The sequence below is a fragment of the Yersinia entomophaga genome (assembly GCF_001656035.1).
Classification (GTDB): Bacteria; Pseudomonadota; Gammaproteobacteria; order Enterobacterales; family Enterobacteriaceae; genus Yersinia; species Yersinia entomophaga.
Window position 1 is genome coordinate 1,325,321 of the sequence record NZ_CP010029.1, and the last position, 57,671, is coordinate 1,382,991.

A 57,671-nucleotide genomic window follows, 5' to 3' on the forward strand; every position below is an offset into this window, starting at 1 on the left:
GCCTGGCGCCAAACGCCGGTGGCGAACCGAAGGGCGCAGTAGCCGAAGCGATCGCCGCATCTTTTGGGTCTTTCGCGGAGTTCAAACAACAGTTTACCGATGCTGCCGTGAAAAACTTTGGCGCGGGTTGGACCTGGCTGGTGAAAAAACCGGACGGCTCGCTGGCGATCGTGAGCACTTCTAATGCAGCAACGCCGCTAACCACTTCGGATAAACCATTGCTGACTGTCGATGTGTGGGAGCACGCTTACTATATCGATTACCGCAATGCGCGGCCGACTTATCTGGAAAACTTCTGGGCGCTGGTTAACTGGGCGTTCGTAGAGAAAAATCTGGCCTGATTAGCTGGCTAATATCAAGGGCGGATAACGGCTCCGCCCTTCTCGCTCAAAATCTGTACAGCTCTAAAACAGTCAGGGTTTAGTTCATTACCGCTGTAAAGCTAAAGATCATAATCACTGCCAACGAACCAATAGTAGTAATCAATGACATTTTCAGATCAGTATCCATATAAACTCCTCAGTCGGTTAATTTGGGTGGATAAAGGCACATAGTTAGTGTGTAAAACGATTTTCCCACAGTTCGAGAATAAAATCTTGTTATCATTACTCACTTTATAACGTTGATTAGATCTTTCACTTTTTCTTTAAATCGGCCAAAATCCGCAGTTCATTACTGCGTACCGACCAATAACGCCTAAAAACCCCTTTCAGACTAGCGCGCTGACGAAAATAACCAGCGGAACTGATGATATCTGTCTGAAAGGGTTCGAACAACGCAGGCAAACGATTAACATAATACTTACCTGCTGTAACAGGTCAGTTTAGGAGTCATTCTTTTTATGGCAACGATTAAAGATGTGGCCAAACGCGCGGGCGTTTCCACCACCACCGTTTCGCACGTCATCAATAAAACACGTTTCGTCGCCGAAGACACCAAGGCCGCCGTGTGGGCCGCCATTAAAGAGCTGCACTATTCGCCCAGTGCCGTCGCACGAAGCCTGAAAGTCAATCACACTAAATCGATTGGTTTGCTAGCCACTTCCAGCGAAGCACCCTATTTTGCGGAAGTGATCGAAGCGGTAGAAAATAGCTGCTATAGCAAAGGCTATACGCTGATTTTGTGTAACTCTCATAATAATCTGGATAAGCAGAAAGCGTATCTGGCTATGCTGGCGCAAAAACGCGTCGACGGTTTGCTGGTAATGTGTTCCGAGTATCCAGAGCAACTGTTGGGCATGCTGGAAGATTATCGCAATATTCCGATGGTAGTCATGGATTGGGGCACCGCGCGCGGCGATTTTACCGACTCCATTATTGATAATGCCTTTGAAGGCGGTTATTTGGCTGGCCGTTATCTGATTGAACGCGGTCATCGCGATATTGGAGCCATTCCGGGGCAACTGGCTCGCAATACTGGCGGTGGGCGTCATCAGGGCTTTATCAAAGCGTTGGAAGAAGCCAATATTAAACTGCGTGATGAATGGGTGGTTCAAGGGGATTTTGAACCGGAATCCGGTTATAAAGCCATGCATCAAATCCTAACGCAGAAACATCGCCCAACCGCGGTATTCTGCGGCGGCGATATTATGGCTATGGGCGCTATTTGTGCTGCCGATGAATTAGGTTTACGCGTTCCGCAGGATATTTCGGTGATCGGATATGACAATGTGCGAAATGCGCGCTATTTCTCACCGGCACTGACCACTATTCATCAGCCAAAAGAACGTTTGGGCGAAAGCGCCTTTGCAATGTTGCTGGATCGCATTGTCAGCAAACGTGAAGATCCCCAAACCATTGAAGTACATCCAAAACTGGTTGAACGCCGTTCTGTTGCTGATGGTCCTTTCCGCGATTATCGTCGTTAAAACCGCTGTGGGAAGCCGTTTAGCCCGTTGAAACGGCTTCCCGCGTGTTTTCTACACCGTCCCCCGCTCGCAGCCATTCGGCATTCAGCGTTTCCGTATCCCCAAGGTACTCCAGCAGCCACGCCATAGCGGGCGAATGGTTGTTTTGCTCCCAGCTCAGGCAGCAAGGGCTATCTGGCAAGGGCTGAGCCAGCGTAATAATCACCAGTTTCCCCTGTTTGGCCAGCGGCTCGACGCGATGCGCCGGAACCATACCAATACATAAACCGTCACACAGACAGTCAATGCCCGTTTGCCAATCCGGTGCCACCAGCCGTCGCTGGTTGTCCAGCGTCCAGGTATCGCGCTTCGGCAGATTACGGGCAGTGTCCTCAATGCAGAGCGAAGGGTAAGGCCGCAGCTGATCGTCGGTCAAAGGGCCGCTCTGAGATGCCAGCGGATGAGTGGCACTGACCACGCAGTGCCAGTTCATAAACCCCATATCACGGAAGGTAAAGCGCCCACCGACTGGCACCGCACGCGTCGCACCAATAGCCACATCGGCACGACCATCCGCCAGCGCATCCCACACGCCGTTGAATACCTCAAAATGCACCCGCAGTTCGATATCGGGGAAATGACGATAAAAATCCAGCACCAACTGACGGCTGCGTAACGGCTTCACAATAATGTCGATAGCAATATCCAGATGGCCGCGCCAACCGTTAGCGACCTGCTGACATTGACGACGCGTATCAATCATTTTTTTGATAACAGTTCGCGCTTCTTTAATAAACAGCGCTCCCGCTGCCGTCAGTTCCACATCGCGGTGTCGTCGTTCAAACAGTGGCACTGCCAGCCATGTCTCGAGTTGTCTGACCGTATAGCTGACGGCAGAAGGCACGCGATGCAGTTCTTGTGCAGCAGCGCTAAAACTACCGGTTCTGGCAACCGCATCAACCACTTCCAATGAATATTCCGACCACATTGCCTTGCCTTCAATTATTTTCACACCAGTATGCAAATATTACCGTTTCACAGGGGAATAGCCAGCCGGATAGAATGCCCCCCGCATTAATTCTCCTGCAAAGATAACCTGCTTTCGGATTGTAGCCAGGCGGCAACGCCGCGAATCCCAAGGAACCGAGCCACTAAGTGACTGGGGTGAGCGAAGGTAGCCAACACCGCTGCGGTTCGAAAGATAACGGGTATACAGATAAACGAGATAAATAACGAAAATGAAAACATCCACTAGCTTTATGTTCTACCTCGCCGGTCTGAGCATGTTGGGATACCTTGCCACGGATATGTACTTACCCGCTTTTGGCGCCATGCAACAAGATTTGCAGGCTTCGGCTGGCTCGATCAGCGCCAGTTTGAGCATTTTTCTCGCCGGATTTGCCATTGCACAATTAGTCTGGGGACCTTTATCCGATAAATTGGGGCGGAAACCTGTGTTGTTGCTCGGTTTAAGTCTGTTTGCCTTCGGCTGTTTGGGAATGGTTTGGGTGCAAACGCCGGTACAACTGTTAGCATTACGTCTGGTTCAGGCCGTGGGAGTTTGTTCCGCTGCGGTGACCTGGCAAGCGCTGGTGATTGACCGTTATCGCGATGGCAAGGCCAATCGGGTCTTTGCCACTATTATGCCTTTGGTCGCCCTTTCTCCTGCGTTAGCACCCCTGCTGGGCGCCTGGTTACTGAACCACTTTAGCTGGCGCGCCATTTTCGTGGTGCTATTGGCGATTACTCTGCTGCTGTTGATTCCGACTGCTTTATTAAAAGAAAAGCAAAAGAATGCGCAAAGTAGTGAGAGCGAGAAAGATAATCTTAACTTCTGGCAGATTATTAAATCGCCGCTATTCAGCGGAAACGTGATGATTTTCGCCGCTTGCAGCGCTGGTTTCTTTGCCTGGCTAACCGGCTCACCCTTTATTTTGGGCGATATGGGCTATAGCCCGAATGTGATTGGCCTGAGCTACGTCCCGCAAACCCTGGCTTTCTTGCTGGGTGGTTACGGCTGTCGCAGCGCACTGAATTACATGAAAGGCAATACTCTGTTACCGTGGCTTCTGGTTGGTTACGCTTTAAGCATGATCGCCCTGTATCTGGTGGCGACCCTAACAGAACCTAACCTGCTGACTTTATTAATTCCATTCTGCGTGATGGCGCTGGTCAACGGTGCCTGTTACCCGATTGTGGTGTCAAATGCATTAATTCCTTTTCCCAATAACACCGGGAAGGCCGCTGCATTGCAGAATACCCTACAGCTGGGAACCTGTTTTATTGCCAGCATGTTGGTGTCAGCCTTTATTACTCAACCGTTATTAGCCACCGTGACCGTCATGGTGTTGACGGTATTATTTGCAGCGCTGGGTTATTTCATACATTTATATGCCACAAATAAGGATGACTCTGATAATCAAAGAGAATTAATCTCAGAGAGTCATCATTCCTAAGGGAAATTATTTCAGCCTTTCTAACGCGCCGAGACAGATTTATTATTGAGAAACCTTTCCGGCGCGCCTATACTCGATCCCAGTTATAAATAAAGCCGTTAGAAAAAAGTCATATTAGTTTCATATTTTGTACACGTTGATCGCGTTACATTTATCCTTAAGGATGAGTGAACCTAGTGCCAAACGCAGTAGATTTACTTCTTAATCTTCCTCTGTCCGTAGTTGGATATCAGACACCAAGGTAGCCAATACCTATTCGGTATGCGCCTGCAATTTTTTCGTTTATTGCGGGACATCAGTCAGAAGAAAGTGATGGAGAAACTATGAGTTCATCCTGTATAGAAGACCAAAGTATTCAAGAAAATCCGTGGTATCGCATTGTGAATGAAATGTTGAGCCAGGCCGATATTGAAATCAATGGTTCAAGACCTTTCGATATTCAGGTTCATAATCCTGATTTCTTTAAGCGCGCATTGCAGCAAGGCTCGCTGGGACTCGGGGAAAGTTATATGGACGGATGGTGGGACTGTGAACGACTGGACATTTTTTTCCAGCGCGTGCTACGAGCCGGTCTGGAAAAGAAACTCCCCCGCCATTTCAAAGATACCTTACGCGTCGCAACCGCCCGCCTGACTAACCTGCAATCGAAAAAACGCGCCTGGATCGTCGGCAAAGAACATTACGATCTCGGTAACGATCTGTTTAGCAGAATGCTAGACAGCCACATGCAATATTCCTGCGGATACTGGAAAGACGCCGCCAATCTGGAACAAGCGCAGGAACATAAACTGCGCATGATCTGTGAAAAACTGCGGCTGAAACCCGGCATGAAACTGCTGGATATCGGCTGTGGCTGGGGGGGATTATCCGCTTTTGCCGCCCGTCATTATGGCGTTTCCGTTCAGGGCGTCACCATTTCTGCCGAACAGCAAAAACTGGCGCAAGAGCGCTGCGCCGGACTGGATGTCACTATCCTGCTGCAAGACTATCGAGATTTGCATCAACAGTTTGACCGCATTGTTTCCGTCGGTATGTTCGAACACGTTGGGCCAAAGAACTATCCAACCTATTTTGAAGTCGTCGAACGCAATCTAAAACCCGATGGTCTGTTCTTGCTGCATACTATTGGCGCGAACCGTAGCAATCTGAGCGTTGATCCGTGGATTGACCGCTATATCTTCCCTAACGGCTGCCTGCCTTCGATTCGACAAATTGCCGACGCCAGCGAGTCGCGGCTCATTATGGAAGACTGGCACAATTTTGGCGCTGACTATGATCGCACGCTGATGGCGTGGTACGAAAAATTCCGCGCCGCGTGGCCAGTTTTGTCTGAAAAATACTCGGAACGATTTGAGAGAATGTTCAGCTATTACCTGAATGCCTGCGCCGGTGCGTTCCGCGTCAGAGATATTCAGCTATGGCAGGTATTGTTTAGCCCGCGCGGCGTTGATGGCGGTCTCCGCGTTCCTCGCTAACGTCTGATTCACGGGATCAAAAAAAGGGATACGGCCAAGGCTGTTATCCCTTTTCTTTTTTTCAGGCCGATTAAAGCAGCATTTGCTCCACAGCGCGGCGCTTGCTTCGATTCAGCGCTGTAATGTTAAGATTGCGCTTTAGCCGCCATGTCACTGGCCAAATGCGCCGCCGCGCCGGCGATATCCCGCTGAGCCAATATACGTTCTACCGTTTCGACCACCGCCTGGGTTTGCGGATCGATTTCAATATTGACGGTCTGCCCCAAACGTTTTTTGCCCAAAGTGGTGCGTTCCAGCGTTTCCGGAATCAAATGCACGCAGAAACGTTTCCCTTCTACTTCGCCAATGGTCAGGCTGATGCCGTCGATACCGATAAAGCCTTTGTGCAACACGTATTTCATCAAATCTTCACTTGGCATACGGAACCAGATCTGGCGATTATTTTCAGACGTGTAGATTTTGGCAATCTCGGCGGTGCAGGTAATGTGGCCAGACATCAGGTGCCCACCAATTTCATCGCTGAATTTAGCCGCGCGCTCCAGATTCACCATATCGCCAACCTGTAGCTGACCCAAATTGGTAATGCGCAGCGTTTCTTTAATCAAATCAAAGCTGACCAAATCGCCTTCCACCTTGGTCACCGTGAGGCAGCAACCGTTGTGAGACACAGATGCGCCTAAAGCCAGCTCTGGCAACATATCCGTAGGGAATTTGATGACGTGGGTGCGAAAATTGGCCTTTTCATCGATGGCCACAACTGGCGCGGTGGCCTTAACAATACCAGTAAACATAGGCAATGCCTCTTATTCGTTATCTATAGCGAGGAAAATTATCTTGATTGACCTCAGTTTGCCCTAGAAAAACCGGAAAACCAATTCGCGAAAGGTAAAAATCTGCAAGGTTATCTACTTCGTTGATAATAAGTTACAAATGATTGCTTAAGCTTTTAGAGACGGTACAATATTTGCCCTCAAGGACGATATTTTATCATCGTAACTATTAGCCTGCTTAATCCCAACATTATTAGAAAGGTGTGTACTTGCAAAAGTATCTAACAGAAGTCCGCTGCTTATTAGCGCTGGCTATTCCGGTGGTGATCGCCTCGGTATCCCAAACTGCCATGGGGGTGGTCGATACTATTATGGCCGGCTCGGTCAGTGCCACCGACATGGCGGCCGTCGCCGTCGGTACCTCAATCTGGCTCCCCGTTATCCTGTTCGGTCACGGCCTGCTCTTGGCATTAACGCCAACCGTAGCTCAATTAAATGGCTCAGGTCGCCGTGACCAAATCGCTCATCAGATTCGCCAGGGCTTTTGGCTGGCGTCGATATTATCGGTGCTGATTATGACTCTGCTGTATCACAGCGACCATGTCATCACCCGAATGCATAACATCGATCCGGTCATGGCAGAAAAAGCCGTGGGCTTCTTGCACGCGATTCTGTGGGGCGCGCCGGGTTATCTGTTCTTCCAGGTTTTGCGTAATCAGTGTGAGGGATTATCCAAAACCAAACCGGGGATGGTGATTGGTTTTCTTGGCCTGCTGGTCAATATCCCCATCAACTACATCTTCATCTACGGTAAGTTTGGCGCACCGGCGCTGGGTGGCGTGGGCTGTGGCGTGGCGACCGCCAGCGTGTACTGGGTGATGTTCCTGATGATGCGTTGGTATGTGACCAAAGCCCGTTCACAGCAGGATATCAAGCTGGAAAAAGGCTTCGCACCACCGGATTGGCATGTAATGAAACGCCTGAGCGGCCTCGGTTTGCCGATTGCTCTGGCGCTGTTTTTTGAAGTGACGCTTTTTGCCGTCGTGGCGCTGTTGGTCTCCCCCTTGGGGATTGTGCCGGTAGCTGGACATCAGATCGCACTTAACTTCAGCTCACTGATGTTTATGTTACCCATGTCTCTCAGCGTAGCGGCAACGATTCGCGTAGGACATCGTTTGGGCGAAGGCTCTGTTGCAGCCGCGCAGGTTTCGGCTTATACCGCCATCGCCGTCGGCCTGTGTCTGGCGATGATGACGGCGATATCGACCGTGATATTCCGCGAACAAATCGCCCTGCTCTACAACAAATCGCCGGAAGTGGTGATTATGGCGTCTCATCTGATGCTACTGGCGGCAATTTATCAGCTGTCTGACGCGGTACAAGTGATCGGCAGCGGCGTACTTCGCGGCTATAAAGATACCCGTTCTATCTTCTTTATCACCTTTACATCTTATTGGGTGTTAGGTTTGCCGAGCGGCTATATTCTAGCCCTGACCGATTATGTGGTCCCGGCGATGGGGCCAAGCGGTTTCTGGACCGGTTTCATTATCGGTCTGACCGCTGCGGCGATTCTGATGACATTGCGAATTCGTTGGCTGCAAAGGCAACCCGCCGAGTTTATTTTGCAGCGTGCCGCACATTAAACTCGTCGCAGTTATGATTCGGGAAATAAAGTTCTAAAAAAACCTGCGCCGGGTTATTCCGCCCGGTGCAGGAAAATCCGAATCAAAGCTGGAGAAAAAAACGTCGCAATGAGCGAAAGCTCAGCAATCGCGTGAAATTACGAATAAAATTGCGTTTTTCTCCTTGCCAGAGGACGGGCTGCCCGTTAATATTCGTCCCCGCCGTCACCTTTGATGGCCGGTAATAATCGATGCGTCCGTAGCTCAGTTGGTTAGAGCACCACCTTGACATGGTGGGGGTCGGTGGTTCGAGTCCACTCGGACGCACCAACATTATTATCAAGCATTGGCAGTAGATTGAATGATATGCGTCCGTAGCTCAGTTGGTTAGAGCACCACCTTGACATGGTGGGGGTCGGTGGTTCGAGTCCACTCGGACGCACCATTCAAACATCAGATTGACAAGATTATTCAGTGCGTCCGTAGCTCAGTTGGTTAGAGCACCACCTTGACATGGTGGGGGTCGGTGGTTCGAGTCCACTCGGACGCACCAAATCTTGATTCTTACCGCGCTTTCTCATTCATTCTTCTCATTCTCAACCGCTATTCTCATGACCCGCAAAATGCTTCAATTCGTTTTTCCAAGTTCCTGACGATCCAGCGCATTCACCTCGATTTTATTCGCTGTATAGCCCCTAATGTCACATAAAATTTACACTCTGTATGCTTAATCACTGACTGTTGCGCAACAAATCGCGCCGAGCGCCTCAGTTTGCGCTACATTTGCGTGATTTTTATCAAAACTGGTGATGAGAATTTGATTTTCATTTCATTTCCGGTCACTTACGCCGTATAATACGAACCGTCGTTTCAGTTGAATGGTTTCAGCATCTTGATCTATAGATACGCTAAAAAAATACAACTCCTCAATTGGCTGTCGCAGACAGGCCCAGCGCGAAGTCCTGCGCAAAAGTTTTCCGCTCGATCTCTTCAACTGTCACCTATTCTTAGTATTGTTTCATTACACCAGACACGCCCCACATTCCGTTCCGTCAGCCTAGCTGGCGGATTCTTTCGCTTTTTATCCATCACAACTTGTAGAAAAATCCGTCATGAAAAAGACTAAAATTGTTTGTACTATCGGGCCAAAAACCGAATCTGAAGAAATGTTGACCAACCTGCTGAAAGCAGGAATGAACGTCATGCGTTTGAACTTCTCCCACGGTGACTATGCTGAGCACGGTCAACGTATCAAAAATATCCGTGCGGTTATGGAGAAAACCGGTCTGAAAGCGGGCATCCTGCTGGACACCAAAGGCCCGGAAATCCGCACCATGAAACTGGAAGGCGGTAAAGACGTGGCGCTGGTTGCTGGCCAGACCTTCACCTTCACCACTGACCAGAGCGTGATTGGTAACAACCAAACTGTCGCCGTTACCTACGCTGGCTTCGCCGCTGACCTGAAAATCGGTAACACCGTGCTGGTTGATGACGGTTTGATCGGTATGGAAGTGATTGAAGTCACTGAAAGCACTGTCGTTTGTAAAGTACTGAACAACGGCGATCTGGGCGAAAACAAAGGCGTTAACCTGCCGGGCGTTTCCATCCAACTGCCTGCACTGGCTGAAAAAGACAAAGGCGACCTGATCTTTGGTTGTGAGCAAGGCGTTGACTTCGTTGCGGCTTCCTTTATTCGTAAACGTTCTGACGTGCTGGAAATCCGTGAGCACCTGAAAGCCCACGGCGGCGAACACATTCAGATCATCTCCAAAATTGAAAACCAGGAAGGCCTGAATAACTTCGACGAAATTCTGGAAGCGTCTGACGGTATCATGGTTGCTCGTGGCGACCTGGGCGTTGAAATCCCGGTTGAAGAAGTTATCTTCGCGCAGAAGATGATGATCGAGAAATGTAACCGCGCGCGTAAAGTGGTCATCACCGCCACCCAAATGCTCGATTCCATGATCAAAAACCCGCGCCCTACCCGCGCAGAAGCCGGCGACGTAGCTAACGCCATTCTGGACGGTACCGACGCAGTGATGCTGTCCGGTGAAAGCGCCAAGGGTAAATACCCGCTGGAGTCCGTGAGCATCATGGCGACCATCTGTGAGCGTACAGATCGCGTTATGCCTAGCCGCATCGAATCACTGAACGACAACCGCAAAATGCGTATCACCGAAGCCGTTTGCCGTGGTGCAGTTGAAACCGCAGAGAAACTGGGTGCTCCGTTGATCGTCGTTGCAACCGGCGGCGGCAAGTCAGCCAAGTCGGTACGTAAATACTTCCCAACCGCGACTATTCTGGCGCTGACCACCAATGAAGTGACTGCGCGTCAGTTAATTCTGACCAAAGGCGTTATCCCTTCCGTCGTGAAAGAAATTGCTTCTACCGATGATTTCTACCGTATTGGTAAAGAAGCGGCATTGGCAAGCGGTCTGGCGCAGAAAGGTGACGTAGTCGTGATGGTTTCTGGTGCACTGGTACCAAGCGGCACGACCAATACTTCTTCAGTACACGTTCTTTAATCCAACTCGGGTTGTTCTGCTGAATATATTTAAACGCCGCTTATTACAGCGGCGTTTTTCTTTTATCTTTTTGTTCCCGTCCTTTCTCAAAAAACATTTAATCCCACCCCGGTTACAGGCTGTTTTATAAATAAGACTTGTCCCATGGAGTACATTGGTTTTGTTTTTATTTTTTAACGATTTTTTAAAACCAGACGCTTCTTTGAGCGAACGATCAAAATAAAGCTCATTAACATAAAAAATTTATTCTCTTTCGAAAAAAGTTTGTGTAATACTTGTATCGCTACATGGAGATTAACTTAATCTAGAGGGTGTTAATAATGAATCGTACTAAACTTGTACTGGGCGCGGTAATTCTGGCTTCTACTATGCTGGCTGGTTGTTCAAGCAATGCTAAAATTGATCAACTGTCTTCAGACGTTCAGACTCTGAACGCTAAAGTTGACCAACTGAGCAACGACGTGAACGCAATCCGTTCTGACGTTCAAGCAGCTAAAGACGATGCAGCACGTGCTAACCAACGTCTGGACAACCAAGCTCACGCTTACAAGAAGTAATATTACTTCAATGAAAAATGGCGCACATTGTGCGCCATTTTTTTTACCCCGAACAATCCCCTCACCTTCGTCATTTGCACTTTATCCTTATCCGGTAAGTCGATTTATTTATCTGCTGGAACAATGAAAGCATCCTTGCTTTCATCTTGTCCCGCAACGTCGAGGCGTTTATTTGCGGTGATTAGTGGGACTCAGAATAGATTGGGCCTGGCTGAGTAAGCTTAGGGATAGTCTGTTCTTCAGCCTGTGACGCTTCCAGAGGGGCTACAGCAGCCGGAGCGGCATCAGAGGCTACCATTCCTTTGCTGGCTAATACTGGCATCCCAGAACGGCGTACAATCGCACTTTCAACCACTGCGGTATCTGTCTCGCCATCGGCCATAAAGGCTTTCACACCGGCACTCAGCGCGATTGGCATGGTTTGCGGATCGTCATTGTCTGTACGGGACAGCGGCTGGTGAACTTCTACGTAGCGTTTACCGTCCGGTTCAACAGAATATTTGATCGGCTCATTGATAATCTGTACGCGGGTGCCTTTAGGTACCGAGTTGAACAGCGCCTGAATATCGTCAGGACGCAGACGGATACAGCCAGAGCTAACGCGCATGCCGATACCGAAGTTAGCGTTGGTACCGTGAATCAGGTACTCACCGGCACCGGCAGACAGACGCATCGCAAACAGACCCATAGGATTTTCCGGACCGGCAGGAACAACGGCCGGTAAAGTCACGCCTTGCGCCAGATAGTGCTTACGAATATTCGCCGTTGGCGTCCAGGTTGGATTCGGGATTTTCTGACTGACGGAGGTCGTCATAATTGGGGTGTTACGCCCTAACTGGCCGATACCGATTGGATAAACGATGACTTTATCCTGACCTTTTGGATAGTAGTACAGACGCAGTTCTGCCAGGTTAATCACAATGCCTTCACGCGGGGTGTCTGGCAGTATCATTTGCGTTGGAATGGTTAACACTGAACCCGGCTTAGGTAAGTACGGATCGGTGCCTGGGTTGGCTTCCAGCATACCCAATAGACCGATTTTATAATCGGCAGCAATAGCCTCCAGCGGACGGCCATCGTTTGGAACGGTAAAGGTAGTATTTTCACCAATAAGACGACTATTGGCCGGTGGCAGAGGATATTCAGTTGCATTGGCCGCAGTGATACTGCCTGCCATACAGGTGGCGAATAACATACCTATCAAAGTTAATGCACGTTTCATGCTTAGTTCCTACATCACTTCTTCAAATTCGGTTTATACGGCGAGCTAGTTCGTGTGATTTTCATAGCCAATAATTGGCAAAACTATACTAACAGTAATGATTCTAAAGGCAATTTATTTCTCTAAAAATCAAGGTGTTAGAAATTAATTTTTCTTTGCCTTTTTCGCCCCCCAGACAAGATTTAACCTGCTGAAATATCACCGTTTTAACACTGTGACTGACTTCGCAAAAATATTTTTATAACAATTATGGGTGAATAGATTAATAAATGATTAAGAAGGTTCTGAGAGGCAGACACGCTGCCTCGGAAGAAAGGTCACTCAGACTAATAATGATGCTTTATTACGAATTGCGCGAATCATTGCTTCCAATCCCTGGGATCGAGATGGCGTTAAATGCTGGCTTAGAGCCAAATCGGCAAAATAAGGGCGAACGTCCAGATCGATAATTTGCTGCGGAGTTAACCCCTGATACAGAATAAAGACGACCGCAACTAACCCTTTTACGATAGTCGCATCGCTGTCACCGGCAAAATGAATAGTGCCCTGCTCGGTCAAGGTCAAGGTCATGCTGATCCACACCTGGCTCTGGCAGCCGCTAATCAGGTTTTCTGGCTGGCGCTCGGTGTCGCTCAACGGCGGCAACATAGCGCCCAATTCGATCACGTACAGGTATTTTTCTTCCCAATTATGGCAGCGGGAAAAATTGCGAATCAATTTTTGCTTATCTGGCAACGTGGCCATGGAGAGGCTTCCTAATACGGTAAAAAATAAAGCTGACCAAGACGCTAGCCAGCTTTGATAACGGCAACGCTCTGACCAACAGGCGCTGCGGAGTTTGGCTTTACTTAGCCTAGCAAACGCTTGACCCGTTGTAACCCCGCCACCAGCCGGTTGATATCCTCTCGGCTGGTATAAACCGCCAGAGAAGCGCGGCACATGCTCGGAACGCCGTAGTGCTGCATCAATGGCATCGCACAGTGATGGCCGGTACGAATGGCAATCCCGTACTGATCGAGAAAACTTCCTACGTCAAAGGCATGATGTTGCCCCAGATTAAAGGCAATGACTCCCGCCCGTGACGCTGGACCGTACATGATTACCCCTTCAACCTGCTGCAGTGCTTCGACGGCGTAGGCCATCAGCTCATGCTCGTAGCGCTGTATGTTATCCAGCCCCAGTTCGCTCAGGTAGCTCATTGCCGCGCCTAACCCCATCATACCCGCGGTGTTCGGCGATCCGGCCTCAAAGCGCCCCGGCGCATCAGCGTAGGTGGTTCCTTCGGTCAGGCTGACGGTTTTAATCATCGCCCCACCGCCTTCCCACGGCGGCATTTGCTGCAACAGTTCGCTTTTTCCGTACAGAATACCAATACCGGTCGGTCCATACAGTTTGTGGCCGGAGAAAGCATAAAAATCACAGCCCAGTTTCTGTACGTCCACCGCCTGATGCATCACCGCCTGAGCGCCGTCCACCAGCACCAGCAAACCGGCGGCCTTGGCCGTTGCCACGATTTGCTCAATCGGGTTAACCGTACCCAATACGTTGGAAACGTGAGTCATGGCCAGCAAACGAGTCGTATCATCGATCAGGTGCGGTAGAACGCTCAGATCCAATTCGCCGCTCGCGGTAATCGGCCAGACGCGAATTTCAATGCCGCGCTCCTGAGCCAGCATCTGCCAGGGAACGATATTCGCGTGATGCTCCATTTCGGTGATGATAATACTGTCACCAGCTTTGAGGAAATGTCGCCCGTAGCTGTTTGCCACCAGATTAATAGCTTCGGTGGTACCTTTCACAAAAACGATTTCATCCGGCGAGTTGGCATGGATAAATTCTGCCGCCTGGCAGCGGACTTGTTCCATCGCCTGAGTCGCCTCAGCGCTGAGGGTGTGAATTCCCCGATGCACCGCCGCATAGCCGCTGCGGTAAAACTCTAGCTCGCGCTCAATCACCGCATTGGGTTTCTGCGCGCTAGCCGCGCTGTCCAGATAGGCCAGCGGCTGGCCGTTGACTTCCCGGGCAAGCAATGGAAAATCGGCGCGAATGCGTTCCAGCGGGTAACTCATAGTTGTTCTCTCATCATTATTCTCCCGCCAGACGCTCGGCAATCCGCTCCATCACCAGTTTACGGATGGTTTCGTTGCTCATCGCTTCGGTCAATTCCGCAGCGAAAGCAAAGATAATCATTTGCTGAGCATCGGCCTGACTGATACCGCGGGACTGTAGATAGAACAGCTGTTCGGCGTCAATCCGCCCGACGGTCGCACCGTGGCTGCACTTCACGTCATCGGCGTAAATTTCCAGCTGCGGTTTGGTGTCCACCTCTGCCAGTTTGCTCAACAACAGGTTGTTATTGGTCATCTGACCGTCGGTTTTCAGCGCGTGCTGTGCCACCTTGATCATGCCGTTAAACACGGCCTTGCCCCGCTCCCGCACCACGGTTTTATGTAGCTGACGGCTTTCGCAATAGCCTTTATTGTGTTCCAGATAGGTTCGGGTATCACAAACTTCGCGGCCAATAGGTAACAGCAGGCTGTTCATCGATAAACTTGCGCCCTCGCCGTTAAGCTGGGCGCTGGTGTTATGGCGAGTCAGACCGGCACCCAGCAAGAAACTGTAGCTTCTGGCGCGAGCGTCACGTCCCATCACCACGTCATTATGAGCAAAGTGATAGCTTTGCGGCGTTTCAAAGGCCAGCTTGCAGTGGCTCAGTTGGGCATTGTCGCCGACAGAAATGGTCAGCCGCGCGCCGGTAAAGTGAGGCAAATCATTCAGGCTGACATAATGCTCGACAATATCAGCCTGAGTATTCGCTTCCAGCATCACATGGTGGCGATAGTGGCTGGTATTCACCAGCTCAGTATCTGCACCAGAGCTGATATGCAGCAGATATAGCGGTTTTTCCGCCTGTTTTCCCGCTGGCAGACGAATCACTGTGCCCTCCTGCGCCAGACTTTCCGTCAGATGCAGGAATACCTCAGATTGCACCGGGGCAGGCAATTCGGAGGCAGCAGTCAGTGGGCTAACCAGATAAACACCGAATTCGGTATCGCTCAGGCTGGCGTCGAAACGGCCGTCCACAAAGACCAGACGATAGGCGTCTAGCGGCAGCGCCAGCGCGGTTAACTGCTGTGAGCTAACCTGTGTCTGAGCAAAGCCAAAACGTTGTTCAAGCAAGTGGTTAATCGGCGTATATTTCCAGTCTTCATGCTTTGCGGTTGGGAAACCCAACCTCTGAGCCTGCTGCCAATGGCTATCGGCACGCCCACCGCGAGCGCCTTGCTGTACCAATTGACTCAGTTGCTGCAGTACCGTAGCACTGTTCTGATGCGGGTTATTACTGTTGGTCGGTAAGCCAGCCATAGCCTTGCTCCTCCAACTGTTTGACTAGCGAGAAGTCACCGGACTTGATAATTTTGCCCTGATACAGCACGTGTACGAAGTCGGGCTTCACGTAATCCAGAATACGTTGATAGTGGGTTACGATGATGAAAGCACGTTTTTCATTGCGTAGAGAGTTCACCCCGTTCGCCACGATTTTTAACGCATCGATGTCCAGACCGGAGTCGGTTTCATCCAGAATGCACAGATCTGGCTCCAACGCCGCCATTTGCAGGATGTCATTACGTTTTTTCTCACCGCCGGAGAAACCAACGTTCACCGAACGAGTCAGCAAATCTTCCGGCATCTTCAACAGTTCAATTTTTTCTTCAATGAAATCGGAAAAATCGAAGCGATCTAAAGGTTCTTCTTCACGGTATTTACGTACCGCATTCACGGCCGTTTGCAGGAAGAAATGGTTACTGACACCGGGAATTTCTACCGGATACTGGAACGCCAGGAAAACCCCTTCACCGGCGCGTTCTTCCGGATCCAGCGCCAACAGATCCTTACCTTTAAAGATCACTTCGCCTGCGGTGACTTCATATTCTTCACGGCCGGCCAGCGTGGCGGACAAGGTACTTTTACCCGAGCCGTTCGGCCCCATGATGGCATGAACTTCACCGGGTTTGATTTCCAGATTCAGGCCTTTGAGGATCTCGTTGCCTTCTACGCTGACTTTTAAATTCTTGATGCTTAACATGCTGTTTCCTTTGTGCGCCGTGGCGCAACGCTGTGCGGTGCAAATGCCACGGGATTAACCCACGCTGTGTTCCAGGCTAATGGCGAGCAATTTCTGCGCTTCGACGGCAAATTCCAGCGGTAATTCCGAGAAGACATCTTTACAGAATCCGTTGACGATCATCGAGATAGCGTCATCTTCGCTGATGCCCCGCTGCAGACAATAGAACAGTTGGTCATCGCCAATCTTGGAGGTGGTGGCTTCGTGTTCCAACTGAGCGCTGTTGTTGCGCACTTCCACATACGGGAAGGTGTGCGCGCCGGAATCCGGCCCAATCAACATCGAGTCGCACTGGGTAAAGTTACGGGCATTTTCCGCACTCGGTAGGATTTTCACCAGACCACGATAGGTATTCTGGCTATGGCCGGCGGAAATCCCCTTGGCGATAATGGTGGATTTAGTATTTTTGCCAATGTGGATCATCTTGGTGCCGGTATCGGCCTGCTGATAACCGTTGGTCAACGCCACGGAGAAGAATTCGCCGATGGAGTTATCGCCCTGCAAAATCACGCTCGGGTATTTCCAAGTAATGGCCGAGCCGGTTTCCGACTGAGTCCACGACATTTTTGAACCTTCCCCTTCACACAGAGCGCGCTTGGTAACAAAGTTGAGAATGCCGCCGGTGCTGGCCGTACCGGCAAACCAGTTTTGCACCGTGGAATATTTCACTTCGGCATTTTTGTGCAGAATCACTTCCACCACCGCCGCATGCAACTGATAGGTATCACGCACCGGCGCAGAACAGCCTTCGATATAGCTTACGTAGCTGTCTTCATCGGCAATCAGAATGGTGCGTTCGAACTGGCCGGTTTTCGCCGCGTTAATCCGGAAGTAGGTAGAAAGCTCCATCGGGCAACGCACGCCTTTCGGCACGTATACGAAGGTGCCGTCCGAAGCCACGGCGGCGTTCAATGCGGCAAAGAAGTTATCTTTGGCGGGCACTACACTGCCGAGGTATTTGCGAACCAGATCCGGGAATTCCTGAATTGCTTCACCAAAAGAGCAGAAAATAATCCCGTGGCCAGCCAGTTTTTCACGATAAGTGGTGGCGACCGAAACCGAATCAAAAATCGCATCTACCGCCACTTCCGCCCCTTCACGAACCGGAACCCCTAACTGGGCAAAGGCGTTTTCCACTTCTGCGGTGAGATAATCATTGGCGGCGGTGCCGAGATCTTCGCCGTCGGTCGGCTGCTGCACTGCGCCGGGTTGGGAACCGCAGTTGTCATCGCAGCTACCGCAAGATGGTGCCGAGTAATAGCTGTAATCCTGATAATCCAGGCTTTGATAGTGGGCTTTCAGCCAATGCGGTTCTTCCATCTCCAGCCAGCTTCGATAAGCACCGAGACGGAATTCCAGCATCCACTCAGGTTCGTTACGTTTGGCCGAAATCGCTCGCACCACATCTTCGTTGATGCCTTTGGCCAACTCATCGGTGGCTAAATGGGTAAAGAAGCCTTCTTTGTAACGACCATCACTGACCCAAGCCTGCACATCATCTGGAACTTCTACATTGCTTCGTGTCATTTCGTTTACATCACTCAAACGCCAAAACTCTCGCCACAACCGCAGGCATGCTGAGCTTTAGGATTATTAAATTTAAAGATCTGATTCAGCCCTTCGCGGACATAATCTACTTCCGTGCCATCAATAAAAGGCATCGCTTTTAACGGTACAAAAATTTTGGCTTCGCCATGCTCGAAAACCAGATCGTCATTGGCAGGGTTTTTTGCCATGTCCATCACGTAGGCAAACCCGGCGCAGCCGGATTGTTTAACGCCCAGATGCAGCCCTTTCACTTCGGGATCTTGCTGCATTAAGCGGGCAATCTGCGCGGCGGCACTGTCAGTAATGGTGACGCCCTGCCAATCATTGTCGTCGAGTGAAAATGTACCAACTGTATCCTGTTGCATATGACCTACCTTATCTATCTCAACAACCTTATTAGTTGTTATTATGCTGGTTGAACCTCACTCGGCGTCAACACAGATTGTTCACAATGGTAGTGATAATAATTATCACTTCAACCGTTTGTTTTGCAGGGATATTAAGAAAAGTGCCTTTTTAACCCCGGGTGAGGCGGCAACCTATAAGGAACGCTGCGATGGCCAGAAAAAACGGAAGAGAGTCGCACAATATTATCATTATGAAATCACACAATATATTTCATAATAATAACTGAAAACCCTGCATTATTAGAGGCCAATTTCCCTTTACTTCTAATAATTTTAAACATTCATAGGAAATACCTATTTCTACGCTAACTTTAGCCGAAAATCCCCCTCGGAGGAAACCTCTACGGCAAAAAGTGACCGATTTGATCGTGAAAAAATAAGCCGTTCGCGGGTAAGGGATTGAATGAAAGGAAACTGTGTCTGACAAGGATTAAGAAATATTCAGAACCGGCGCTGTCCGGTTCTGAAAATACCGCTTCAGATTAGGCAAAATGAAGACAGACGCTAGCTGCCTAAAATTGCCGTAGTGAGACGTGATGTACAGCAAAGCCGATCCTGCTGATCGAAAATCTCGATCTGCCAAACCTGATGAGTACGGCCAGCGTGAACCGCCCGACACACGCCGCGAACCACCCCTTCCCGCACCGCTCTCAGGTGGTTGGCATTAATTTCCAACCCTACCACCTGTTGATCACATTCGGTGGATAGATAACCCGCCATTGAGCCCAGCGATTCCGCCAACACCACAGACGCCCCGCCGTGCAGTAGGCCAAAAGGCTGGCGCGTGCGGTGATCCACCGGCATTGTCCCTTCGATTTCATTGTCCCCGATGCGGGTAATTTCGATGCCCAAATGGGACACCATGCAACCTTCACCCACTTGATTCAAGTCTGCCAGCGTAGCTGCTCGTTTCCAAAGCATTAAACTATCTCCAATAGAGCCTGTAACGGATGCCTGAGGCTATTTCCTTCCATTCGTTTTACCTGGCTACGGCATGAATAACCCGTTGCCAGACAGCGTTTTTCCGGCAATTTCTGCAATGCCTGCTGCCATGATAGTTCATAAATTCCGATCGAGTTATGGAGATTCTTCGATTCGTGACCGTAGGTGCCCGCCATACCGCAACAGCCAACGCTGACGTTTTCCAGCCGCGCGCCGTAGCGTGAAAATATCCCCGCCCACTGCTGCCCGCTGGCCGGTAGCGCGGTGCTTTCAGTACAGTGGCCAAACAAATACCAAGGTTCATCGTTCAATGGCTGCGCTGGGCTATCCGGCAATGTCGTCTGTAACCATTCATGTACCAGTTGCACCTTAAAGTGACCGCGACGCTCTCCAAGCATTTCCTGATATTCATCGCGATAGCACAGTACCAAGGCCGGATCGACGCCCACCAGCGGCATGCCTAATAAGGAAATTCGATTAAGGAACTCGGCGGTTTTAGTCGCAGTTTTAGCGAATCGCTGTAAAAAACCTTTGATATGTTGGGCTTTACCATTAGGCGAAAACGGCAGCAAGACCGGATTAAAACCGAGTTTTTCTACCAATCGAACAAAATCAGCCACCACCTGTGCATCGTAATAACTGGTAAAAGGATCCTGTACAATTAGCACATGATGGCTACGTTCTTCATCACTCAGTTTTTCCAACTGTTCCATCGTCATCGTGCTGGCATAGTGGCCGGAAAGCGCCTGTTTCAGGGTCGGCGTCGAGAGCAGCGGTAAATCCACCATCCCAATACTCCGGCGACTCAGTTCGCTCACCCACGGCTGTTTCAGGAAGAAATTGAACAGGTTGGGCGCCTTGGCCATCAGCGGCGTATAGCTTTCCACGCCAGCGACCACGTAATCACGCAACGGACGGTGATAACGGGTGTGATACAGCTGCAGGAAGCGCGAACGGAACCCCGGCACGTCAATTTTAATCGGGCATTGAGTCGAACAGGCTTTGCAGGCCAGACAGCCTGACATCGCCTCCTTCACTTCATGGGAGAAATCGTAGTCCCCTCGATTGGCGCGCCAGCTATGTCTGGTTTTTTCGATCAGTCCACGCAGGCTAGGCCGGCGATTAGCCAGGCCGTTTTCCAGTACCAGAGGATCGACGCCCTGTTCGCTCAGCAAACGCAGCCATTCCCGCACCAATGTGGCGCGACCTTTCGGGGAATGAATGCGGTTGCCGCTGATTTTCATTGAAGGACACATCGGGCTGCGAGCATCGAAATTAAAGCATAATCCGTTGCCGTTACATTCCATTGCGCCGCGGAATGACGTGCGCACCGTCAGCGGAATTTGTCGATCCTTTATGCCGCGTTTTGCCGAGGTATCGACTTTCATCATCGGCGCATCACTGTCTAACGGAGAACAGATTTTCCCCGGATTCAGGCGATTGAGCGGATCGAAAGCAGACTTAATGCGCCGCAGCTCGTGATACAGTTTTTCACCGAAGAAACCCGGGCTATATTCAGCGCGGAAACCTTTTCCGTGTTCTCCCCACAGTAAGCCCCCGTAACGCGCAGTCAGCTCGACTATCCGATCGGAAAGCTGTTTCATCAGCATTTCCTGCTGCGGATCGCACATGTCCAAAGCCGGACGCACATGCAGCACGCCGGCGTCTACGTGACCAAACATGCCATAACTCAGGTTATGGCTATCCAGCAACTGACGGAATTCGACGATATAGTCCGCCAGATTTTGCGGCGGAACGCAGGTATCTTCGGCAAAAGGAATGGGTTTAGCCTGACCCTTACTGTTTCCGAGCAATCCTACGGCTTTTTTACGCATACCGTAGATGCGCTCAATACCGGCCAGATCGTCACAAATCTGATAGCCAATCACACCGCCCTGCTGCGTAGACATCAATTCATCTAACCGCTGACACAACGAGGCCATTTGCTCGTCGATAAGTTCCCGATCATCTCCGGCGAATTCGACAATATTCAGTCCCAATAGCGTCTTATCTGGCACATCGGTGATCAATTCTTTAACTGAATGCCACACAATGTCTTCTCTGGCCAGATTCAGCACCTTAGAATCCACCGTTTCCACCGACAGCGCCTTGGCTTCCACCATGAAAGGCGCATTGCGCAAGGCCGAATCGAAGGAATCATATTTAACGTTCACCAAACGCCGCACTTTCGGCAGACGGGTAATGTCCAGCTTGGCTTCGGTAATAAAGGCCAGCGTGCCTTCCGACCCGCATAGAATACGTGTTAAATCAAAAGATTGCAGATCATCACTCAAAACATGGCGCAGATCGTAACCGGTCAGGAAACGGTTCAGTTTGGGGAATTTTTCCAGAATCAGCGCGCGGTTATCCCGACAACTCTCCAGCACGCTACGATAAATACGCCCAATTACCGACTCCTCGGCGGCGATCGCTTCGGCCTGAGCAGTTGGCAGCGCGCGAGTATCCAGCAGTTCGCCCCCCAAAAGCACCGCTCGCAGACCTAAAACATGATCGGACGTTTTGCCATACACCAACGAGCCTTGCCCGGAAGCATCGGTATTAATCATGCCGCCTAACGTGGCGCGGTTGCTGGTAGAGAGTTCGGGAGAGAAGAAATAGCCGTGCGGACGCAAATATTGATTAAGTTGATCTTTAATCACACCGGCTTCAACTCGCACCCAGCCTTGCTCAGTGTTGATTTCCAGAATGCGATTCATATGGCGGGACATATCCACCACAATACCGGTATTCAGTGCTTGACCGTTGGTGCCTGTGCCGCCGCCACGTGGGGCAAAGGTCAAAGATTGAAACGTCGATTCTCCGGCCAAACGACCAATCAGGGTGACATCGGCGGTGGATCGCGGGAATACCACCGCATCGGGCAGCAATTGGTAGATACTGTTGTCCGTTGCCATCGTCAGGCGGTCGGCGTAATCGGTGGCGGTGTCGCCGGTAAAACCGTGTTGCTTCAATGCCTTCAAAAAGTCCAGCACCAGCGGTAAGACGCCAGGGGCCTGAGAAATCCGTGGGATCATTATGGTTGACCCTATCTATGTTGTTTTCACACACGCCATCCGCCGCGCATCACCCTGTCACATCAGCGAATATACGTACTCCAGTGGCAGAAAGGTTAGCCGCTTGTTAATGCTCTTGTCGAATCATTTATGACAATTCAGAATGATGAGAAAGGCTTGGCTCATTGCAGGGAGGAATAGAATAATAATTGATTAACGATCAACATTTTATATTGCCCTGCCAACGAACAGATCAACTCGCATAGAGTGTAAAAAAGCCCACGTCAGAAACTTTCAGGCAGCAAACGTCGCGGTAAAACCGGCGTTGTAAAACACGAATACGGGGTTGGCATAAGAAGATGTAAACCATTCCGCGCCGCTGGTGCCATTAGCGTCGAGTCTAGCTCTGCGGCATTCTCTCTCTATAACGCGATACCTCTGTGATATTTCTCTCAATAGAACGACATCGCTGTAACACCGGCTATTCCCCGAACCAAATGATTCGCGAATGAATCTACCTCACAAAATAAGCGTGCTTTTATTACTCAGCTCCGTCAGTAAAAATGCTATGAATCTGTTAAATTACGCAAAAATACACCATGATTAGACAGTCAGTCCGAATACGGCGACCTTGCCCTACTTATCGAAACGAGAACTCACCGATGAATTACCCGCAACAACATCGTTACGACTTACCCAAACTCATATTTGGCGTGATATTCATTTTGATAATGATCATTGCCAGCTTCTGGGTGGTTCAACCCTTTATTTTGGGGTTCGCCTGGGCGGGAATGGTGGTTATTGCTACCTGGCCTTTATTGATTCGTTTGCAGGGGTTACTTTGGGGACGGCGCTCATTAGCCGTTGTCATTATGACACTGCTGTTAATTCTGCTGTTCGTTATCCCAATTGCGCTGTTGGTCAGTAGCGTTTTGGAAAATAGCGCTCCGTTAATTAAATGGGCCAGCAGTCCGGCGAATTTACAGATACCGGAAATGGCATGGCTAAAATCTGTTCCGATGCTCGGTAACAAACTCTACAGCAGCTGGCATACCCTGATAGCCGGCGGCGGCAATGCGCTAATGGCGAAAGTTCAGCCTTACGTGGGGGAAACCGCCACCTGGTTTGTGGCTCAGGCCGCTCACGTTGGCCGCTTCCTGCTGCATCTGACTCTAATGGTGTTATTCAGTATCCTGCTGTATTTCCACGGTGAAAACGTCGCACTGGGGATTCGCCATTTTGCCGTTCGTCTGGCAGATAAACGCGGCGATGCTGCCGTCATACTGGCGGCGCAAGCCATTCGGGCCGTAGCGTTGGGCGTGGTTGTTACCGCGCTGGTGCAAGGGATTCTGGGCGGAATTGGACTGGCTATCGCCGGCATCCCCTACGCGATGTTATTGACGGTAGTGATGTTTGTTTGCTGCGTCGCGCAACTTGGCCCCTTACTCGTACTGGTTCCGGCGGTTATCTGGCTGTACTGGAGCGGGGACAATACTTTTGGCACTCTGCTATTGGTCTGGAGCTGCGTAGTCGGAACGCTAGACGGCGTGCTGCGGCCAGTGCTGATCCGTATGGGCGCAGACCTGCCTATGATCCTGATTCTGTCTGGCGTTATCGGCGGTTTGCTCTCCTTCGGCATGATTGGCCTGTTTATTGGCCCGGTGGTTCTGGCCGTCTCATATCGCCTGGTGAGCGCCTGGATTCATGAAGCGCCTGAGCCGGTAGAAGATGTCGCCGAAGTCGCTAAACACTTAGATGAACTCTAATAGCACAATGGCTCGTTGGTAATACTGGCGAGCCATTATTTTCTCATTCCCTCCTTGCCCAAATAATAGATAAAGCTTTAGGTTCAACACTCTCCATTCTTTTTTCACGTTAAGAAACTCAAGTTTATTAAAACAGCATTGTTATTCACTATAAAACCGCCCACACTCTTTCATTTAGTCACTGATAAACAACCGTTTTTATTAGGATGATTCTTAATGACTATCTAACTTATTTTATTTAAGATTATTATTAATCGACAACTCATTTGAGATGTTTAAATAAATCAGTAGATTATTGCTTTATCGCAATATCAGCACCGAATACCCTAATTGCTGTGTGTAGTCTTTGCCTATCTCCTATGATGGGCTTTTTTTTGTCTTCCGCGCCAAATAATGAATTATTGCCTCTCACCCTTATATTCCCAATCAAAAACAGTTTCTAAAGGTTATAAAATTCCAGAAAAAAATCCGCAGCCTAAGCTACGGATCTTCAAAGAATGACGTACCTTAGATATTAATGGGTTACAGGTTTAACCTGCCCCAAATCCATCCAGGTTTGCACTACGGTATCCGGGTTCAGAGACAGACTATCAATGCCCTGCTCCATCAGCCACAGAGCAAAATCGGCGTGATCTGACGGGCCCTGCCCACAAATCCCGACGTATTTACCCTGCCGTTTTGCCGCCTGAATCGCCATCGACAGCAAGGCTTTCACCGCCTCGTTGCGCTCATCAAACAGCTCAGATACCACGCCGGAATCACGATCCAGCCCCAACGTCAGCTGCGTCATATCGTTCGAACCAATGGAGAATCCGTCGAAATGTTGGAGGAATTGATCGGCCAATAATGCGTTCGAGGGGATTTCACACATCATAATGACTTTCAGGCCATTCTCACCACGTTTCAGCCCTTGCTTAGCCAGTTCGGCTACCACCGCCTCCGCCTGCGCCACGGTACGCACGAATGGCACCATGATTTCAACGTTGGTTAACCCCATTTCGTTACGCACACGTTTGACAGCTTCACATTCCAAGGCGAAACAATCACGGAAGCTATCGGCCACGTAACGACCGGCACCGCGGAAGCCCAGCATCGGGTTCTCTTCATGAGGTTCGTAGGCCGCGCCGCCCACCAGATTGGCGTATTCGTTGGATTTGAAGTCAGACAGACGCACGATCACGCGTTTTGGCCAGAAAGCCGCACCCAACGTCGAAATGCCTTCGGTCAGGCGGCCGACGTAAAACTCAACCGGATCGTCGTAGCCGTGCATCAGCGCTTTAATTTCAGCCTGCAACGCCGGTTCCTGCTTATCAAATTCCAGCAGCGCCCTTGGGTGCACGCCTATCATGCGGTTGATAATAAACTCCAGACGCGCCAGACCAACCCCTTCGTTTGGCAAACGGGCGAAGTCAAAAGCACGATCAGGATTACCGACGTTCATCATGATTTTTAACGGTAACTCAGGCAGTTCGGTCACTTCGGAGCTTTGCACTGAAAAGTCCAGTAGATCCTGATAGACAAAGCCGGTATCCCCTTCGGCGCAGGATACGGTCACCTTCTGGCCTTCACGCAGACGATCGGTGGCATCCCCACAACCCACAACCGCAGGAATCCCCAGTTCACGGGCAATAATCGCTGCATGACAAGTTCGCCCCCCGCGGTTGGTGACAATGGCCGACGCCTTTTTCATGATAGGTTCCCAATCAGGATCGGTCATATCTGTCACCAGAACATCACCGGGCTGAATGCGATCCATCTCGCTAATATCATGAATGACTTTGACCGGACCTGAACCGATTCGGTGACCGATAGCTCGCCCTTCAACCAGCACTTCGCTCTGGTTGTTCAACAGGTAGCGTTCCATCACTTGTTCATTGGAACGAACGGTTTCCGGACGCGCCTGTACGATAAACAGCTTGCCGGTGTGACCGTCTTTGGCCCACTCGATATCCATCGGGCGACCATAATGCTGCTCAATCAGTAAAGCCTGATGAGCCAAGGATTCGACTTCTTTATCGGTCAAAGCGAAACGATTGCGCAGATCTTCTGGTACATCTTCAATACACACCTGTTTGCCGTGTTCTTGGCTATCGGCATACACCATACGAATTTTTTTCGAACCCATATTGCGACGAACAATGGCCGGTTTGCCATTACGCAGCGTAGGTTTGTGAACGTAGAATTCATCAGGATTAACCGCGCCCTGCACCACCATCTCACCCAAACCGTGGGCGGCGGTGATAAATACCACCTGATCAAAACCGGATTCGGTATCGATGGTGAACATCACGCCGGACGAGGCCAGATCGGAGCGCACCATCCGCTGAACGCCGGCAGACAGCGCCACGCCGCGATGATCGTAACCCTGATGCACCCGGTAGGAGATGGCGCGGTCATTAAACAGGGAGGCAAACACATGTTTAATCGCCACCATCACCGCATCGATACCCTGAACGTTGAGGAAGGTTTCTTGTTGACCCGCAAAGGACGCATCGGGCATGTCTTCCGCCGTCGCCGAGGAGCGCACGGCAAAGGAGGCTTCCGGCTCGCCGTCGGCAAGCTGTTGATAAGCTTCATGAATAGCTTGTTCAAACTCAGGATGGAACGGCGTATCAATCACCCATTGACGAATCTGGGCACCGGCGTTAGCCAACTGCGCGATATCATCAACGTCGGTGTTATCCAGCAGCTCATAAATACGTTGGTTAACGCCACTTTGCTCGAGAAAGTCGTTAAACGCCTCGGCCGTGGTGGCAAATCCGTTGGGAACAGAAACGCCCAGTTCAGAAAGATTGGTTATCATTTCACCCAGGGAGGCATTCTTACCGCCCACACGGTCAACATCGTGCATACCAAGCTGGTTGTACCAAAGCACATTACGCAGGGTTCGGCCATTGTTCGACATCTAAACAATCCTTTTACATTCAGTAGGGTACGAATAAAAGTTATCTTTGCTGTTAAACAGCAGGGATCAGACTAGCACAATGCTCCGTTAGCTATGGACAGGTGAATCGATCAACCCAACACAAAAAAATTTTTTAAGGGCAATTCTGCGGCAAAAGCTTTACCCAAAACGGGAATAAGGCACACTATCAGACAGATCACAGATGATTATTCGGGCAGTGGCTTAAAGGAGTCAGGGTGGAAAGAAGCGTTTTTTATATTTCAGACGGTACCGCCATTACGGCGGAAGTCTTGGGGCACGCCGTGCTATCGCAGTTTCCGGTTGATGCCACGACCTTTACCTTACCTTTTGTCGAAAGCGCCGCCCGTGCTGAAGCGGTTTGCCAGCAGATAAATGAGATTTATCAGTCTACCGGCGTCCGCCCGCTGGTGTTCTATTCGATTATTTCGTCGGAAGTCCGCGAGATAATCCAACGCAGTGAGGGATTCTGTCAGGACATCGTCCAGTCGCTGGTTGCGCCACTCCAGGACGAACTGGGCGTTGCGCCTCAGCCGGTGCTCAACCGCACCCACGGCCTGACCGAAAGCAATTTGGGAAAATACGACGCCCGTATCGCCGCTATCGATTATGCGCTGGCTCATGATGACGGCATTTCGTTGCGCAATCTGGATCAGGCGCAGGTGATTTTGCTGGGCGTATCTCGTTGCGGTAAAACGCCCACCAGTCTGTATCTGGCGATGCAATTTGGCATTCGTGCCGCCAACTACCCTTTTATTGCCGATGATATGGATAATCTGCAGTTACCTGCGGCGCTTAAACCCTTTCAGCACAAACTGTTCGGTTTAACCATAAACCCCGAGCGGCTGGCAGCAATTCGTGAAGAGCGGCGGGAAAACAGTCGTTATGCCTCTTTACGACAGTGTCGTATGGAAGTCGGCGAAGTCGAGGCGCTGTTTCGCAAGAATCAAATCCGCTATCTAAATTCCACCAATTATTCCGTTGAAGAGATATCGACCAAAATCCTGGATATTTTAGGAATGAGTCGCCGGATGTTTTAAGGCTGCATTCATATAAATGATTGAATATACCGAATTCGATATAAATTCTATTAATCTCCTCTGCGGCGGTTGAATTCGTCTGGTTTTGGTTTATTGTGATCGCCATCACTTCCCGGTATTCCTGCCGCAGAGAAGAACATTTTTAGAGAATATCCATGCATAAAACAGATGAACTGCGGACCGCGCGCATCGATAGCCTGATCACGCCACAACAGTTGGCGGATAAGTTGCCTATCTCTTCCGGCGTAGCCAATAACGTGACCGCGTCACGTAAGCGCATTGAAAAAATCCTGACCGGTGAAGATCCTCGTCTATTAGTGGTGGTCGGCCCCTGCTCTATTCACGATCTGGATGCTGCCATTGATTATGCTACTCGCCTGAATGTGCTGCGGGAACGCTATGCAGATCGACTGGAAATCGTGATGCGTACCTATTTCGAAAAACCTCGCACCGTGGTGGGCTGGAAAGGTTTGATCTCCGATCCGACGCTAGATGGCTCCTGTCAGGTCAATCTTGGCATAGAATTGGCACGTAAGCTGTTGCTGAGCGTGAATGAACTGGGATTACCAACGGCCACCGAGTTTCTGGATATGGTGACCGGGCAATATATTGCCGATTTAATTAGCTGGGGTGCCATCGGCGCTCGCACCACGGAAAGTCAGATCCACCGTGAAATGGCGTCGGCGTTGTCCTGTCCGGTTGGCTTTAAAAACGGCACCGATGGCAACACCCGTATCGCTATTGACGCCATTCGTGCGGCTCGGGCCGGTCATATGTTCCTGTCGCCGGATAAAACCGGCCAGATGACCATCTACCAAACCAGCGGTAACCCTTACGGCCACATTATAATGCGCGGCGGTAAACAACCTAATTATGGCGCTACGGACATTGCCGCTGCCTGTGATAGCCTGCGTGAATTCGATTTACCCGAGCATTTGGTGGTCGATTTCAGCCACGGTAATTGCCAGAAAATGCATCGTCGCCAGTTGGAAGTCGCCGAAGACATCGGTCAGCAAATTCGCGCCGGTTCTACGGCAATCGTGGGTGTGATGGCGGAGAGTTTCCTGGTCGAGGGCACGCAAAAAATCGTGGCCGGACAGCCGTTAACCTACGGCCAATCCATCACCGATCCTTGCCTGAACTGGGTCGATACCGAACATTTATTAGCAATTCTGAATGACGCCGTGAATACCCGTTTCTAACCTGCCCCAACCGACAATCCGCGTTAATCATTAATGCTTCAAATTTAGCCAGTTCAGATGTCATCAGGCATCTGAACTGGTTGATTTTTTCTGAATTCCCTCAGGCTTCAACGCTGACTTTTACATGAAATAATAACCCCAATTGTTAAATAAATTGGGCTATTCGGCTGTCGCCTCGTCTTTTGCATCAGAAGCGTTATTTTGTATATAATTTTTTCTTTTTGTAATTAATGAGATAGACCAGAGACAGCAGGAAATCAAAAAAGTTGTCCAAGGCAATATTTTGCTTGATGTAACCTCCCATTCACATGATAATGATTATCAAATTGATAACCATTTCCGTTTGCATCTAATGAATAACCCTACTTACAGCGATTTGTACCCTGCAACGGCTAGCGGAGCAGAAGATTCTCTCCCGCTGGTGGAGCAACCTGCTTGCATCAATAGCGAGCAACTGCTTGGTAGACATGGACTCGTCATCATCAACCATCAAGGACAATTTTATCAGCTGCGGCAGACCAAATCCGGCAAGCTGATATTGACCAAATAATAACTGCTCCTTGAGATACTTTTTCGCGAGCCACCCAGATCGTTCGATCGAGGCAGCCAGCAATCTAATGATTATGTTTAACTACATATGGAGAATTGCCAGATGTCTCGTGCTTCATCTACGTTGTTCCGTGCGTCATCGCTGAGTTTGGCTATCGCCTGCGCCATTCCTTCGCTGGCCTACGCCGCGCCTACCGCACCGAGCGAATCCGCTGCCACAACAGAAACAGCCAAGAAAAAAGCGGTCCATTCCAGTGAAACCATGACCGTTGTCGCCACGGGTAACCCGCGCAGTAGCTTTGACGCACCGATGATGGTGACGGTTATCGAAGGGGATTCGCCGCTCAGCCAGACGGCCAGCACCTCAGCCGATATGCTGCGTCGCGTGCCAGGCATCCTGATTTCAGGCACGGGACGTACTAACGGTCAGGACGTCAGCCTGCGCGGCTATAACCGTAACGGCGTATTGACACTGGTCGACGGCATCCGTCAAGGCACCGACACCGGCCATATCAATAGCACCTTCCTCGATCCTATGCTGGTCAAACAGATTGAAATCGTGCGTGGCCCAGCGGCCATGCTATACGGCAGCGGCGCATTGGGTGGCGTAATCTCCTATCAAACCGTTGATGCCGCCGATCTGCTGGAGCCGGGTCACAGTAGCGGTTACCGCGTATTTGGCTTAGGTGCCACCGGTGATCACAGCTTGGGCATGGGGGCTTCTGCCTTCGGTAAAACCGATGATTTGGACGGTTTGATTTCCTTTGGCACTCGCGACGTAGGTAATCTTCGCCAAAGTAATGGTTTCAGCGCGCCCAATGACGAAGCGATTAGTAACGTTCTGGCAAAAGGCACCTGGATCATCGATGATAACCAGTCTCTGAGCACCAACCTGCGCTATTACAATAACCGCGCCCGGGAGCCAAAGAATCCCCAAACGCCCGCCGCTTCCGCCGGTAACCTGATGACCGACCGCTCGACCATTCAGCGCGATGCACAGTTGAGCTATAAGCTGCATCCGCAGGGTCAGAATTGGCTGGACGCCACGGCAACGGCCTACTACTCCGATGTCAATATTGATACCACCACCAGGGGCACCGGCTTTGAAGGCCGCGAGCAGAAAACCCACGGCGCGAAACTGGAAAATCGCACTCGCCTGTTCGCTGACAGCGCTGCATCGCACCTGTTGACCTACGGCACCGAAGCCTATCGTCAGGAACAAACGCCTAGCGGCGTCACCACCAGCTTCCCGCAGGCTAAAATCAACTTTGCTTCCGGCTGGGCGCAGGACGAAATTACTCTACGCGATCTGCCGGTGACCGTGCTGGCGGGTACGCGTTTCGACAGCTACAGTGCCAGCAGCCAAAGCAATGCCGATGTTGACGCAGATAAATGGTCGTCGCGCGGTGCTGTCACCGTAAACCCAACCGACTGGCTGATGGTTTTCGGCTCTTATGCCCAAGCCTTTCGCGCTCCTACAATGGGCGAAATATATAATGATTCCAAACACTTCTCGATGGGGCCATTTAATAACTATTGGAAACCCAATCCGAATCTGCGCCCCGAAAGCAATGCTACGCAGGAGTTCGGTTTTGGCCTGAACTTTGATGGCGTATTAGCCGAGAACGACAGCCTGAAATTCAAGGCCAGCTATTTTGATACGCAGGCCAAAGATAAAATTGAGATGAAAGTCGATAACCTCACGACCACCTCTATTAATATTCACCGCGCCAAAATATGGGGTTGGGATGCCACTATGGATTACCAAACCGATTGGTTTAACTGGAATCTGGCCTATAACCGTACCCGTGGCAAAAATATGGATACCGGCGGATTCCTCGACAGCACCAATCCAGACACCGTCACCAGCGCATTGGATATCCCGATTGCCTCGACAGGCTTCTCTGCGGGTTGGGTCGCCACTATGGTTGAACGTAACAATATCGTGACCCGCAACACCAAACAGCAAGCCGGTTACGGCGTCAATGATTTCTACATTAGCTATAAAGGCCGCGATCAGTTCAAAGGGGTGACGACCACCGCCGTGCTGGGTAACGCCTTCGATAAAGAGTATTACTCACCACAAGGTATTCCGCAGGATGGCCGCAACGCCAAACTGTTCGTTAGCTATCAATGGTAATTCATACCCAGGTATGAATTACCCCGTCTAAATTACCTGAGCCAGACTCGATTCTGGCTCAGGTATTTCTCAACAGGAGAGAATGAATGTCAGCAATACTGTTTACCCAATATGAGCAAGCTAAACTCGACAATCCAGGCAAATTTGCACGCGATCTGGCAGAGATCCTTGGTATCAGCGAAGCGGAATTGACCCACGCTCGCGTAGGCCACGGTGCAGAGCGCCTGAAGGTGGATGCTCGGACTCTGCTGACCGAACTGGAAGCGGTTGGCGTGACCAAATCTATTACTCGCAATAACTACGCGGTACACGAGCAAATGGGTCGTTACCAGAATCAGAGCCTGAACGGCCACGCCGGTTTGATCCTGAATCCGCGTGAGCTGGATCTGCGTCTGTTCCTCGGCCAATGGGATACCGTTTTCGCTCTGCGTGAAGCGACGAAGCACGGCGAACGCTTTAGCTTCCAGTTCTTTGATCTGCAAGGTAATGCGGTTCATAAAGTGTATAACACTGATGAGACCGACATGGCTGCATGGCATGCTTTGGTCGAGAAATACGGCACCGCTAACAACCCGGAGATCGTTATTCAGCCTAAGGCTGACTCCGCTGAAGTGACACCGAATGACAATCATCAGCAAATCGATCAGGAATGGCGGGCAATGACCGACATTCACCAGTTCTTCCAGTTGCTGAAACGTAACAACCTGACGCGCCAGCAGGCTTTCCGCGCCGTCGGCGACGATTTGGCTTATCAGGTAGATAACAGTGCGCTGGAGCAAATCCTGAACGCGGCTAAAGAACAACAAAATGAAATCATGATCTTTGTCGGCAACGGCGGCTGCGTGCAGATCTTCACCGGTCAGATTGAACGTGTCATGCCACACATTGAGAAAGAAGCGCCTTTCCAAGAATGGATTAACGTTTACAACCGTCGCTTCACCCTGCATTTGATTGCCAGCACTATTGCCGAAAGCTGGGTAACGCGAAAACCGACTAAAGACGGTTTCGTTACCAGTCTTGAACTGTTCGCCGCAGATGGCACCCAAATTGCGCAATTATTTGGTCAGCGCAGCGAAGGTCAGCCAGAGCAGAACCAATGGCGCGAGCAGATTGCCGCAGTGGCAACCAAGGACATCGCCGCATGAAAAACTGGCTTCTGACATTAACATTGGCGCTGCCACTGACCAGTGTCGCGGCCGACCGCATCGTTACCATCGGTGGCGATGTCTCTGAAATTACCTACGCCTTGGGCGTAGGTTCAAAAATGGTCGCCCGCGACAGTACCAGCCTGACCCCTGTAGCCATTCGCAGCCTACCGGACGTAGGTTATATGCGCCAACTCAATGCCGAAGGGATTCTGGCGATGCAGCCAACGCTGGTGCTTGCCAGCGAACTGGCTGAACCCTCTCTGGTGCTTAAACAGTTGACCGACAGCGGCGTGAAAGTGGTCACTATTCCCGGTGATACCACGCCAGAAGCCGTACCGGAAAAAATTGCCCTGATCGCCACTGCGGTCAATCAGGCAGATAAAGGCCAGCAGCTTAGCCAAACTTATCTGCAAAAACTGGCCTCGGTTAACACTACCGCCCTGCCGGTCAAAATGCTGTTTGTGATGAGCCACGGTGGCGTTGCGCCTATGGCCGCTGGCCAGCAGACCGCTGCGGACGCGATGATTCGCGCTGCGGGTGCGCAAAATGCCATGCAGGGTTTTAACCGCTATCGCCCGCTGTCGCAGGAAGGCGTGATCGCCAGCGCACCGGATTTACTATTACTGACCACCGATGGCGTGAAATCCCTCGGCGGCCTCGATAAAGTCTGGCGGCTTCCCGGCCTGTCCTTAACGCCTGCCGGTAAACACAAGCGTGTGTTGATTCTAGATGATATGGCGCTGCTGGGCTTTGGCCTGGAAACGCCTAATGTGCTGCTCAAGATACGCGCGGCGGCGGAGCAGAGTAAATGAGACGATACTTGCCACCCGGTTATGCGCTGGGCGGCCTGCTGACGCTATTGGTTCTACTGGCTCTGGGTTCCGCCAATATGGGGGCTTTAACGCTGTCGTTTCACACGCTGTGGAACAGCTCGCTGGACGACGCCTCTTGGCAGATTTGGCTGAATATTCGCTTGCCTCGCGTACTGTTGGCTATCGTGGTGGGTTGTGCGCTGGCAACCTCAGGCGCAGTGATGCAAGGTTTGTTCCGCAACCCGCTGGCCGATCCCGGGTTACTGGGCATCAGCAGCGGCGCGGCGTTGTTCGTCGCTATGGTTATCGTTCTGCCTTTCAGTATTCCCAGCGTACTGGCTTTTTACGGGCATATTATCGCCGCGTTTATCGGCAGTGTGCTAATTTCGCTGCTGATTTTCTCCCTCAGCCGCTTTGGCCACGGCAATCTGTCCCGATTGCTGTTGGCCGGTATCGCCATTAACGCGTTGTGCATGGCGGCAATTGGGGTTCTCAGCTATCTCAGCAGCGATCAACAGTTGCGTCAATTTACCCTATGGATGATGGGCAGCCTGAGTCAGGTTCAATGGCCAACCTTGCTGATCGCCGCTTCGTTAGTGCTGCCAGCCTGCGCTGCCACGCTATTCCAGGCGCGCAAACTCAATTTGCTGCAATTAGGTGACGAAGAGGCGCATTATCTTGGCGTTAACGTTAATCGCACTAAGCTATTGCTGTTACTCCTCAGCGCATTACTGGTAGGCGCCGCCGTGGCTTTGAGCGGCGTAATTGGCTTTATCGGTCTGGTGATCCCTCATCTGATTCGGATGCGTTTAGGTGCCGATCATCGCTGGCTGCTTCCCGGTGCGGCCTTGGGCGGAGCCTGTCTGCTGCTGACCGCCGATACTATCGCCCGCACTCTGGTTGCGCCTGCGGAAATGCCGGTAGGGTTGATTACCAGCCTGATCGGCGGCCCTTACTTCTTGTGGCTGGTATTACGTCAACCGGAGCGCGCCCGTGGATAATTCAGCGTACTCATCTCATTCGAATCAACCGCTATTACTGGATGCGCAAAGTCTGTGTTTCTCTTTAGGTGGACGTCAGCTCATTCAAGACGTGTCATTACAGATTCGCAGCGGCGAAATGGTCGCCATTATCGGCCCTAACGGGGCGGGCAAGTCCACGCTGATGCGATTGCTCACCGGCTATTTACCCGCCAGCAGCGGCGATTGCCATATGTTAGGCAAATCGCTGGCCAGTTGGCCACAGCAGCAATTGGCTAAAACCCGGGCAGTGATGCGCCAATACAGCGACCTGAAATTCCCGTTTAGCGTAGAAGAAGTGGTGACGATGGGGCGGACGCCCCACGGAAAACTACAGGAGCACGAGGCAGTACAACAGGTTATGGAACAAACCGGCTGTACCAGCCTGGCTAAACGCGATTATCGCCAGCTTTCCGGCGGTGAACAGCAGCGCGTTCAGCTAGCGCGCGTGCTGGCCCAGCTCTGGCAACGCGCGCCATCACCCCGCTGTTTGTTCCTCGATGAACCTACCTCGGCGCTGGATTTACACCACCAGCAACACAGTTTGCGTTTGTTGCGGCAGCTCACGCAGGAACAACCGTTGTCGGTATGTTGTGTCCTGCATGATCTCAATTTGGCTGCGCTGTATGCCGATCGAATTTTGCTGCTGCATCAAGGCCGATTGGTCGCCGCAGGTACGCCGCAGGACGTCCTGCATACTGACATACTAACCCGTTGGTATCAGGCGGATTTAGGCGTGTACAGTCATCCTGAAAATCAGTTGCCACAGGTTTATTTGCGACAGTAATCCCCTTCCCGTTATCTAACCTGCGCATATGATTTTCAGAAACTCATACTGCGCAGGTTAGCTTAGATATTCGCAAGCCAACACCATTCCCCGTATGTGTTCAGATGATTTTTACCACACGTTTAAGGGGTAACGAATTAAAACTTAACGGTTAAAACCAAACGGGTAACGGTGTAACCGCCGCGTTGCAGATAAACAGGCATAAAAAAACGGAGGCTAAGCGCTGCCACTTTGTCCTCCGTTCGACTCTCAACCGGCCATATTTGAAATATCCATATTCGCGGTTCTTCTAGCTGGAGCAGGATATCTCCAGATGCTTTCCCCAATCTGGCGGCAAAGCGGCCAGATCGTCATATTCGGCATTATCAGCAAATGGCCGTTGCAACGCCAAATGCAGCCTGTGCAACGCGCTGATATCGTCATTTTCTGCCAGCTCAATCGCTTGCTGAGCCAGATAATTACGTAAGATCAGCTTAGGATTCACTGACTTCATCGCCTGCTGCCGTTGAGCGTCATCAATAGTTTCTTGCTGTAGCCGCGTCCGATATTGCGAATACCATTTATCAAAGGCATCCCGATCGACAAAGTCATCCCGCAGTGGCGAATGAGCGGAAGATTGCTCCGTTTCACTGAGGCGACGGAACGTACGGGTGTAATCCTGTTTTTCTTTCATCATCAGACTCAATAAACCAGTCAACAAATCGTTATCCTGTTTATCGGTAGTGAAAAAACCCAGTTTGGCGCGCATTTGCTGCCCGTAGGCCGCCATCAACGCCGGTTCGTAGGCATCCAACGCCTGCTGTAGCTCTTCCGCCATCAGTAATCCGGATAGAGACTGCCCCAAACGATGTAAATTCCAGTAGGCCACCGCCGGTTGGTTATCAAAAGCATAGCGTCCCTGATGGTCGGTATGATTACAAATATAGTCCGGCTGGTAATCATCCAGAAAACCGAACGGGCCATAATCCATGGTGATACCAAGAATTGACATATTGTCGGTATTCATTACACCGTGAGCAAAACCTACCGTTTGCCAGGACGCAATCATTCTCGCCGTGCGCTCTACCACGTCGGTGAACCAAGCCAGATAAGGCCTGGCTTCGTCAGCTAAATTCGGCCAATGGCGGGCAATGACGTAATCAGCCAATTGTTTAACCTGTACTGGCTGCTGGCGATAATAGAAATGTTCGAAATGACCGAAACGAACATGACTTTCCGCCACTCGCAACAACATCGCACCGCGCTCAGGCTGCTCACGGAATACCGGATTCTCGCTGGTCACAATGGTTAGTGCACGACTGCTGGCAATCCCTAAATGATGCAGCGCTTCAGAGGCCAGAAACTCACGCACTACCGAGCGCAACACCGCCCGCCCATCTCCCATGCGCGAATAAGGCGTCAGCCCCGCGCCTTTCAGGTGCCAATCCAGCTGACGACCATCGCTCAGTTGCTGTTCACCGAGCAAAATCCCCCGACCATCACCCAGTTGTCCCGCCCATACGCCGAACTGATGACCGCTATATACCTGAGCCAGCGGATCCATTCCCGGCAGCAATTGTTCCCCGGCCCAAACCTTGGCTTTATCACCGGAGAACCAACTGTCATCCAGCTCAAGTTCTGCTGCCAGCGATGCGCTGTGATACAGCAAACGCGCGCCTTTTAACGGTGTTGGCCGCAAACGGGTATAAAATCCGGGCAACGCCCGGCCATAGCTGTTATCAAAATCCGGCATTACATCAGTTCCTCAACCAGCCAACGGCGTAGTTCAACTAATTCAGCCTGTGAATCAGGGAAATCAGCGATCAGCGTCTGACATAGGGCGTCCACCGCTTCAGGACGATAAGCTACACCCGGTAACCGTTCGGCCAATGTTTCCAGCGGGGTTGGATTCAGGCTATCGGTAAATACTTGGCTGCGTTCGATAGAACCTCGCAATACATCTAAATGCACTTCAACACCGCCCCACTGAAAACGAGTGTCCATTTGATGATTAAAGGCTGGCGCCTGGCCAAAATTCCATTCCCAGCTACTTTGGCGGGCAAACTGCTCGCTAAAGCCGGGTAAATCCGGCAAGGCTAGTGGAGAAATAATTTCTGCCTGCGCCCGTTCGTCGTAGTAATCAAAGTAGGATTGCTCTATGGCTCTGCAAATCTGCTCATGATCGATACCCGGTATCAGCTCGACCAGATTGGCGACCCGCGACCGAACCGAAGCAATGCCTTTCGCCTGTAGTTTCTTAGGATCGGGATTAAGATAATCAACCAGACGCCCTAAATTGGCGTTTATCAATAAGGTACCATGATGGAAGCCGCGATCTTTGGTTTCCCGATAAGCAGAGCCAGAAACTTTACGCTCGCCACCTTCCGTGACAACGACCAGATCATTACGACCAGAAGCCGTGGCGTCGATCCCCAATGTCTTGAGGGCATTAAGAATAATTTGAGTGGAAACCGTTTTATCGTATTCAGGTTTGCCTGCCATAAAGGTAAAGCAGGTGTTGCCCAAATCGTGGAATACCGCCCCACCGCCGCTGCTGCGACGCGCCAGTTTAATACCGTCTTCAGCCATACGCCGCGTATTACACTCTTTCCACGGATTCTGAGCGCGACCAATGACAATGGTATTATCGTTTCGCCAGAGAAAAAGTACCCGCTGATCCGGCGACATTTGGCGGAAAATACAGTCCTCTACAGCCAGATTAAACCAAGGATCATAGGAATCAGAAATGAATAAACGAAGGGATGGCATAAAGGGCTCCGCACCAAAATAAACAGCCGTTAAGATAACACAGTTGCGGCTGTTTATCGGCGGTTAGATGCGGCGCGCCTGCCAGTAAACGCGTTTCCAGTACACGTTTTCTAACGAAGAACGGATGACGCCTTTACTGGTGGATGCGTGAATGAATTCATCATTAGTATCGTAAATACCAACGTGCAATCCATTCCCTCCACTGCCCGTTTTGAAGAACACTAAATCTCCCGGCATCAGCTCATCGCGAGAGACTTTGGTACCCAGACTGGTTTGTGCTTCAGTGGTTCGGGGCAACTGCATATCAAAACGATCGCGGAAAGTGCGATAGACAAAGCCGGAGCAATCGACGCCGCGCTGGTCCATTCCGCCATATTGGTAAGGCGTACCCTGCCATTGACGCAATTGCTCTTTTAACTGTGCGACCACCACAATCGGGTCAGATAGGTGTCCGCTGGGTGCCGGAGCTCTGCTACTACACCCGGCAAGAATAAGACAGGCCAGAAAAATCCAAAAACGCATCCGCATAGATCTCTCACCGAATAATAAGCCCGGTTGGCTTTCCTTGAGCGGAAACCATAAGAAAACCAAGCTATCATGCTGAATTCATCTGGCTAATCTATATTTCGTGCGCGCAAAAAACAAGTTATCTGAATAAGATAATAGTGCTAAAGCTATTTAATCGGCTTCGAATGTATTAACCAAACGCCAAACAGGATAATGGCGGCTCCCAGGGTCTTTAATAACGTGGCGCTTTCGTGGAACCAAGGCAAAGTCACCGCCGCCAGATAAACCAGCGCATAACTAATACTTAAGAGTGGATAAGCCTGATTTAATGGCAAATAACGCAAAGCGAAGAACCAGCACAGCATCGAAAGCGCATAGCCGAATAAACCCGCAGTGACGGCGGCAAGTGGCGACAGATGATCGGTGAAGAATTGCAGATCCATGCCAGCCCAGCTAATCAGCGGTAAGTGAATCACACCCCATTTCAGTAATAGCTGCGCCAACGTCACCAACAGCACGCTACCTATTCCCCAACCGTAACCTTTCATCGCGGCAAACTCATCAGCAAAATACCCAACATAATGGCGACAATACCTAGCCAATGGCGCAAGCCAACGGCTTCACCGAAGAAAAAGCGTGATGCCAGCGTAACCAAGACAAAATTAAAACTGAGCATAGGGTAAGCGATGCTTAAAGGCAGGTGTTGCAGCAGCCGAAGCCACAGCAACATCCCCAATCCGAGCAACAGCACCGCCGTAGCTAGCCACCTAAAGGTGTGAGTACGACGGCTCGGTTGTTCTGTAGCCCAAATCTGAGCCGCCTGCTTTTGACATAGCTGTCCGGCGCAGGTCAGCAGACTCACCATCAATAACAGCAGGTAACTCATCATGGAATTTGCTTATACCACAGCAACGCCATTCTGCTGTTTTGCGTAACCTGATCCGCCGCAGGCAGGCTTTCTGGCAAGGTTTCACCTCGGGATAACTGTAAGACCAGCGAAACATTCCCCTGTTTACGCGCCTTAGCCAGCCATTGAGGGAAATCTTCAAAACTGACGTAACGATCCGCCGCATCCGGATAGGCTAAACCATAATTCACTTCGCCTTTTTCGCTAAACATAATGATATCACTACGTTTCAACTCCCAGGCCAGACCCGAAGCCACGCCGACGCCATCCGAGAGTACGTAGCGGCTTTGTTCAAGCTCCGCGCGGTTCTGCTGGATAAAATACTGAGGCAGCTTGGAGTTAATCACCTGTTGCGGAATGACATACGCCACCAGCAACGCAAACAGCAGCGGGCAAACGGCCGCCCAGCGCCAATGGCGAGCATTTTGTCGCAGGCTGAAATAGCCAACGCATCCCCATGCAGCAAATGACAGAGTCCCGAGAATCACTTTGATTTTCTCATCGGCGGCGTACACCACCAGGTGAGAAAATACGCCCAAACCGATCAACAGTACGGCCAACGCGCAGACGGTGCCGAAAATCAGATTGATATAGCCGTTTACCTTCAGCGCGCTCATCTGCAATTTAGCCACACAATCCTGCGCGTACGCTGCCATAAGCAATGATATCGGCGCAATACACGGCAGAATATAGGTTGGCAATTTTCCTTTGGCGATGCTGAAAAATATAAACGGCATCACTGCCCAGCTCAGCAGGAAGAAGAGTTCCGGTCGAGCCACTCGCTCACGCCAGCCTTTGAGTAATGCCCCCGGCAACAGTCCTAACCAAGGTAATACGCCCAGACAAATCAGCGGTAGGTAATACCAGAATGGCGCTTTATGCTGCGCGTCTTTCTCGGCAAAGCGCTGAATATGCTCCACCCAGAAGAAATAATGCCAGAAATCAGGTTCACGCTGCGCAATCGCTAACGCCCAAGGCAGGCTCAGCAAACAGGCACTGACGATAGCTATCGGGCCAAACAACAGTAGCTCTTTGGTTCGACGTTGTTGAATTACAATGGGAATAACCGCAATCACCGGAACGGCCAATGCCAAAAAGCCCTTGGTCATAAAGCCCATGGCACAAACCAGCCCCAAAAATGCATAGGCGGTCATTTTCTGTCGGGAAGTTTTGGCTCTCAGCGTCAGATAAAAACACAGCATCGATGCTGTCAGCCACAGCGTAATCATAGGATCGAGAACGCTATAAGTCCCGATACTGAATACCAGCAGCGAAGAGATATAAATCAGGCTAGCCAGCAGCGCGGTATTACGATTACGCCACATTAATGTCGCTAGCCAAAATACCAAAATGGCGCTGAGTCCAATACTGAATACTGAACCAAAACGCACCGCAAAGTTATTATCACCGAAGATCCACTGGCTGATATTATTAAACCAATATCCGGCAATAGGCTTTTCAAAATAACGAATACCCAATAAATGCGGCACGACCCAATCACCCTGCTGTAGCATTTCTCGGCTAATTTCCGCATAACGGGTTTCATCCGGTTGCCACAGTAAACGGCCGTTCAAGGGCACGATATATAACACAGCAAAAAATACCGCCAGTAGCGCTACGCCACCCTTTTTTAACGCGTCGCTCATGAATTTGTCACCTCAGACTGACAGCCTAACCACCCCTCTCTGCCTGGGAAAGCAGAACGCACGACCTTGCCTAGCGGCAAGTTTGAACGATTTTCCGGTAACAATGAGCTTAAAGCGCAAAATTCAATTCCCTGCTTCTGCGCTTTCACTAATAGATTTTCAAACATCGCTGCCTGTGACATCCCTTCAACTTCGGCGTGAATGGTATAAACCGGCACTCCGCTATCTCGCAGAATGGCATCCAGAATAAAATCGTTAAAATCCTGCGGACGAACTTCACTGCCGACGACTTCATCGTAAGTCGGTAATGTCACGGGGATTTGTACGCTGCCTTCACTGCCATCAGGCAATATTGGCCGGAAAGGACGCGTGCCGCGGCAATCGCTGTTATAGCTGAAGTTAAACGGCTGTTTCGCTTCTAATACTCGCTCGTCGGCGCGCCACCCGGCGACCGCAGAGCAACTAACCGGCCCGTGGATACTGTCTTGCAATGCATCCACACCACGCTGAATCTGATCTTTGAGCTGTGCTTTCGACCAGGTGCCGACTTTCGCCTGCCAGCCCTGATGATCCCAAGCGTGCAAGCCAACTTCATGACCGGCAGCCTGCGTTTCTTTCATCACGTCGCCTAAATGTTTGGCAATTAACTTGCCCGGCCAGGCGGTACCGGCCAGCAGAATCTGCCAGCCGTACAGCGAAGCTGCGTTTGAGCGCAACATTTTCCATAAGAAACGGGGACGTAGCAGGCGCCATAAATGGCGCCCCATGTTGTCCGGCCCAACGCTAAAAAAGAAACTGGCCTGAATACCGTGTTTATCTAACACATTCAACAGTGAAGGCACCCCATCGCGGGTGCCACGGTAAGTATCGACGTCAATCCTCAGGCCCACTCGTTTCATTTAGCCTTCCCATCATCCTGTTCAATGGATTTATCGTCCAGCGCGCTGCGCAGGAAGAAGTCCAACGTTTCGGCGACAGTTTGCTGCATGGCGATTTCAGGCTGCCAGTTCAGCAAACGGCGGGCGTTTTCAATGCTCGGCGTACGATGTTCAACGTCCTGATACCCTTTGCCATAGTAAGCGCTGCTTTCGATGGTTTTCATGCCAGCAAACGGCGGGAATTTGTCGCGCAATTCATGTTTCTCAAAGCTGGCCAACAGCATTTCAGCCAGTTCACGAATGCTGGCTTCGTTAGTCGGGTTACCGATATTGATAATCTGACCGTCGCAACGTCCTTCGCGGTTTTCAATGATGCGGAATAAAGCTTCAATACCGTCGTTAATATCAGTAAAGGTACGTTTTTGTTCCCCACCGTCAACCAGTTTGATCGGCGAACCTTCCACCAGATTCAATATCAACTGAGTAATGGCACGGGAACTACCGATACGAGCAGCATCCAGATTATCCAAACGCGGCCCCATCCAGTTAAACGGACGGAATAAGGTAAATTTCAGACCTTCTTTTTCGCCGTATGCCCAAATAACTCGATCCAATAATTGCTTGGAGACAGAATAAATCCAGCGCTGTTTATTAATCGGCCCGACAATCAGACGAGAATGGTCTTCATCAAACTCTTTGTCATCGCACATACCGTAAACTTCAGAGGTCGACGGAAAAACAATACGTTTGTTGTACTTCACGCAGTCACGCACGATTTTGAGGTTCTCTTCAAAATCCAGTTCAAAGACTTTCAGCGGATTACGGGTATATTCAATCGGCGTGGCAATAGCGACCAGCGGTAATATCACATCGCACTTCTTAATATGATATTCAATCCATTCCGAGTGAATACTGATATCACCTTCAACAAAATGGAAGCGTGGATTATCCATAAAGCGACCCAGCGCATCGGAACCGATATCCAGTCCGTAAACTTCGTAGCCGTCATCACGTAATAAACGTTCAGTCAGATGGTTACCGATAAATCCATTGACGCCCAAAATCAGGACTCGGGTGCGTCTTTTCTTTTTATTTAGCGGTTTAACCCCTAAACGGACATCGGCTACCATCCCCATTTCCAATGCCAGACGGCTGCCCTGCACGTACAGTCCGGATTCGCCCTGACCGGCGATGATTTCAAGCGCGCCCTCACCGCAGGCTACCACCAATGGATTGGTGCCAAGTACGGTTCCTGGCAATTTTTGGTGCTCGATGTCCAGTGGCCTGGCACGCCATACAATCAACTTGCGCTGTCCCAAATGGCTGAATGCGCCTGGGTAAGGTTCTGTCACCGCGCGTACCAGATTATGTAATTCGCGAGCGGATTTAACCCAATCGATTTCGCCATCGGCGGCGGTACGGCGACCAAAATAGCTGGCGTCCGCTTCATTCTGAGGCGTTAGTGTTAACGGGCCACGCTTCATTTTTGGCAATAAATCCTGCAACAGAGCCTGCGCGGCATCGCGCATTTTTGCATGTAAGGTTAAAGCCGTATCCGTATCGCTGATAGCCACTTTACGCTGACCTGCGATGTCGCCCGCATCCGCTCGCTTCACCATTTTGTGCAAGGTTACGCCAGTTTCGGTTTCACCTTTGACCAACGCCCAGTTAATCGGCGCGCGACCGCGGTAGCGAGGTAACAATGAACCGTGCAGGTTAAATGCGCCCTGCGGAGCCAGAGATAAAATCTCATCGCTCAACAAGTTACGATAATAGAATGAAAAAATGACGTCCGGCTGCATTTCGCGGATCTGCTCAACCCATAAAGGATGGTTGACGTCTTCGGGGGCAAACACCGGCAATTGTAGATCGGCGGCAACCCGCGCAACGGAAGAGAAAAAGTGATTCTCATTCGGAGAATCAGTATGGGTAAACACTGCCTGAACGTCATAACCCGCTTCAACCAGTGCATTAACGCCCACGCAGCCAATATCGTGATAGGCAAATACAATCGCTTTCATCATTCTTCTTCCTGAGTTTTTTTGGCCTGCTGAGACTCGACCACTTTTTGCACAAAATATCGGGGACGCGCGCGTACGTCGTTGTAAATTCGTCCGATGTATTCACCGAGTAAACCCATACCAACGAATTGTGCCCCAATAAACATAAATAACACCGCGAACAGCGTGAACACGCCGCCGCCAGCCCATTCCGGGCCAAAAATCAAACGTAATGCCACCAGCAGTACCGAGAGGGTGAAACCTGACAGTGCAATGACGCTGCCAACCAGACTGAGCAAACGCAACGGCGTAGTTGTCAGGCAGGTGATCAGGTCGTACATCAGGTTAATCAGCTTCATCAGACTGTATTTGGAGTCGCCAAACTCGCGCTCGGCGTGATGAACCTTAATTTCTGTGGTTTTTCTGGCAAAGGTGTTGGCGAGTATCGGAATAAAAGTACTGCGCTCGTGACAGTGTAACATCGCGTCAACGATATGCCGACGGTAGGCACGTAGCATACAGCCGTAGTCCCCCATCGATTTCCCTGTCGCTTTTTGGATCATCATGTTGATCATCTTGGAGGCCGTTTTACGGAACATAGAATCCTGACGGTTGGCACGCACTGTACCGACCACGTCATAACCCTCTTCGGCAACGCTCACTAAACGGGGAATTTCTTCCGGCGGGTTTTGCAAATCCGCATCTAACGTAATAACCAGATCGCCACTGACCTGATTAAAACCCGCCATAATGGCAGAGTGCTGGCCATAATTACGGTTTAGCAAGACGGCAATAATGCAGCTATCCGGTTTTTCTGCCGCAGCGGTTAGCATTTCTGCCGAATTATCGCTGCTGCCGTCATCCACCAAAATAATTTCATAAGGCTGGCGTAATAACTGGCAGGCAGCCGAGGTTCTCTCCAATAATGCGGGTAAACTTTCCTGTTCGTTATAAACAGGAATAACAATCGAGACTTTATTAATTTCTTCAGGCTGTGACACGGCGAGGCCCTATAATAGTTGCTAATGCGTTGACCACCCGGTCAACATCGCTATCTTGCATATCGGGGAACAGAGGCAAAGTACAAAGCCGGGCTGAATTCCACTCGGTATTTGGCAAAGTTAAATCGGGATAACGTTCGCGATAATATTTTTGCGTATGAGCCGCACGGAAATGCAAACCAGAGCCAATGCCCAAGGCTTTTAATTCAGCCATAAGTTGATCTCGGCTTATACCGCACTGCTCGGAATCTACCCGAACCATAAATAGGTGCCAGGCGTGATGATGAGGATAATCAGGCAATGCCAAAGGTTGTAACGGTGAACCTGCCAATGCCTGAATATAACGTTCAGCCAAAGCCTGACGGCGAGCGTTTATTTCCGGTAGCCGTTTCAGTTGCACCACAGCAATAGCCGCGTGAATATCGGATAAATTATATTTATATCCCGGTTCGACCACTTCTGCCTGCGGGCTACGCCCTTTTAACTCACGGTCAAAAGCATCAACGCCTAATCCATGAAATTTTAAGCGACGTACTTTTTCAGCCAGCACGTCATCATCGGTTGCGATTAATCCGCCCTCGGCGCAGGTCATATTCTTAATCGCATGGAAAGAGAAAATCGCCGTTCCTTGCTGCCCTATCCATTCATCGCCGTAGCGTGTTCCTGCCGCATGCGCCGCATCTTCAATCAGCGGAATCTGATGCTGACGGGCAACTTGCCTAATGCTGTTTAAATCACAGGGCGCGCCAGCATAATGCACCGGAATAATCGCCTTGGTTTTAGGGGTGATAGCAGCGGCAATACTTTCAGCGCTAGCCATCAGCGTGTTCCAGTCAACATCGACCATCACCGGAACGGCACCCAATAACTCAATCATATTAAGGGTAGAAACCCAGGTTTGAGAAGGCGTTATCACCTCATCGCCCGGCCCAACGCCCAGTGCCATTAAAGTAATATGCATTCCCGCCGTGGCAGAACAGACCGCTACGGCATGTTTGCAGCCAAAAGCCTGGCAAAACTCGCGTTCTAATTGTTGATTCTTCGGTCCGGTGGTAATCCACCCTGATGTCAGAACTTCTGTAACAGCAGCAATTTCTTCACTGCCAATAGCAGGAACAGAGAAAGGTAAGAAATTTTCCATGAATGTACCCAGTAGGACACAACAAATTTAACGCCACTATAAGTCGAAGTAAGTTAACGAAAACTAAACGCGGCCACGATTGATCTCACTGCACACCACTGATAAATGTAGACAATGAACCTTAATCCAACCTTAAGAACAGGAGAAAAAAACATTATTTTGTGGCGTGTGCACAAAATTTAGCCAGAGTTGGCTTAATGTAAATATTCTGATGAATCAAGAGAATAAACTTCATTTTTTTTGCGACACAACAGCAGACGAAGGTGAATGTTTACCGATTTACGCTCAGTTTCAGTATAGAAATAACCGAAACTCAGAAATAATCATAATCGTATAATTTATAAAAATAGTTTAGCTAAAATAATTAATTTTTGAGTGACGTGCAGGGTTAATCGAATGATCCTATCTCCGTCATTCATTGCAGTATCGCGTTATTTAGAGATAAGAAGTAAAGATGGCGTGAATTAAGGGACAGAAAATAGAGAAAAAGTCTGTTCAACATCGGATTAACGCAAAATGTATAGGAGCAGCAATGGCACTTCTCCCCCATCATCTGCCAATAACGATCCGTTTGAATGCGTTTTCACTACAAATCAAAATATCAATGAACAGCCAGAATTAACGCTGGCTGTTCCTATTTCACTTGAAATTTCATGTTACTTACTACATATGACTAATTTTACAAAGGTAGACGTGCCTCTGTATGTTAAGTGATAAGCTGACTTTTTAAACGATGCCCGTTACTGATTTTATCAAAAACGCCCCCAATCTCGTACTCGTTATGGGATAAATTCTTCGCCTGACGAATCACGTCGTTATAAGTTATCTTCGTTCCTTTGATATTAACTCCATACTCGGTTTTTTGAGCTTCAACTAAAAATCTTTTAACCTGATGTGGATGTAAATAGGCAGAGAAGCGACCAAATGTTACACACTGGCCTTTTTTATCCATACCAAACACACGATTTTTTTCGCTTGCAAGACCCAATCCAATATTTAAATAATCAGTATTTCCAATTAGTTTACCCACCATACCAGCCTCCTCATAACAACATGAAAAAAAAGATATTTACAGAGGAAAATCAAGACCTATTCGTTCAATACACGCATCTGAAATAAACCGTTCCATTATGGATAACAAACTTGGTATATCCATTCCATATAGCGGGAGACGTAGCCAACAGATCACATCATTTTTTTCATCAAAGGCAAAAACCGGCTGCCATAAATAATCTGTTGGCCTATTTTTATTCAACAGAGCAATCATTTCCTCTAACGATAAACTGTTCGCCATACCTACTGAGGTCTGAAGTATCCAATATTCTTGATCTATCGCGCATAGATTCAATTGCAAAGCATCATCGATTGTCAACGTAATGATATCTTGATTTTCAGCTATCTCGGGAGCTTCAAATCCTATAGCAACCAACAATTCATAAGTAATAAGATGAAATTGCCTTAAATGGCTCACCGGTAGCAGCCCTCTTGAGAAAATTTGACGGAGTGACCCCTTACTAAGCAATAATTGCATTAAACATAGAATCCAATCTATAAAATATCGGTACTACCATTGAGTTATTATAGTGAATTAAGTGGAAAAATTGAGTTAACCTCGCCTAATAATGGCTAGGTTAACTTCATTTATATACGATATAAAAATTAGGGAGTAATTAATAACCAGAATAGTTAATGCAATAATTATTAATTCTGACAAACAATCCAATTCTGCTGATTAAAACGGTGTAATTGAAAATTCACCTCAAAAATCGGTGATAATATCTCTGGTCGCATCACTTCCAGCGTTTCACCCTGCGCAACCAGTTTTCCCTGCGCCAGTAGCCAGATTCTGTCGGCCTGTTGCAGGCTATGATTCAGATCGTGAGCGCTGACAATAACACTGCGACCGCTGGCGCAAAACTCCCGTAACAGCGCATCTAACGCAACTTTTTGCGCCACATCAAGGCTATTGGTTGGCTCATCCAGTAGTAATAATTGGCTATGATGATTCACCGTTGGCCATACCTGTAACAAAATAGCCGCCAGCCTGACCCGCTGCCATTCTCCGCCGGAAAGTTGAGTGAGAGAACGCGGCAGCTTATCGGCTAAACGTAATTTTTCACAGAGATAACCGATGGCTATCGCCACGGATTCCGAATCCGCCCCTACGGGCTGATGCAGAGAGAGGTATTGAAATACTGGCATCAGGCTAACCGACGTTTGCTGCTGACTGAGATAAGCCCGATACCGTGCTAATTCAGCGCCGGAATACTGCGTAAGAGGCGTTGCGAGCAGAGAAATATCCCCCGTAGTCGGTAATACACCCGCGGCGCAGGCTAGCAAGGTGCTCTTCCCCGCACCGTTCGGTCCAATAAGATGAATTTGCAACCCAGCATCAACCTGCGCTGAAAACGAGGCTAATCGGCCCGCGACACTGACATCGTTGAGTTGCAATAACGTCACAATAATCTCGTTAGCTAATAAGTTAAGTGAAAATCAGTGCTGAGCCAGCGCCTGAACGATCGCGGCAATGATTGCCGGATCTTCTGGCGTCATATCCGGTGAGAAACGCTGAATAACCGTACCGTCCCGGCCAATCAAAAATTTTTCGAAGTTCCACAATATATCGCCGATCTGTTTTGGTGCTCGCCCCTTACTGCTCATCCGCTGGAAAAACTCGCTGTCCGCAGGCGTCAAAGCCTGTGGCTTAGCGGAAATTAAGTGTTGATACAACGGATGACGGCCTGAGCCATTAACTTCGACTTTACTGAACATGGGGAATTCTACGCCAAAGGTGCCCCGGCAAAATGCCTGAATCTCTTCATCGCTGCCTGGCTCCTGACCGGCAAACTCATTGCTCGGAAATCCTAAAACTTCAAAACCTTGTTGATGATAGGTTTTGTACAGTTTTTCCAGACCTGCGTATTGTTTGGTCAGTCCGCACTCGGAGGCAACGTTCACCACCAGCAGCACGGAGCCTTGATAGGCCTTCAGCGACGTCGTTTGATGATCGATAGTGTGTAGTTGAGTAGCATAAATCGGAGCGGTCATCGGATGTCATCCTTATTATAGAGAGTGAAACTTTTATTATAGAGAGCTAAACTTTTACCGAGTTAACCCTGAGCGATATTGATGCAAAGTCCTCTTAAAGCGACTATTAGCAGGTTTTCCGTTCACGACTCTACGCTTTTCACCCTAATCAGTAACCAGATAAATAGCGGAGCTCCCAGCGTTGCCGTCACCACGCCAATCGGCAATTCTGCGGAAAACAAGGCAACACGAGCAATCACATCGGCTAACAGTAGCACTCCCGCCCCGGCCAAAGCGCAGCCTGTTAACAGGAATCGCTGATCGGTCAGCCCGGTTAATCGCAAAATATGTGGGATTACCAGACCGACAAAGCCAATCACACCGGCTAATGCAACGCTGATGCCTACCAGCAGACCAATAGCCAAAACCAATAGATTACGCCACCTATGGAGTGAGACCCCAAGCTGTCGCGCCTGCTGCTCTCCCAGCGCCATATAGTTCAGGATTCTACCTTGCAGGCAAAGCCAAATCACCACTGGCAATAACAGCAACACCAGCAACCACTGCCGCCAATCTATCCCGCTAAAACCGCCCATCATCCAATACATCAGCTGACGTAGATCCAGACTGGTACTGAAATAAACCGCCCACGTCATCACAGCACTGCATACAATCCCCAAAGCTACGCCAACCAGCAGCAATCTGGCATTGCTTAAACGTCGGCGTCGGGCAAAAGCCAGCAGCAGCGAGGTCATGACCAACGCGCCGATAATTGCACTCAGACTCAGCACCCACACCGGCAGCAATCCGTGCCCTAATAAAACCGCCAGCACCAGCGTAACGCCAGCTCCGTTCGCCACGCCTAACAATCCCGGCTCGGCCAGTGGATTTTCGAACAGGCTTTGCATTATGGCTCCCGCTACCGCCAGACTGGCACCAACCATCATTACGGCTAATGCTCTAGGTAAACGCAGTTGCCATACAAATAATTGTCCATCGGCGCTTAGCCACCGATTGGGCCATATCCAAACCTCCCCTGCGCAAAGAGCAAGTGACAGAGCCAGTAACATACCGCAGGCGAGGAGTCCGAGATAACGACGATCCCGCCGCAGCTGATGCTGCTGGAGTAAGATAAATGTCTGACTTATCTGCATAATATTCTGCAATCCGGCTGACAGAACATGACTGGGAAAACAGGATCATGATCCGAGATAGAAAAAGGCTTATTGCCTGGGTTTGAGGACAGATATTAGGGGGTTAGCAGGATAAGTGAAAGTTTTGCGTAGCAAGGGCAAGGATTTTATTCGTAAATACATTAATTGGCATCTTCCTATATGAGAGACACGGCAGCAAAGCGTAGAAACTCATTAGCGAGTTCGGCGAGAATAAAACGAACGCGGAAGACGGGGCGGAAGCAGAGAAAATCGCGTTTCTGGCTATGCTAGCTATAAGATTACAAAAGAAAAAGGCCGCTTGCGCGGCCTTTTTTGTCGGATTACTCACTCTTTGGGAGTGGCATTCTCTACCCGGCTTTTTAGCTTCTGCCCAGGACGGAAAGTCACCACACGGCGCGCCGTAATAGGAATGTCCTCACCGGTCTTCGGATTACGGCCCGGACGTTGGTTTTTGTCTCGCAGATCAAAATTGCCAAAGCCAGACAATTTGACCTGTTCGCCATTCTCCAGAGCACGACGTACCTCTTCAAAGAATAACTCTACCAGGTCTTTGGCATCCCGTTTGCTAAGCCCAAGCTTTTCAAACAGATGTTCTGACATTTCAGCTTTAGTAAGCGCCATAGGTTCAATCCCTCAAGGATGCTTGGAATCGCTGTTTTAACGCCTCTACACATTTTGCAACGGTAGCGGCGATCTCCTCTTCTTCCAGTGTACGGGCGGTATCCTGCAACACCAGACTGATAGCGAGGCTTTTATAACCCTCGGCTACGCCCTTGCCACGGTACACATCAAACAAGTTTACGCCAACTACCTGATTTGCGCCAACTTTCTTACACTCGGCCAAAATATCTTCTGCGGGAACGTTTTCAGCCACCACAACAGCGATATCTCGACGGTTTGCCGGGAAGCGCGAAATCTCGCTGGCCTGAGGCACGGCGCGGTCTGCGACCTTATTCCACAACAATTCGAACACCACAGTTCGGCCGTTCAGATCGAGCTTACGCTCCAGTTCAGGATGAACTACACCAATGAAACCAATGTGTTCTCCCGCTAAATAAATTGCGGCACTTTGACCCGGATGCAGTGCGGAATGCGATTCTGCACGGAACTGAACGTCAGATAATTTGCCGGTAAGTTCAAGAATTGCTTCCAAATCACCCTTCAAATCATAGAAGTCCACCGGCTGACGCGCCAAATCCCAATGCTCATCATAACGGTTACCGGCAATCACACCCGCTAGCATTACGTCCTGTCGAATACCCAAATCTGCTTTATTATCAGGAACAAAGCGTAAGCCACTCTCAAACAAACGCAGACGAGATTGCTGACGATTCTGGTTATAAACCACTGCTGCTAGCAGACCAGTCAGCAAAGACAAGCGCATTGCTGACATATCCACGGAAATGGGACTTGGCAAAATCAGAGGCTCTTGACCCGGATGCAATAAAGCCTGGATTTTTGGATCAACAAAACTGTAAGTAATTGCTTCCTGATAGCCGCGATCGACCAATAATGCCTTCACACGCTTCAATGGCAGGTCAGCTTCGCGATGTTTGGTCATCACCAAATCTGCTTTTACCGGCACATCAGGGATATTGTTGTAACCGTAAATACGGGCAACTTCTTCCACCAGGTCTTCTTCGATTTCCATATCGAAACGCCAGCTCGGCGCAACTGCCTGCCAGTTATCACACTGCACAGTCACCTGGCAACCCAAACGACGCAGGATATCGGTAACCTGTTCACTTGGCACATGGTGGCCAATCAGGCGATCCAGTTTTTCACGACGCAGAGTAATAGTGGCGCGTTTCGGCAAATCCGCTTCTGAAGTGACATCAATAATCGGGCCAGCTTCACCGCCGCAAATATCAATCAGCAAACGGGTTGCTCGTTCCATCGCCTTATGTTGCAACGCAGGGTCGACACCACGCTCATAACGATGTGAAGCATCAGTATGCAAACCTTGACGGCGCGCTCGCCCGGTGATCGACAACGGATTGAAGAAAGCACATTCCAGCAAGACGTTCTGGGTTGCTTCATTCACGCCTGAATGTTCACCACCAAAAATACCGGCCATAGCTAGCGCTTTCTGCTTATCGGCGATAACCAGCGTATCTGCGCTCAGTTTGGCTTTAGTACCGTCCAGCAGCGTCAGCTCTTCCGCTTCTGCGGCCATACGAACAATGATTTCACCGTCGATACGATCCACGTCAAACGCATGCATCGGCTGGCCCAGTTCTAACAATACGTAGTTAGTTACATCAACAACCGGATCGATAGAGCGGATACCACAACGACGCAGTTTTTCACGCATCCACAGCGGCGTAGCGGCCTTAACGTTAATCCCCTTCACTACGCGTCCCAGATAACGTGGACACGCCTGCGGCGCATCAACGCGAATTGGGAAGGTATCGCTGAGGGTTGCAGCAACCGGGCTCATATCCGGTTCGGTCAGAGCTAACTGATTCACTACCGCGACATCGCGAGCGACACCTAGAATACACAGACAGTCGGCACGATTTGGCGTCACGCTGATTTCGATAGTTTTATCATTTAGTTGCAGATATTCGCGGATGTCGGTGCCAATTGGCGCATCCAGCGGCAACTCGATAATTCCGTCGTGATCGTCAGAAATACCCAGTTCAGAGAATGAGCACAGCATCCCTTCCGAAGGTTCACCACGCAGTTTCGCAGCCTTAATCTTGAAATTACCCGGTAAAACCGCGCCCACGGTCGCTACGGCAACCTTCAGCCCTTGACGACAGTTAGGTGCACCGCAGACGATATCTAGCAGACGATCGCCGCCGACATTGATTTTCGTTACTCGCAGTTTGTCTGCGTTGGGATGCTGCCCGCACTCCACAACTTCACCAACGACCACGCCGTGGAATGCACCAGCAACGTCATCAACGCCGTCAACTTCCAGTCCGGCCATGGTGATTTGGTGGGCTAATTCGTCACTGCCAATGGTTGGGTTTACCCATTCGCGTAACCAAAGTTCACTGAATTTCATGAGATATACCCGCCTTACTTAAACTGTTTGAGGAAACGCAGATCGTTTTCGAAGAATGCACGCAGGTCGGTCACGCCGTAACGCAGCATGGTTAAACGCTCCATGCCCATCCCGAATGCAAAGCCGGAGTAGATCTCTGGATCAATACCGACGTTACGCAATACGTTAGGGTGAACCATACCGCAGCCTAATACTTCCAGCCATTTACCGTTTTTACCCATCACATCCACTTCGGCAGAAGGTTCGGTGAACGGGAAATAGGAAGGACGGAAGCGGATCTGTAGATCTTCCTCAAAGAAGTTTTGCAGGAAATCATGCAAAGTACCTTTCAGATTGGTAAAGCTGATATCGCGGTCGACAATCAAACCTTCCATCTGATGGAACATAGGAGTGTGCGTTTGGTCGTAGTCATTACGATAAACCCGGCCAGGAACAATAATACGGATTGGCGGCTGCTGGCCCTGCATGGTACGAATCTGCACACCTGAAGTCTGGGTACGCAACAAACGCGTTGCATCGAACCAGAAGGTATCATGATCGGCACGCGCCGGATGATGAGCCGGAATATTCAGCGCATCAAAATTATGATAGTCATCTTCGATTTCCGGGCCTGACGCCACGGAGAAGCCCAGCTCACCAAAGAAGGTTTCGATGCGATCGATGGTACGGGTAACCGGATGCAGGCCCCCGTTTTCCATTCGGCGGCCAGGCAGCGAGACATCGATAGTTTCTTGAGCCAACCGCGCGTTCAGAACCGCTGATTCCAGCAGTTCCTTGCGCGCATTCAACGCTTCCTGAACCTCTTGTTTTGCCTGATTAATCACGGCACCTGCTGCTGGGCGATCTTCGGCTGGCAGCTCACGTAGCGACGTCATTTGGAGGGTCAAATGGCCTTTTTTGCCTAGATATTCGACGCGCACCAAATCCAACGCGGCAACATCCTGGGCCTCTTCTACGGCTGCTTTAGCTCTGGCAACCAGCTCTGCGAGATGTGGCATTGTTTTCCTCTTCCTCTGGCCGGTATGGCCCGCTTGTAGTTATTAAACTGCTATTTAAACCGCTGGATAAAACTGTTTTGTGTAAAATTCGCTCTATTGCGCCCTGTCCTACAACGGCCAAGACGTTATCGAACAACAAGATATTGATCTTCTGGCACATATTTTACTGCGTGCTGCCAGAATTGGAAACCTTGGTTCAATAGGATCAAACACATACTTGAGTTATAGAAACAAAAAAGCCTCCACGGTGGGAGGCTTCGGCGCTACTTTTCGTTTCTTTTCTTACGCGCAAGCCTCCTAAAATCAGGTGCTAAAGTAAAAAAAGAAACGGAAAATAACTGATTGCATCATTATCTAGCCTTACGAATAACAAAACGCTGTTGAACGATAAATCTGTTGACTGATTAGTTATCCTGACAAAATTTGCCAAGGTTACAAAGATCAAAAGAGGGAGCAAGCTCCCTCTTTCATTCTGACTTACGCCAGAGCTGCTTTCGCTTTTTCTACCAGAGCGGCAAATGCCACTTTGTCGAATACTGCGATGTCAGCAAGGATCTTACGGTCGATTTCAACAGAAGCCTTTTTCAGACCATTGATGAAACGGCTGTAAGACAGACCGCTCTGACGAGCAGCTGCGTTAATACGTGCAATCCACAGTTGGCGGAATTGACGCTTCCGTTGACGGCGGTCACGGTAGGCGTATTGGCCTGCCTTGATCACTGCCTGGAATGCAACACGATAAACGCGCGAACGGGCACCGTAGTAACCTTTCGCCTGCTTTAAAATCTTTTTGTGACGTGCACGTGCTACCACACCACGTTTTACGCGAGCCATGTACTTCTCCTATCGTCTTAATTCAAACCAAAAATACTTATGCGTACGGCAGACATGCCACGACCAGACCCAGATCGTTCTTAGATACCAGGCCTTTAGGACGTAAATGACGTTTACGCTTAGTAGCTTTTTTGGTCAAAATATGACGCAGGTTAGCATGCTTACGCTTAAAACCACCGTTGGCGGTCTTTTTGAAGCGCTTAGCGGCGCCGCGTACTGTCTTAATCTTTGGCATTGAATATATCCACTTCGCATTGTTAATTACAACGAGCTAGCTAGGCGAACAGGATCATAGCGCACAAGGTGCCATGAAACCTGTTACTTGAATGCCTTACTGTCTCTTCTTAGGTGCGAGCACCATGATCATCTGACGGCCTTCGATACGAGTCGGGAAGGACTCGACAACGGCCAGATCAGAATCTTCACACAGGTCTTTACGGACGCGGTTAAGCACTTCCATACCGATCTGCTGGTGCGCCATTTCACGCCCACGGAACCGCAGGGTGATTTTGGCTTTATCGCCATCTTCCAGAAAGCGAATCAGGTTGCGTAGTTTGACCTGATAGTCGCCATCATCGGTACCAGGACGGAATTTGATTTCCTTGACCTGAATAACTTTTTGCTTCTTCTTCTGTTCTTTCGTCGATTTGCTCTTCTCGTAGAGGAACTTGCCGTAATCCATAATACGGCAAACCGGCGGCTCGGCATTCGGACTGATTTCTACTAAATCAACACCAGCTTCCTCGGCTTTTTCAAGAGCTTCATTCAGACTGACAATGCCAATCTGCTCACCATCAACGCCTGTTAAGCGAACTTCTGTGGCGCGAATCTCTTTGTTAATGCGATTAGGACGCGCCGGTTGAACTCGTTTTCCGCCTTTAATACTTTATTCCTCCAGTTGATGAAGACTACGGCTGCGAATCTCTGTTAGCAGCTTGTCTACGACCACGTTGACATCCACGCTTCCCAAGTCTTTACCGCGACGAGTACGAACGGCAACTTTGCCTGATTCGATCTCTTTATCGCCGCAAACCAACATATAGGGAACCCGACGCAACGTATGTTCACGAATTTTAAAGCCAATCTTCTCGTTTCTCAAGTCCGCTTTCACCCTAATCCCTGCATCTTGCAGTTTTTTGGTTACTTCTTGGACATATTCAGCTTGGCTATCAGTGATATTCATCACTACAACTTGTACCGGAGCAATCCAGGTAGGGAAGAAGCCGGCATATTCTTCGGTTAAAATACCGATGAAGCGCTCCATTGACCCTAAAATTGCCCGGTGAATCATAACCGGAACCTGGCGATCGTTGTTTTCGCCGATGTAAGACGCACTTAAGCGACCCGGTAATGAGAAATCGAGCTGTACGGTACCACACTGCCACGCACGATCCAAACAATCATGCAGAGTAAACTCAATTTTTGGCCCGTAGAACGCCCCTTCACCCGGCTGATAATCAAACGGAATACCATTTTCAGTCAGCGCGGCGGCCAAATCTTCTTCAGCCCGAGTCCAGAGTTCGTCGCTACCGATACGTTTTTCTGGGCGAGTAGACAGTTTCACCACGATTTTTTCAAAGCCGAAGGTGCTGTACATATCGTACACCATCTTAATACAGCTATTTACTTCATCGCGAACCTGTTCTTCAGTACAGAAAACGTGAGCATCGTCCTGAGTAAAGCCACGCACGCGCATCAGGCCATGCAAAGCACCGGACGGTTCGTTACGGTGACAGCTACCAAATTCTGCCATACGCAGCGGCAGGTCACGGTAAGATTTCAACCCTTGGTTGAAGATCTGTACGTGCCCTGGGCAGTTCATTGGCTTAATGCAGTACTCGCGGTTTTCCGATGAAGTGGTAAACATATGCTCAGCATAGTTTTCCCAGTGACCGGTTTT

General features: G+C 50.0%; 51 protein-coding genes, 3 tRNA genes, 1 other RNA gene, 2 pseudogenes and 1 other annotated feature (2 of these 58 running past the window's edge). Of the genes and pseudogenes, 21 read left to right on the forward strand and 36 right to left on the reverse strand.

Annotated elements, in window-relative coordinates; all coding sequences use genetic code 11:
• On the forward strand, positions 1-341 hold the 3' portion of the coding sequence (gene sodB / locus PL78_RS05935; protein ID WP_064513968.1) for a superoxide dismutase [Fe]. 238 nt of this gene lie to the left of the window's left edge; only the last 341 of its 579 coding nucleotides appear in the window; its start codon lies beyond the left edge, outside the window; its stop codon occupies positions 339-341.
• 79 nt (positions 342-420) lie between these two features.
• On the opposite strand, the gene cydH is transcribed toward sodB, so the two are convergent.
• Complete coding sequence (gene cydH / locus PL78_RS20165) at positions 421-510, reverse strand: cytochrome bd-I oxidase subunit CydH (protein ID WP_120805555.1); 90 nt, start codon at positions 508-510, stop codon at positions 421-423.
• Between the two features lie 331 nt (positions 511-841).
• Here cydH and purR point away from each other — a divergent pair, with 331 nt between their 5' ends.
• On the forward strand, positions 842-1,867 hold the full coding sequence (gene purR, locus PL78_RS05940; protein ID WP_049600138.1) for an HTH-type transcriptional repressor PurR: 1,026 nt from the start codon (positions 842-844) through the stop codon (positions 1,865-1,867).
• Positions 1,868-1,886: 19 nt separating this feature from the next.
• Here purR and punR read toward each other — a convergent pair whose 3' ends face one another.
• A complete protein-coding gene (punR, locus tag PL78_RS05945; RefSeq protein ID WP_064513970.1) occupies positions 1,887-2,834 on the reverse strand; it encodes a DNA-binding transcriptional activator PunR in 948 nt (315 codons plus the stop codon).
• Between the two features lie 250 nt (positions 2,835-3,084).
• Here punR and punC point away from each other — a divergent pair, with 250 nt between their 5' ends.
• Both punC and cfa read left to right on the forward strand, forming a co-directional pair.
• A complete protein-coding gene (punC, locus tag PL78_RS05950) occupies positions 3,085-4,302 on the forward strand; it encodes a purine nucleoside transporter PunC (RefSeq protein ID WP_064513972.1) in 1,218 nt (405 codons plus the stop codon).
• Between the two features lie 323 nt (positions 4,303-4,625).
• Positions 4,626-5,777, forward strand: coding sequence for a cyclopropane fatty acyl phospholipid synthase (gene cfa / locus PL78_RS05955; protein ID WP_064513974.1), 1,152 nt, complete (start codon positions 4,626-4,628; stop codon positions 5,775-5,777).
• Between the two features lie 125 nt (positions 5,778-5,902).
• Here cfa and PL78_RS05960 read toward each other — a convergent pair whose 3' ends face one another.
• Positions 5,903-6,568: a riboflavin synthase gene (locus PL78_RS05960; RefSeq protein ID WP_064513976.1), complete on the reverse strand. Its 666-nt coding sequence runs from the start codon at positions 6,566-6,568 to the stop codon at positions 5,903-5,905.
• A gap of 248 nt (positions 6,569-6,816) precedes the next feature.
• Between PL78_RS05960 and PL78_RS05965 the strand changes: the two genes are divergently transcribed.
• From PL78_RS05965 to PL78_RS05990, 6 genes are all read left to right on the forward strand, one after another.
• A complete protein-coding gene (locus PL78_RS05965; protein WP_064513978.1) occupies positions 6,817-8,190 on the forward strand; it encodes an MATE family efflux transporter in 1,374 nt (457 codons plus the stop codon).
• A gap of 232 nt (positions 8,191-8,422) precedes the next feature.
• Positions 8,423-8,499: transfer RNA gene (locus PL78_RS05970), tRNA-Val, on the forward strand.
• Positions 8,500-8,537: 38 nt separating this feature from the next.
• Positions 8,538-8,614: transfer RNA gene (locus PL78_RS05975), tRNA-Val, on the forward strand.
• A gap of 31 nt (positions 8,615-8,645) precedes the next feature.
• Positions 8,646-8,722, forward strand: a tRNA-Val gene (locus tag PL78_RS05980).
• Positions 8,723-9,281: 559 nt separating this feature from the next.
• Positions 9,282-10,694, forward strand: coding sequence for a pyruvate kinase PykF (gene pykF, locus PL78_RS05985; RefSeq protein WP_049600123.1), 1,413 nt, complete (start codon positions 9,282-9,284; stop codon positions 10,692-10,694).
• Positions 10,695-11,014: 320 nt separating this feature from the next.
• Positions 11,015-11,251 (forward strand): major outer membrane lipoprotein, encoded by a 237-nt coding sequence (locus PL78_RS05990; protein ID WP_005165631.1) that lies wholly within the window; start codon positions 11,015-11,017, stop codon positions 11,249-11,251.
• Positions 11,252-11,432: 181 nt separating this feature from the next.
• Here PL78_RS05990 and PL78_RS05995 read toward each other — a convergent pair whose 3' ends face one another.
• From PL78_RS05995 to ydiJ, 9 genes are all read right to left on the reverse strand, one after another.
• Complete coding sequence (locus PL78_RS05995; protein WP_064513980.1) at positions 11,433-12,473, reverse strand: L,D-transpeptidase family protein; 1,041 nt, start codon at positions 12,471-12,473, stop codon at positions 11,433-11,435.
• A gap of 321 nt (positions 12,474-12,794) precedes the next feature.
• On the reverse strand, positions 12,795-13,217 hold the full coding sequence (gene sufE, locus PL78_RS06000; RefSeq protein WP_064513982.1) for a cysteine desulfuration protein SufE: 423 nt from the start codon (positions 13,215-13,217) through the stop codon (positions 12,795-12,797).
• Between the two features lie 104 nt (positions 13,218-13,321).
• Positions 13,322-14,542, reverse strand: a complete 1,221-nt coding sequence (gene sufS / locus PL78_RS06005) for a cysteine desulfurase SufS (protein WP_064513983.1) — start codon at positions 14,540-14,542, stop codon at positions 13,322-13,324.
• 16 nt (positions 14,543-14,558) lie between these two features.
• Complete coding sequence (gene sufD, locus PL78_RS06010) at positions 14,559-15,839, reverse strand: Fe-S cluster assembly protein SufD (protein WP_064513985.1); 1,281 nt, start codon at positions 15,837-15,839, stop codon at positions 14,559-14,561.
• Complete coding sequence (sufC, locus tag PL78_RS06015) at positions 15,814-16,560, reverse strand: Fe-S cluster assembly ATPase SufC (RefSeq protein WP_064513987.1); 747 nt, start codon at positions 16,558-16,560, stop codon at positions 15,814-15,816. The genes sufD and sufC overlap by 26 nt, the downstream gene beginning before the upstream one ends.
• Positions 16,561-16,614: 54 nt before the next feature.
• Positions 16,615-18,126 carry a Fe-S cluster assembly protein SufB gene (gene sufB, locus PL78_RS06020; protein WP_064513990.1) on the reverse strand — a complete coding sequence of 504 codons (1,512 nt, stop codon included), beginning with the start codon at positions 18,124-18,126 and terminating at the stop codon, positions 16,615-16,617.
• Positions 18,127-18,140: 14 nt separating this feature from the next.
• Positions 18,141-18,512 (reverse strand): Fe-S cluster assembly scaffold SufA, encoded by a 372-nt coding sequence (gene sufA, locus PL78_RS06025; RefSeq protein WP_064513991.1) that lies wholly within the window; start codon positions 18,510-18,512, stop codon positions 18,141-18,143.
• A gap of 546 nt (positions 18,513-19,058) precedes the next feature.
• Entirely contained in the window at positions 19,059-19,475 is a 417-nt protein-coding gene (locus PL78_RS06030) for a hotdog fold thioesterase (RefSeq protein ID WP_064513993.1), read from the reverse strand.
• Positions 19,475-22,531 (reverse strand): D-2-hydroxyglutarate dehydrogenase YdiJ, encoded by a 3,057-nt coding sequence (gene ydiJ, locus PL78_RS06035; protein WP_064513994.1) that lies wholly within the window; start codon positions 22,529-22,531, stop codon positions 19,475-19,477. Before ydiJ ends, PL78_RS06030 begins: the two co-directional genes overlap by 1 nt.
• A gap of 641 nt (positions 22,532-23,172) precedes the next feature.
• Between ydiJ and ydiK the strand changes: the two genes are divergently transcribed.
• Together ydiK and rprA are read left to right on the forward strand one after the other, a co-directional pair.
• Positions 23,173-24,276 (forward strand): AI-2E family transporter YdiK, encoded by a 1,104-nt coding sequence (ydiK, locus tag PL78_RS06040; RefSeq protein WP_064513996.1) that lies wholly within the window; start codon positions 23,173-23,175, stop codon positions 24,274-24,276.
• Between the two features lie 273 nt (positions 24,277-24,549).
• Positions 24,550-24,654, forward strand: an RNA gene (gene rprA, locus PL78_RS06045) — antisense sRNA RprA.
• A 136-nt stretch (positions 24,655-24,790) separates the two neighbouring features.
• On the opposite strand, the gene ppsA is transcribed toward rprA, so the two are convergent.
• Positions 24,791-27,181 (reverse strand): phosphoenolpyruvate synthase, encoded by a 2,391-nt coding sequence (gene ppsA / locus PL78_RS06050; RefSeq protein ID WP_064513998.1) that lies wholly within the window; start codon positions 27,179-27,181, stop codon positions 24,791-24,793.
• Between the two features lie 236 nt (positions 27,182-27,417).
• Between ppsA and ppsR the strand changes: the two genes are divergently transcribed.
• From ppsR to PL78_RS06090, 9 genes and pseudogenes are all read left to right on the forward strand, one after another.
• Positions 27,418-28,239 carry a posphoenolpyruvate synthetase regulatory kinase/phosphorylase PpsR gene (ppsR, locus tag PL78_RS06055; protein ID WP_064514000.1) on the forward strand — a complete coding sequence of 274 codons (822 nt, stop codon included), beginning with the start codon at positions 27,418-27,420 and terminating at the stop codon, positions 28,237-28,239.
• A 155-nt stretch (positions 28,240-28,394) separates the two neighbouring features.
• A complete protein-coding gene (locus PL78_RS06060; protein ID WP_064514002.1) occupies positions 28,395-29,441 on the forward strand; it encodes a 3-deoxy-7-phosphoheptulonate synthase in 1,047 nt (348 codons plus the stop codon).
• A gap of 352 nt (positions 29,442-29,793) precedes the next feature.
• Positions 29,794-29,991 carry a hemin uptake protein HemP gene (hemP, locus tag PL78_RS06065; RefSeq protein WP_120805601.1) on the forward strand — a complete coding sequence of 66 codons (198 nt, stop codon included), beginning with the start codon at positions 29,794-29,796 and terminating at the stop codon, positions 29,989-29,991.
• A 102-nt stretch (positions 29,992-30,093) separates the two neighbouring features.
• On the forward strand, positions 30,094-32,130 hold the full coding sequence (locus PL78_RS06070) for a TonB-dependent hemoglobin/transferrin/lactoferrin family receptor (protein ID WP_064514004.1): 2,037 nt from the start codon (positions 30,094-30,096) through the stop codon (positions 32,128-32,130).
• Between the two features lie 86 nt (positions 32,131-32,216).
• Positions 32,217-32,676 (forward strand): annotated as a pseudogene (locus tag PL78_RS21055) (ChuX/HutX family heme-like substrate-binding protein); the annotation flags it as partial.
• Positions 32,677-32,771: 95 nt separating this feature from the next.
• A pseudogene (locus PL78_RS21060) lies at positions 32,772-33,275 on the forward strand (ChuX/HutX family heme-like substrate-binding protein); the annotation flags it as partial.
• Positions 33,272-34,090 (forward strand): heme/hemin ABC transporter substrate-binding protein, encoded by an 819-nt coding sequence (locus tag PL78_RS06080; protein WP_064514008.1) that lies wholly within the window; start codon positions 33,272-33,274, stop codon positions 34,088-34,090. The pseudogene PL78_RS21060 and the gene PL78_RS06080, both read left to right, overlap by 4 nt.
• The gene (locus PL78_RS06085; RefSeq protein WP_064514010.1) at positions 34,087-35,091 is read left to right on the forward strand and encodes a FecCD family ABC transporter permease; all 1,005 of its coding nucleotides are present in this window, start codon (positions 34,087-34,089) and stop codon (positions 35,089-35,091) included. The genes PL78_RS06080 and PL78_RS06085 overlap by 4 nt, the downstream gene beginning before the upstream one ends.
• Positions 35,084-35,896: a heme ABC transporter ATP-binding protein gene (locus PL78_RS06090; protein ID WP_179207941.1), complete on the forward strand. Its 813-nt coding sequence runs from the start codon at positions 35,084-35,086 to the stop codon at positions 35,894-35,896. The genes PL78_RS06085 and PL78_RS06090 overlap by 8 nt, the downstream gene beginning before the upstream one ends.
• 289 nt (positions 35,897-36,185) lie before the next feature.
• Here PL78_RS06090 and PL78_RS06095 read toward each other — a convergent pair whose 3' ends face one another.
• From PL78_RS06095 to thrS, 23 genes are all read right to left on the reverse strand, one after another.
• Positions 36,186-37,628: a protein adenylyltransferase SelO gene (locus PL78_RS06095; protein WP_064514012.1), complete on the reverse strand. Its 1,443-nt coding sequence runs from the start codon at positions 37,626-37,628 to the stop codon at positions 36,186-36,188.
• Complete coding sequence (locus PL78_RS06100; protein WP_064514014.1) at positions 37,628-38,644, reverse strand: lipoate--protein ligase; 1,017 nt, start codon at positions 38,642-38,644, stop codon at positions 37,628-37,630. The genes PL78_RS06095 and PL78_RS06100 overlap by 1 nt, the downstream gene beginning before the upstream one ends.
• Before the next feature lie 63 nt (positions 38,645-38,707).
• Entirely contained in the window at positions 38,708-39,172 is a 465-nt protein-coding gene (locus tag PL78_RS06105; protein ID WP_064514016.1) for a C40 family peptidase, read from the reverse strand.
• Positions 39,173-39,318: 146 nt separating this feature from the next.
• Positions 39,319-39,699: a 4-amino-4-deoxy-L-arabinose-phosphoundecaprenol flippase subunit ArnF gene (gene arnF / locus PL78_RS06110; protein WP_064514018.1), complete on the reverse strand. Its 381-nt coding sequence runs from the start codon at positions 39,697-39,699 to the stop codon at positions 39,319-39,321.
• On the reverse strand, positions 39,696-40,040 hold the full coding sequence (gene arnE / locus PL78_RS06115; protein WP_064514019.1) for a 4-amino-4-deoxy-L-arabinose-phosphoundecaprenol flippase subunit ArnE: 345 nt from the start codon (positions 40,038-40,040) through the stop codon (positions 39,696-39,698). The genes arnF and arnE overlap by 4 nt, the downstream gene beginning before the upstream one ends.
• Positions 40,037-41,704, reverse strand: coding sequence for a lipid IV(A) 4-amino-4-deoxy-L-arabinosyltransferase (gene arnT, locus PL78_RS06120; RefSeq protein WP_064514021.1), 1,668 nt, complete (start codon positions 41,702-41,704; stop codon positions 40,037-40,039). The genes arnE and arnT overlap by 4 nt, the downstream gene beginning before the upstream one ends.
• On the reverse strand, positions 41,701-42,603 hold the full coding sequence (gene arnD, locus PL78_RS06125) for a 4-deoxy-4-formamido-L-arabinose-phosphoundecaprenol deformylase (RefSeq protein WP_064514022.1): 903 nt from the start codon (positions 42,601-42,603) through the stop codon (positions 41,701-41,703). The genes arnT and arnD overlap by 4 nt, the downstream gene beginning before the upstream one ends.
• Positions 42,600-44,603: a bifunctional UDP-4-amino-4-deoxy-L-arabinose formyltransferase/UDP-glucuronic acid oxidase ArnA gene (arnA, locus tag PL78_RS06130; protein WP_064518284.1), complete on the reverse strand. Its 2,004-nt coding sequence runs from the start codon at positions 44,601-44,603 to the stop codon at positions 42,600-42,602. The genes arnD and arnA overlap by 4 nt, the downstream gene beginning before the upstream one ends.
• Positions 44,603-45,583 carry an undecaprenyl-phosphate 4-deoxy-4-formamido-L-arabinose transferase gene (arnC, locus tag PL78_RS06135; protein WP_064514024.1) on the reverse strand — a complete coding sequence of 327 codons (981 nt, stop codon included), beginning with the start codon at positions 45,581-45,583 and terminating at the stop codon, positions 44,603-44,605. Before arnC ends, arnA begins: the two co-directional genes overlap by 1 nt.
• Positions 45,570-46,724 carry a UDP-4-amino-4-deoxy-L-arabinose aminotransferase gene (gene arnB, locus PL78_RS06140; protein WP_064514026.1) on the reverse strand — a complete coding sequence of 385 codons (1,155 nt, stop codon included), beginning with the start codon at positions 46,722-46,724 and terminating at the stop codon, positions 45,570-45,572. Before arnB ends, arnC begins: the two co-directional genes overlap by 14 nt.
• A gap of 706 nt (positions 46,725-47,430) precedes the next feature.
• The gene (locus PL78_RS06145; RefSeq protein WP_064514028.1) at positions 47,431-47,757 is read right to left on the reverse strand and encodes a hypothetical protein; all 327 of its coding nucleotides are present in this window, start codon (positions 47,755-47,757) and stop codon (positions 47,431-47,433) included.
• Between the two features lie 36 nt (positions 47,758-47,793).
• Complete coding sequence (locus PL78_RS06150; protein ID WP_064514030.1) at positions 47,794-48,255, reverse strand: CesT family type III secretion system chaperone; 462 nt, start codon at positions 48,253-48,255, stop codon at positions 47,794-47,796.
• Positions 48,256-48,425: 170 nt separating this feature from the next.
• Positions 48,426-49,184 (reverse strand): vitamin B12 ABC transporter ATP-binding protein BtuD, encoded by a 759-nt coding sequence (gene btuD, locus PL78_RS06155; protein ID WP_064514032.1) that lies wholly within the window; start codon positions 49,182-49,184, stop codon positions 48,426-48,428.
• 33 nt (positions 49,185-49,217) lie between these two features.
• Positions 49,218-49,772, reverse strand: a complete 555-nt coding sequence (locus PL78_RS06160; RefSeq protein WP_064514034.1) for a glutathione peroxidase — start codon at positions 49,770-49,772, stop codon at positions 49,218-49,220.
• 122 nt (positions 49,773-49,894) lie between these two features.
• Positions 49,895-50,905, reverse strand: a complete 1,011-nt coding sequence (btuC, locus tag PL78_RS06165) for a vitamin B12 ABC transporter permease BtuC (protein WP_064514036.1) — start codon at positions 50,903-50,905, stop codon at positions 49,895-49,897.
• A gap of 345 nt (positions 50,906-51,250) precedes the next feature.
• Positions 51,251-51,547, reverse strand: a complete 297-nt coding sequence (gene ihfA, locus PL78_RS06170) for an integration host factor subunit alpha (RefSeq protein WP_004717732.1) — start codon at positions 51,545-51,547, stop codon at positions 51,251-51,253.
• A gap of 4 nt (positions 51,548-51,551) precedes the next feature.
• A complete protein-coding gene (pheT, locus tag PL78_RS06175) occupies positions 51,552-53,939 on the reverse strand; it encodes a phenylalanine--tRNA ligase subunit beta (protein ID WP_064514038.1) in 2,388 nt (795 codons plus the stop codon).
• A gap of 14 nt (positions 53,940-53,953) precedes the next feature.
• A complete protein-coding gene (pheS, locus tag PL78_RS06180) occupies positions 53,954-54,937 on the reverse strand; it encodes a phenylalanine--tRNA ligase subunit alpha (RefSeq protein WP_064514040.1) in 984 nt (327 codons plus the stop codon).
• 229 nt (positions 54,938-55,166) lie between these two features.
• Positions 55,167-55,289, reverse strand: a sequence feature (Phe leader region).
• Complete coding sequence (gene pheM, locus PL78_RS21065; protein WP_157045533.1) at positions 55,241-55,288, reverse strand: pheST operon leader peptide PheM; 48 nt, start codon at positions 55,286-55,288, stop codon at positions 55,241-55,243. Its footprint overlaps the feature before it by 48 nt.
• A gap of 125 nt (positions 55,290-55,414) precedes the next feature.
• Positions 55,415-55,771: a 50S ribosomal protein L20 gene (gene rplT / locus PL78_RS06185; RefSeq protein ID WP_004717737.1), complete on the reverse strand. Its 357-nt coding sequence runs from the start codon at positions 55,769-55,771 to the stop codon at positions 55,415-55,417.
• A gap of 37 nt (positions 55,772-55,808) precedes the next feature.
• Complete coding sequence (rpmI, locus tag PL78_RS06190) at positions 55,809-56,006, reverse strand: 50S ribosomal protein L35 (protein ID WP_002211834.1); 198 nt, start codon at positions 56,004-56,006, stop codon at positions 55,809-55,811.
• Positions 56,007-56,102: 96 nt separating this feature from the next.
• Complete coding sequence (gene infC / locus PL78_RS19510; RefSeq protein ID WP_002227898.1) at positions 56,103-56,654, reverse strand: translation initiation factor IF-3; 552 nt, start codon at positions 56,652-56,654, stop codon at positions 56,103-56,105.
• A 3-nt stretch (positions 56,655-56,657) separates the two neighbouring features.
• Positions 56,658-57,671, reverse strand: partial view of a threonine--tRNA ligase gene (gene thrS / locus PL78_RS06200; RefSeq protein WP_064514041.1) — the 3' portion only. 915 nt of this gene lie beyond the right edge of the window; 1,014 of the gene's 1,929 nt are visible here — the last part of the coding sequence; the start codon falls outside the window, past its right edge; its stop codon occupies positions 56,658-56,660.

Coding starts and splice junctions, on each gene's coding strand:
- purR (WP_049600138.1), top strand. CDS start 842: ATGGCAACGATTAAAGATGTGGCCAAACGCGCGGGCGTTTCCACCACC.
- PL78_RS06160 (WP_064514034.1), bottom strand. CDS start 49,772: ATGACCGCTCCGATTTATGCTACTCAACTACACACTATCGATCATCAA.
- arnA (WP_064518284.1), bottom strand. CDS start 44,603: ATGAAAGCGATTGTATTTGCCTATCACGATATTGGCTGCGTGGGCGTT.
- sufE (WP_064513982.1), bottom strand. CDS start 13,217: ATGGCCACGTTGCCAGATAAGCAAAAATTGATTCGCAATTTTTCCCGC.
- PL78_RS06145 (WP_064514028.1), bottom strand. CDS start 47,757: ATGGTGGGTAAACTAATTGGAAATACTGATTATTTAAATATTGGATTG.
- arnF (WP_064514018.1), bottom strand. CDS start 39,699: ATGAAAGGTTACGGTTGGGGAATAGGTAGCGTGCTGTTGGTGACGTTG.
- arnD (WP_064514022.1), bottom strand. CDS start 42,603: ATGAAACGAGTGGGCCTGAGGATTGACGTCGATACTTACCGTGGCACC.
- sufD (WP_064513985.1), bottom strand. CDS start 15,839: ATGGCTGGCTTACCGACCAACAGTAATAACCCGCATCAGAACAGTGCT.
- arnB (WP_064514026.1), bottom strand. CDS start 46,724: ATGGAAAATTTCTTACCTTTCTCTGTTCCTGCTATTGGCAGTGAAGAA.
- arnE (WP_064514019.1), bottom strand. CDS start 40,040: ATGATGAGTTACCTGCTGTTATTGATGGTGAGTCTGCTGACCTGCGCC.
- PL78_RS06030 (WP_064513993.1), bottom strand. CDS start 19,475: ATGCTTTGGAAACGAGCAGCTACGCTGGCAGACTTGAATCAAGTGGGT.
- PL78_RS06060 (WP_064514002.1), top strand. CDS start 28,395: ATGCATAAAACAGATGAACTGCGGACCGCGCGCATCGATAGCCTGATC.
- pheT (WP_064514038.1), bottom strand. CDS start 53,939: ATGAAATTCAGTGAACTTTGGTTACGCGAATGGGTAAACCCAACCATT.
- PL78_RS06070 (WP_064514004.1), top strand. CDS start 30,094: ATGTCTCGTGCTTCATCTACGTTGTTCCGTGCGTCATCGCTGAGTTTG.
- hemP (WP_120805601.1), top strand. CDS start 29,794: ATGAATAACCCTACTTACAGCGATTTGTACCCTGCAACGGCTAGCGGA.
- sufA (WP_064513991.1), bottom strand. CDS start 18,512: ATGCAACAGGATACAGTTGGTACATTTTCACTCGACGACAATGATTGG.
- sufB (WP_064513990.1), bottom strand. CDS start 18,126: ATGACACGAAGCAATGTAGAAGTTCCAGATGATGTGCAGGCTTGGGTC.
- btuC (WP_064514036.1), bottom strand. CDS start 50,905: ATGCAGATAAGTCAGACATTTATCTTACTCCAGCAGCATCAGCTGCGG.
- ydiK (WP_064513996.1), top strand. CDS start 23,173: ATGAATTACCCGCAACAACATCGTTACGACTTACCCAAACTCATATTT.
- cfa (WP_064513974.1), top strand. CDS start 4,626: ATGAGTTCATCCTGTATAGAAGACCAAAGTATTCAAGAAAATCCGTGG.
- PL78_RS05995 (WP_064513980.1), bottom strand. CDS start 12,473: ATGAAACGTGCATTAACTTTGATAGGTATGTTATTCGCCACCTGTATG.
- ydiJ (WP_064513994.1), bottom strand. CDS start 22,531: ATGATCCCACGGATTTCTCAGGCCCCTGGCGTCTTACCGCTGGTGCTG.
- PL78_RS06080 (WP_064514008.1), top strand. CDS start 33,272: ATGAAAAACTGGCTTCTGACATTAACATTGGCGCTGCCACTGACCAGT.
- pykF (WP_049600123.1), top strand. CDS start 9,282: ATGAAAAAGACTAAAATTGTTTGTACTATCGGGCCAAAAACCGAATCT.
- pheS (WP_064514040.1), bottom strand. CDS start 54,937: ATGCCACATCTCGCAGAGCTGGTTGCCAGAGCTAAAGCAGCCGTAGAA.
- cydH (WP_120805555.1), bottom strand. CDS start 510: ATGGATACTGATCTGAAAATGTCATTGATTACTACTATTGGTTCGTTG.
- PL78_RS06100 (WP_064514014.1), bottom strand. CDS start 38,644: ATGCCATCCCTTCGTTTATTCATTTCTGATTCCTATGATCCTTGGTTT.
- rpmI (WP_002211834.1), bottom strand. CDS start 56,006: ATGCCAAAGATTAAGACAGTACGCGGCGCCGCTAAGCGCTTCAAAAAG.
- PL78_RS06085 (WP_064514010.1), top strand. CDS start 34,087: ATGAGACGATACTTGCCACCCGGTTATGCGCTGGGCGGCCTGCTGACG.
- punC (WP_064513972.1), top strand. CDS start 3,085: ATGAAAACATCCACTAGCTTTATGTTCTACCTCGCCGGTCTGAGCATG.
- arnT (WP_064514021.1), bottom strand. CDS start 41,704: ATGAGCGACGCGTTAAAAAAGGGTGGCGTAGCGCTACTGGCGGTATTT.
- PL78_RS06095 (WP_064514012.1), bottom strand. CDS start 37,628: ATGCCGGATTTTGATAACAGCTATGGCCGGGCGTTGCCCGGATTTTAT.
- ihfA (WP_004717732.1), bottom strand. CDS start 51,547: ATGGCGCTTACTAAAGCTGAAATGTCAGAACATCTGTTTGAAAAGCTT.
- rplT (WP_004717737.1), bottom strand. CDS start 55,771: ATGGCTCGCGTAAAACGTGGTGTGGTAGCACGTGCACGTCACAAAAAG.
- sufC (WP_064513987.1), bottom strand. CDS start 16,560: ATGTTAAGCATCAAGAATTTAAAAGTCAGCGTAGAAGGCAACGAGATC.
- punR (WP_064513970.1), bottom strand. CDS start 2,834: ATGTGGTCGGAATATTCATTGGAAGTGGTTGATGCGGTTGCCAGAACC.
- PL78_RS06150 (WP_064514030.1), bottom strand. CDS start 48,255: ATGCAATTATTGCTTAGTAAGGGGTCACTCCGTCAAATTTTCTCAAGA.
- sufS (WP_064513983.1), bottom strand. CDS start 14,542: ATGAGTTACCCGCTGGAACGCATTCGCGCCGATTTTCCATTGCTTGCC.
- PL78_RS05960 (WP_064513976.1), bottom strand. CDS start 6,568: ATGTTTACTGGTATTGTTAAGGCCACCGCGCCAGTTGTGGCCATCGAT.
- PL78_RS05990 (WP_005165631.1), top strand. CDS start 11,015: ATGAATCGTACTAAACTTGTACTGGGCGCGGTAATTCTGGCTTCTACT.
- PL78_RS06105 (WP_064514016.1), bottom strand. CDS start 39,172: ATGCGGATGCGTTTTTGGATTTTTCTGGCCTGTCTTATTCTTGCCGGG.
- ppsA (WP_064513998.1), bottom strand. CDS start 27,181: ATGTCGAACAATGGCCGAACCCTGCGTAATGTGCTTTGGTACAACCAG.